Source organism: Oerskovia enterophila, from assembly GCF_044748475.1.
In the GTDB taxonomy this organism is placed as follows: Bacteria; Actinomycetota; Actinomycetes; order Actinomycetales; family Cellulomonadaceae; genus Oerskovia; species Oerskovia enterophila.
In genome coordinates, this window is the sequence record NZ_JBIVFZ010000001.1 from 284,949 (window position 1) to 342,133 (window position 57,185).

Sequence of the window (57,185 nt, forward strand, 5' to 3'; positions counted from 1 at the left end):
AGCACACCGCTCACCGCGAGACCCGCTGATCCAGCGGCTCCTCTGAGCAGCACCGACACGCATGGCGATCAACGCTGACTACGCCGGTCGTGAGTACCCGGCCACCGCCCCGTACTCCGTAGGCCGCGAGAAGATCCGCGAGTTCGCCAGCGCCGTCGGTTCGACCCACCCCGCGCACCACGATGTGGTCACAGCGCGGGGTTTGGGCTATCCGGACCTGATCGCGCCGCCCACCTTCGCGGTGGTCGTCGCGCAGCGCGCCGAGGCCCCGTTCATCCAGGACCCTGAGGCCGGCGTCGACTTCACGCGGGTCGTCCACGCGGACGAGCGGTTCGTGCACCACCGACCCATCGTCGCCGGCGACGAGCTGGTCACGGTCCTGCACGTCGACTCGATCACGCAGCGGGCAGGCATCTCGATGGTCACCACTCGTGCCGAGATCGGCGCCCTGGCGGCAGACGGCTCCGGAACCGTCGAGCCCGTCGCGACCGTCACGTCCAGCCTCGTCGTCCGCGGGGAGGACGCATGACCGAGCCCACGGCTTCCCTGGTGACCACCACGCGACCGGACCTCTCCGCCCTCGCGGTGGGTGACGTCGTCGGGACGCGCGAGATCGCGGTCGACCGCGCCCGCCTCGTCCGGTACGCCGGCGCGAGCGGCGACTTCAACCCGATCCACTGGAACGACACCTTCGCGCAGAGCGTGGACCTGCCCGGCGTGATCGCGCACGGCATGTTCACCATGGGTGCCGCAGTGGCCCTCGTCGAGGACTGGGCCGGCGACCCGGGGGCTGTCGTCGACTACCAGACACGCTTCACGCGCCCCGTGCCCGTGCCGAACCCGGGCGAGGCCGTGATCTCGGTGTCCGGAGCGATCGGGGCGATCGACGCCGAGGCCCGCACGGTCCGCGTCGACCTGACCGTCACGTTCGAGGGTGCCAAGGTACTCATGAAGGCGCAGGCCGTCGTCCGCCTCTGAGCGGGCCTCCGCCGCGCAGCCTGCACACGACGAAGGGCGCCTCTCCCGCACGGGAGAGGCGCCCTTCGTCGTCGGTGGTGGGGCTGCGGACCCACGGTGCGGCCAAGCTGGACCGGGTGGTTCAGGCGGCCGGGACGGGCCCGGTCGTGGTCCCCACGACGAGCGTGACGTCGAGCATCACGGTCTCGGGCTCCTTGCCCGCGAGGAGCGAGACGACGGCGCGGCCGAGCTCGGCCCCCTTCTCCGCGAGGGGCTGGTGCACGCTCGTGAGGGTGTCCGGGCTGAGCCACGGCAGGTCGAGCCCGTCGAAGCCCGCGACGGACACGTCCTCGGGCACGCGCAGGCCGAGCTCCTTGGCGCCCAGGACGGCACCCGCGGCGAGCAGGTCCGAGTGGGCGATGATCGCGGTCGGGCGCTCGTCGGACGGGACCCAGGTCCCGAGAATCTCGACCGCGGCCGCGTGCCCGTGCTCGACGAGCGAGGCCTCGGTCTCCCAGGAGATCAGCGGTTCGACGACGTCACGCACGCCCGCGAGCCGGTTGAGCGTGGGGGTGCGGTCGGCCTGGGCGAGGCGGTCGGCGTCGATGACCCCGCTGCGGCGGGAGTTGTCGAGGGGGAGGGCGATCTCGGCGATGCGGGTGTGCCCGAGGTCGACCAGGTGGCGCACGACCTCGGCCGTGCCCTTGCGGTCCTCGATGCCGACGAGCGGGGTCCCGGGCACGGGGTGCCCCTCGCCGATCACGACGGGGACGCCGCGGCGCTGCAGCGCGTCGAGGGTCGCGTCGTCGCTCCCGATGCCCCACACGAGCACCGCGACGTCCATCGCGGCGCTCTCGATGAGCGGGTCGACCGCGCGGGACGGGTCCTCGGACGGGATGCCGGGGATGAGGAGCACGCCCAGCCCGCTCGTGCCGAGCGTCGAGACGAGCCCGTCGAGGACCTGGACCGCGACGGGGTCGCGGAACGCGCGCTTGAGCTGGTCGCCGATCACGACGCCCACGATCCCGGACCGCCCCGAGCGGAGCTGACGGCCGAGCGGGTTGGGGCCCGCGTACCCGAGCTCGGTCGCGGCTGTCATGACGCGCTCGCGCGTCTCGGGGGTGATGGGGCCGGCGCCGGAGAACGCGAGCGACGCGGTGGACACCGAGACGCCGGCGAGCGCGGCCACGCGGGCGAGGGTCGGACGGCCCGGTGGCTTGGGTGCCTGCTCGGAATCGGTCATCGTTGCCCCTCTGCCGGTCTTCTGGACGAACTCGGATCCGCCGTGACGCACGGAAAAGGTGTTTGACGGCGCGGCCAGACTACCCGCAGACTTGTCACCATGTCTCGAATCGTTTCGAAGGCCACTCCCGACGCAGGTATCGAATCGATTCGACCAGCGCTCGACCCCGGCCTCTCCCGCGCCCGCTGGTCCCTCCTGGGGATCTTCCTGCTCAACGGCATCACCATGTCGAGCTGGCTCGCCCGCATCCCCTCGGTACGCGACGCCCTGGGCATGACGCCCAAGGACCTCGGCTTCGTGCTGCTCGCCGGCGCGGTCGGCGCGCTCGTGACGGTCACGCTGGCCGGACCGATCGTCAACCGCTTCGGCGGTCGTGCGGCCATGCTCGCCTCGACCGGCTTCTTCGCCGCGGCACTCGTGCTCCTGGGCGTCGGCCCCGCGACGGGCTCGGTCCCGCTGCTGGCCGCGGGCATCTTCCTCAACGGGGTCGCGTTCTCCCTCGGCAACGTCCCCATGAACGTCGAGAGCGCGAGCGTCGAGCGGCGCACGGGGCGCACGATCCTGCCGCAGTTCCACGCCGCCTTCAGCATCGGCGCGGTCGTGGGCTCGCTCGTCGGCGCTGCGTGCGCCGCGGGCGACGTCCCGGTCCTGGTGCAGTTCGTGGGCACCGCGGTCGTCGCGACGGTCTGGCGGCTCGTGAGCATCCCGATGTTCGTCCACGCGACGCTGCCCCGCCCGCGGGTCGAGGCGCGTCTGGGCGACGCCGGCCCCGACGGGGTCGAGGCAGCCGCTGTGCTGCACCCGCGCTCGCGTCGCGTGCGCCTGGGGGCGGCGCTCGGTGCCTGGCGCGAGCCGCGCACTCTGCTCATCGGCCTCGTCATCATGGCCGCGGCGCTGTCCGAGGGCTCGGCGAACGATTGGCTCTCGCTCGCCGTGGTCGACGGGTTCGACCAGACCGAGGCGGTGGGAGCGGTCGTGTTCGGCGCGTTCGTCGGCGCGATGACCGTCATGCGCCTGCTCGGCACCCGCCTGATCGACCGCTACGGTCGCGTCACGGTGCTGCGCGTCTCGGGGGTCGCCTCGATCGGCGGCCTGCTGCTCTTCGGGTTCGCCCCGAACCTCGCCCTCGCGGGCGTGGGTGTGGTCGCGTGGGGCCTGGGCGCAGCGCTCGCGGTCCCGATCGGTATCGCCGCGGCCTCGGACGAGCCCATGCAGGCCGCGAGCCGTGTCTCGGTCGTCTCGGCGTTCTCGTCCATGGCCTCGCTCGCGGCACCGCCGCTGCTGGGCATCGCGGCCGAGGCCATGGGGGCGCGCCACGCGCTCGTCCTCATCGTGGTCGCGATGGTCGTCAGCGTGCTGCTCTCGACGAAGGTCGCGCCGCTGGTCGCGGGGGAGCGCCCGGCACCGCTCGCAGGGCCCGACGACGGAGCTCCCCTCCCGCCCACGGGTCGCCGTGCGGAGGGCTCCGGTGCGGACGAGGCGTCGCTCGACGACGACGCACGTCCCGAGGACACCGGGGTGGGGGCGCCCGACGTGACCGCGAAGCCTGACCAGGTGGTAACCCACCACGCGGTACCGTCGACCCTGCGCACGCGCCGCCGTCGTGCCGTGCGGCGACACCGCGCGACCGACCCTGCACCGTCCGGCTCGACCTCCCACCGACGCGAGGAGACCCCCGCATGACCACCCCGCCCGCCCCCCGCTCCGGGGAGCAGCGCGCAGCGAGCACCGCCCGCGTCGTCCAGGCAGCCACCTGGGCCGTGTTCGCGGTGTTCTTCCTCAACGGCTTCAACTTCGCGAGCTGGGCCTCGCGCCTGCCCGCGGTCCGGGACGCGCTCGGGCTCTCCGAGGGCAGCATGGGCTTCCTGCTGCTGTTCGCCGCGATCGGCTCGCTCCTCGCGCTGCCGCTCTCGGGCATGGTCGTCCAGCGCGTCGGCGCCTCGCGCGCGGTCGTGATCTTCGCGACGGTCAACGTGGCGGGGCTCGTCGTGGCGGTCACGGGCGTGTCCCAGGGCTCGGTCGACGTGGTGCGGGTCGGCCTGTTCCTCTTCGGGATCGGAACCGGGGTCTGGGACGCCGCGATGAACATCGAGGGCGCGGCGGTCGAGCAGCGCCTCGGCAAGGCGATCATGCCGCGCTTCCACGCGGGCTTCTCGTTCGGGACCATGGCCGGCGCCGGCGTCGGCGCCCTGGCCGCGCTCGCGGGCGTGCCCGTGCAGTGGCACCTCGCGGTGGCGCTCGCGCTGAGCCTGCTCGCGGTCCTGTGGTGCGTGCGGTCCTTCCTCCCCGCAGGTGCGGTCACGGACGAGGCCCTCGCTGCGTCGTCGGGCGACCTGCGGGACGACGCCGCGGGCGAGGACCCCGCGACCGCGGTCCACGGGAAGGGGGCGCGCAGCGCCCTCGCCGCCTGGAAGGAGCCGCGCACGCTGCTCATCGGCCTCGTGGTGCTGGCCGCCGCGCTGACCGAGGGGGCGGCGAACGACTGGGTCGGGCTCGCGGTCGTCGACGGGTTCGGTACGTCCGACGCGATGGGCGCCGTGGGGCTCGGGATCTTCCTCACCGCCATGACCGGCATGCGGCTGCTCGGGACGGGGCTGCTCGACCGGTTCGGACGGGTGGCCGTGCTGCGCATCTCGGCGGGCCTCGCGTTCGTCGGCCTGCTCGTGTTCGCGCTCGTGCCCAACCTGTGGGTCGCGCTCGTGGGCGTGGTGCTGTGGGGCATGGGTGCGGCGCTGGGCTTCCCGGTCGGGATGAGCGCGGCGTCGGACGACCCCACGCACGCCGCGGTCCGGGTCAGCGTCGTGTCGACCATCGGGTACTCGGCGTTCTTCGTCGGCCCGCCGCTCATCGGGTTCCTGGCCGAGCACATCGGCGGCTACCGCCCCGCGCTGCTCGTGATCGCGGTGCCGCTCGTGATCGGGCTGCTCGTGGTCAACGCGGCCAAGCCGCTGCCCACCGCGGCGGGCGGCACGGGCACCGGGGGCGCCTGACATCTCGCTCGACCGACGAGGGGTGCGGAGCAGGGGCGCGAGCGGGGCGAACTAGGCTGGAGCCATGACCGCCCCCTCCTCGCGCCGCGTGTCCGCCGTCGAAGCCGTCACCGAGGGTGCCTCTCCCGGTCCGGGCGAGGTGCTCGAGCAGCCCACGCTCGCCGACCTCACGACCCTGCGCGTCGGCGGCCCTGCGGACGCGTACCTCGAGGCGAGCACCGAGGCCGAGCTCGTCGACGCGGTCCGTGCGGCCGACGACGCGGGCGAGCCGCTCCTCGTGCTCGGGGGCGGCTCCAACCTGCTCGTGAGCGACGAGGGCTTCGGTGGGGTCGTGGTCCGCGACGTGCGTGCCGAGATCCGCATCGACGCGGAGGACACGTGCGGCGGCGGGAGCGTGACCGTGACCGCGGGGCAGGACTGGGACCAGCTCGTGGAGCGGGCCGTCGCCCAGGAGTGGGTCGGGATCGAGGCACTGTCCGGGATCCCGGGAACCGTCGGGGCGGCCCCCGTCCAGAACATCGGGGCCTACGGCCAGGAGGTCGCGGGCGTCGTGGCCTCGGTGCGCGTGTGGGACCGCGCGGAGTCGCGCATCCGCACGCTGCCGCTCATCGACCTGGACTTCGGCTACCGCACCTCGCTCCTCAAGCGGACCATGCACGCCACGCCCGACGGCGGCGACATCTGGTACCCGTCCCCGCGCTTCGTCGTCCTCGAGGTGAACCTCCAGATGCGGCTCGGGACCCTCTCGGCCCCGATCGGCTACCCCGAGCTCGCGCGCCGCCTGGGCATCCAGGTAGGCGAGCGCGCGCCGAGCGCCGAGGTGCGGGCCGCGGTGCTCGAGCTGCGCGGGGGCAAGGGCATGCTGCTCGACGACCCGACGGCCCCCGACCACGACCGATGGAGCGCGGGCTCGTTCTTCACGAACCCGGTCGTCGCCGCGGACCAGGCCGACCTGCTGCCGCACGACGCCCCGCGCTTCCCGGTCCGGTCGGCGCTCCCGTCGCGCACCACGGGGCCGAGCCTCGGGGAGATCGACCCGACCCTGGTCAAGACCTCGGCGGCCTGGCTCATCGAGCACGCGGGCTTCACCAAGGGGTTCGGCGTCCACGGCCCGTCGAGCGCCGCGAGGCTCTCGACCAAGCACACCCTGGCCCTGACGAACCGAGGGGCGGCGACCGCAGCGGAGATCGTCGAGCTCGCACGCACCGTACGCGACGGCGTGCTCGACGCCTACGGGATCGAGCTGGTCCCCGAGCCCGTGCTGGTGGGCGTCGCGCTCTGACGCACCAGGCTCCCGCCGGGTGCCGGGTGCCGGGTGCCGGGTGCCGGAAGTGCCGAGGTAGAGGGCCCGCGTCGAGGTAGAGGGCTCTGGCCCACGGCCTCGACGCGGGCCCTCTACCTCGCGGACCGAGCGGCTGGGCTGGTCAGTAGACGATCACGGTCGTGCCGGCCGGGGCACCCCACGAGTCCCAGATCCAGTTCATGGCCCCGTTGGCGACACGCACGCACCCGTGCGACGCGGGCGACGGAGGAACCGAGCCCGAGCCGTGGACCGCGATCCCACCGTTGAAGAACTTGGGGCGCCACATGCTCCCGAGCTCGAGCGAGGACTCGTAGTTCCCGTCGACCTGGCGCCCCACCTGGAACGTCCCCGCAGGGGTGCGGGCGTAGTACGTCCGGCCCTTGGCCTCGTAGCGCTCGCCGTTGCCCGACGAGGCGTTGATGATCGCGGTGACGCGCCCGTCGTCGACGGCCAGGACGAGCTGACGGGCGATGTCGATCTCGATCACGTGGCCCGAGGAGCTCTGGGGCGTGGGTCGCACACCCTGGTCCAGCGCTGCCTGGGTCATGGGGCCGACCCGGCCGTCGCGGCCGATGCCCGCAGCCTTCTGCAGCGCCCAGACGGCCTGCTGCGTGCCCGGACCGAACGTGCCGTCGGGGCTCGCTCCGAAGTAGCCGAGGTCGGCGAGGCGCTGCTGGAGGGCGACGACCCGTTCCCCCGTGCTCCCGCGCACGAGCTCCTCTGTCGCGGGGTCGGGGGCCGGCGCGACGGGTGCGGGCTCGGCGGCCGGGGGAGCGGGCGTCTCGGCGGGCGGTGCCGGCTCGACCGGCGCCGGCGGCTCCGGCGTGGGCTCGGGAGCCGGGGCCTCGGTGGGCGTCGGAGCGGGGCTGGGCGTCTCGGAGGGAGAGGGCGACGAGGTCGAGGTGGGCGGGGCCGAGGTCTCGCCGGCGCCCGGGCTCAGGACGTCGCACCCTCCGACGAGCAGCAGGGCGACGAGGGCGGCCGTGGTGGCAGTCCATCTCGTCCTGATCGATCGTTCCTTCGACATGCGTGTTCCCCCTCGATGCCCGGCGCCCTGCCGGAGAACTGGCACGACCACGTTCTCACGCCGCAGGCACAGGGCCTGCATCGCCCGCGCGCGGTATGCGCAATCGTTGTGAAGCGTCGGTCGTCAGTCGCTGTGCCGGCGCAGGAGCTCGCCTCGTACGAGTGCGAAGATCGCGTCGTCGTCGAGCCCCGCCTCGCGCACCGCGGCGACGAAGGTGCGTGCGGCCTGCCGGGCGACGACGTCGGTGGGGGCCACGCCGTCGGCGACGACCGTGCCCGCGCGACGGTGCGTCGTGGTGATGCCGGCCGACTCGAGCTCGCGGTAGGCGCGTGCGACGGTTCCTGCGGCGAGGCCGAGGTCGGCCGCGAGGGCCCGGATGGTGGGTAGGCGGTCGCCGACCACGAGGCGTTCCGCGGCGACGTGCGCGACGACCTGCGAGCGGATCTGCTCGTACGGGGGCACGCCCGACGCGAGGTCGATCTCGAGGTGCAGCCCTGCCGCGCCGGGCTGCTCGGTCCCGGCCACTCAGGCGTCCCGGTGGGTGAGGGGCAGCGGCACGGTCATCTCACCCCGGAGGTTTTGTATCATCATGCCGACACAATGGCAGTCGCCCCTCGCGGTGTCAACGGCTGCGTGAGAGGTCTCTCACGCAGCCCTCATCCCCGCATCACGTCGTGCCGTTTGCCTTGCTGCCATGGACACCGCCGCGCAGCTGCTCACCGGTCCCCGGGCCGGGGACCTCCTGGAGGCGGCGCTCGCCGTCGACCACGTCGCGCTGGGCTCGTGGCGCGTGCACCAGGTCCACGCGCGCCCTGGCGCCGAGGTGAGCGTCGGGTACGAGGTCACGGTGCGGGGCCGCGCCGGTGGGCTGCGGACGGCCGGAGGGCGCGACGAGTACCTCGTGGCGACCACGGCCGACCTCCCGCCGGACGTCGTCGAACGGCACGGCATCCTGCGCATGGTCGACGGCGACCAGACCGTCCACGTGTGGCGCCACCCCGTGGACCCCCTCCTGCCGGGGCTCGCGACGGCCTGCGACGCCGCGACGCTGACCGACCGGTGGCGCTCGATCGACGCGCACGCCCCGCTCGTCCTGGGGCTGGACCTGGTCGCCTACCGCCCCCTGCGCCGGGCCGTCCTGCGCGCACGGACGACCGCGGGCGACGTCTACCTCAAGGTCGTCCGCCCGGACAGGGTCGCGGAGCTCCGGCTGCGCCACGACCTCTTCCTGGTCGCCGAGGCCGCTCCCCAGGGATACAGCCTGACGGCGCCGCTCGCGGCCCCCAGGGTCCTGGCCTCGCTCGGTGAGGGCATCCTCGTCCTCGGTGCGCGCCCCGAGGAGACCATGGCCTCCGCCGTGGCCTCGACCCCCCGGCACGAGCAGGCGCTCACGGTCGACCCGCACGAGCTGCTCCGGGCGCTGGACGCGCTGCCCCCGGACGCCGTCCTGCTCGAGCGCCGCCCCGCCTGGGCCGAGCGCTCCGCGCACTACGCGCGCTCCGCCGTCGGGCGCCTTCCTCACGTCGCCGCGCGCATCGAGGCCCTCGAACGAGGCGTGCGCCGCATCGTCGAGACCCGTGACCCCGGCCCCGTGGTCGCGACGCACGGCGACTTCTACGAGGCCAACGTCCTCCTCGTCGGCGGAGCGGGCTGCCGCCAGGTGGCCGCTGTCCTCGACGTCGACACGCTCGGCCCGGGTCACCGCGTGGACGACCTCGCGTGCATGACCGGGCACCTCGCGGTCCTCGAGACCCTCGCGCCCCAGGTGTACCCCGGGGTGCAGGGACTCGTGGACCGCTGCCTCGCGGCGTTCGGCGAGAGCACGGACCCGGTCGGGCTGCGCGCGCGCACCGCCGGCGTCGTCCTCTCGTTGTTGCCCGGCGCGCCGCGCGACGCCCTCGCCGAGGTCTGGCTCGCGGTCGCCGAAGAGCTCCTCGCGGCGGCCGAGGACCGTCTGAGAGTCCTCTCACCGACGGCTCCTCGGGCTCTCACGCCTCCGGCGGACTCTCGAAGGGGCGGGGCGGCGGACCGGCTGCCCCTCGGCTGAGGAGGTAGGACATGGACGCACGCAGGATCTGGGTCGCGACCGGCACGCTGGGCGTGCTCGGGGTCGGGTTCGGCGCCACGATGGCCGCGGCGGAGGACGACGTCGGGCAGGACCCGGCTGCGGTCGTCGAGCGCGCGGCGGACGGCACGACGACGGCACGCGCCACGAGCGCGACGCCCAGCCCGTCGGACCTCGACCCGTCGAGCGCCACGACGAGCGTGACCGTCGGGTCGCCGACCTCGGCGGACTCCGCGAACACCGCCCCGAGCCCGGTGACTCCTGCGAGTCCCGCCTCGGCACAGACGTCCCCGTCGGCCGCCACCCCTTAGGGGCGTCGACGGGCGACCCAGCAGCCGGCGCGTCACCGGCTGCACCACGAGAGGGTGGGGGCACGCGATGCCCCCACCCTCTCGCTCGTCGTACGGTCAGCCGCGGGGCGCGCTCATGGCCCACGGCGGGCCTGGCCCACGCCCCGTAGCCCATCGCGACGGCCTGTCGCGGCCCCGTCAGGCCGCCGGGTCCGCCAGCCGGTAGCCCATGCCGCGCACCGTGACCACGCGCTCGGGACCCAGCTTGTTGCGCAGGTAGCGGACGTAGACGTCCACGACGTTGGACCCGGGGTCGAAGTCGTACCCCCACACCCGCGAGAGCAGCTGCTCGCGGCTCAGGACCTGGCCCGGGTTGCGCAGGAAGGTCTCGGCGAGGGCGAACTCCCGGGCCGAGAGGTCGACCTCCCGGTCCTCGGTGCGTGCGCGGCGCGTGCGCAGGTCGAGGCTGAGCGACCCGTGCGAGAGCACGGTGACCTCGCCCGCGGGCTCGGTCCGCAGGCGCAGGCGGATGCGCGCCAACAGCTCCTCGAACCGGAACGGCTTGACCATGTAGTCGTCCGCCCCGCCCTCGAGGCCCGCCACGGTGTCGGTGACCGAGGACCGGGCCGTGAGGATGATGACGGGGATCGTGTTGCGGGCCGAGCGGAGCCGGCGCAGGACCGTGAACCCGTCCTGGTCCGGCAGTCCCAGGTCCAGGATCATCAGGTCGTAGTCTCCCGTCTGCGCCAGGTCGTAGCCCTCCCGACCGGTCGTGACGGCCGTGCTCGCATACCCGGCCGCGCGCAGCCCCTTGGACACGAACGACGAGATCCGTGTCTCGTCCTCGACGACGAGGATCTGGCTCACAGCGATGTCCTTTCACCCAGGTGTGCCGGGGCGACCACGGGGATCTCCACGGTCAGCGGAGTCAAGAGGTCGTGCCCGGGATGTTCCCGTGCCGGACCTGCTGGCGAGGGAGGGGAGGCCCGGTGCTCGTGGTCCGGCCCGGGCACGGGCGGGGACTGACCCGGGTCGAGCGGCAGGTCAAGCGTGAAGGTGGAACCGAAACCTCGGGTCGAGGAGACCTCGACCCGGCCGTCGTGCCCGCCCGCGATCGCGCTGACGATCGCCAGGCCCAGACCCGCGCCGTCGCGGAACGCGGGGTCACGCTCGGCCTGCGCGAAGCGCACGAAGATGCGCTCGAGCTGGTCGGGCGAGACGCCGATGCCCTCGTCCCGGACCCAGAGCCGGATCCGGCCGTCACGCACCGCGGAGCCCAGGGTGATCTTCGATCCCGGTGCGGAGAACTTCACGGCGTTCGAGGCGAGCTGGAGCCACGCCTGGGTCAGGCGCTGCTCGTCGACGAGTGCGGTGGCTCCGGTGCGCGCGTCGATCTTCCACCTGCGGTCGCCCAGGAGGCGGGCCTTGTCGAGGATGTCGTCGGTCAGGCGCCCCAGGTCGGTCTCCTCGAGACGGACGAAGTCCGGGCTCCCGGCGGTCGCGAGCGTCATGAGGTCGTCGACGAGCCGGTGCATGCGGTCGAGCTCGTCGAGCGCGAGGCTGCGCGTGGCCGCCGAGTCCTCGGGGTCGCCCGGGTCCATGAGCTCGAGGTGCCCGCGGACGATCGTCAGCGGGGTGCGCAGCTCGTGCCCCACGTCGTCGAGGAGCTGGTGCTCGGCGTCGAACGCGGCGGCGAGACGGTCGAGCATCTCGTTGAACGCCTGGGTGAGCTCGGAGACGTCGTCGTTCCCCGTGACCGGGATGCGTTCGGACGTGTGGGTGTCGCTGATCCGACGAGCGGTCTGGCCGAGCAGGCGCACCGGGCGCAGCAGGCGACCCGCGACGAGCCAGCCGACCGCGCCGATGAGCAGGAGCGAGACCACCGCGATGATCGCGTACGTCCGGAAGACCCGGTCGAACTCGGCGTGCTCGGCGTCCCGGTCGTACGCCAGGACGAGCGCGGAGGGTTCCTTGCCGTCGGTCACGGGCACGACCAGCACCCGATAGCTGGTGGTGGGCGTCGAGATCTCGCGCAGGACGACCCGGTCGCCCGTGGTGAGGGGCTCCAGTGCGTCCATGAGCGCCTCGTCGTCCTCGAGCCGCAGGGGCACGGGCGACGCCGCGATCCACTGGGCGCGTCCGGCGCGGAAGCCCACCATGCCCTCGTGCGGGGCGGGCACGGTCTGTCGCATCGCGAAGTTCACCAGGTCGTCCGACGACGTGAAGCGCTCTCCCGTGGAGGGGTTGACGCCGTCCTGCGCGAGGGCCTCGAACTCCTCGAGCGAGCGCGTGAGGGACAGGGCCATCCTGTCGTCGACGTGCCTGCGCTGGGACGTGAACGCCACGCCGCCCGCGATGATCAGCCCCAGGGCCGCGAGGGCGAGGACCGCGCCGAGGATGCGGGCGCGGACCGTCAGCAGTCGCGCGGTCGTGCGGGGGAGGTGGGGCCCAGCGGGGTCGGGGGTCTGGGACATCATCCGTTCCCCGTGTCGGGGGTCCACATGCCGTCGTCGTACTCGTCCGACGGGCGGTACATGCCGTCGTCGTACTCGTCGCCGGGGTGGTACATGCCGTCGTCGTAGGGCTGCTCGTCGGTCTGAGGTGCCGTGCCGGTGCCGCTGTCGACGGTGCTCCCGCTGCGGGGAGGGGCCGGCTGGACGGGGACGAGGGGCCCGTCGTCGTCCGCCCCCTCGTCGCCGGGCTCCGTGGGCTCGACCGGTTCCTCCTCGACGGACTCGACGGGGGACGGGACGGGCTCGGGGGTCACGGTCTCGACCGGGGCAGGGCTCAGGACGACCTGGTTGCCCAGGTCGCGGTCCGGGGGGCTCGCGGAGACGAGGGCCACGGCAGCCGTGCCGACGCCGAGGGCGCCCAGCACCAGGGCGCCCACCCACATCGTCGTCCGTCGCATGGCGCGAGTGTCCCGGGTCCTCATGAGAGGGGCATGAGAGCGTCGGTCACCCACGGGGAGCCTCTCCCGTGGGCGGTGCCTCGTCGGTGATCCACGCGTCGACACCCGCGAGCAGCCGCGCCGTGGTCGCGTGCCCGGCCCGGCTCGCCCGGATCGAGGAGCGTGCGAGGTCGGCCAGCTCCTCGTCCGAGAACCCGTGCTCGGTCCGCGCCGACTCGTACTGCGCCACGAGCCGCGAACCGAAGAGCAGCGGGTCGTCGGCCCCGAGCGCGACCTGCGCGCCCGCGTCGACGAGCGCCCCGAGCGGGACCTGCGCGCCGTCGTCGTACACCCCGAGCGACACGTTCGAGGCGGGGCAGACCTCGAGGGCGACCCCCCGCTCGACGACCTGCTCGAGGACCCGCGGGTCCTCGACCGACCGGACCCCGTGGCCGAGCCGGTCCGGGTCCAGGTCCGTCAGGACCTCGCTCACGTGGTCCGGGCCGAGGAGCTCGCCACCGTGCGGGACCAGGGCGAGCCCCGCGCGGCGCGCGATCGCGAAAGCCGGCGCGAAGGCCGCGGTGTCCCCGCGCCGCTCGTCGTTGCTCAGCCCGAAGCCCAGGACCTCGCCCGGACCGTCGCCCACGTACTGCGCCGCGAGGCGTGCGAGCGTGCGCGCGTCGAGCGGGTGCCGCATGCGCGACGCGGCGACGATCACGCCCACCTCGGTCCCCGTCGCGGCGCTCGCCTCGCGGGCCGCGTCGAGCACGATCTCGACCGCGGGCGAGATGCCGCCCACGAAGGGCGCGTACGACGTGGGGTCGACCTGGATCTCGAGGCGCCCCGACCCCTCGGCCGCGTCGTCCTCCGCGGCCTCGTGCACGATCCGGCGCATGTCCGCCTCGGAGCGCACGCACGCGCGCGCGGCGTCGTACAGGCGCTGGAAGCGGAACCAGCCACGCTCGGTCGCGGGCAGGCGCAGCGGGTCGCCGTCGAGCAGCGCGGACGGGAGCCGCACCCCGTACTGCGCCGCGAGGTCCCGCAGCGTCTCGGGCCGCATGGACCCGGTGAAGTGCAGGTGGAGGTGGGCCTTGGGGAGCTTCGCCAGATCACGCACAGGGGCAGTCTTCCATCAGCCGGGCCCCCGCACGGGGAGTTCCGGTCCACGGCCGGGTGAGATCGGGGGCGGCCTCACGCGCCGGGCAGGATCCCGCGCTCGATCGCGACGGTCACGGCGCGCGTGCGGTCGTCGACCCCGAGCTTGGCGAACGCACGCAGCAGGTGCGTCTTGACGGTCGCCTCGGAGATGAACAGCTCGCGCCCGATCGAGGGGTTGCTCAGCCCGCGCGCGACCAGCGCGAGGACCTGCGACTCGCGGGGCGTGAGCCGTTCGCCCGCGCCGCGGACCGACGTCACGAGCCGGGTCGCGACCGTGGGGGCCAGGACGGTCTCGCCGCGGGCCGCGGCCCGGATCCCGGCCACGAGCACGTCGCGCGGCGTGTCCTTGAGCAGGTACCCCGTGGCTCCTGCCTCGACCGCACGCAGGATGTCGGTGTCGGTCTCGTACGTCGTGAGCACGACGACGCGGGGCCGCGCACCCCGCCCGTCGCCGGGGGAGCGGGGGCCGCCGAGGATCTCGCTCGTCGCCCCCACGCCGTCGAGCACGGGCATGCGCAGGTCCATGAGAACGACGTCGGGGCGCAGCTCGTGCGCGAGCCGCACGCCCTCGCGCCCGTCGCCCGCTTCACCGACCACCACGAGGTCCGGCTCGGCCGTGAGCATCCCGACGAGGCCCGAACGGACCACGGGGTGGTCGTCGACCACGAGGACGCGGACCTGGGGATCCGACGGCGTCGCTCCGGTCGCGGTCGCCGCGGCGGTCCCCGGATGAAGGGTGGGTGAGGGCGCTGGGTGGTCGGTGGGGGAGGTCACGGCTGGCTCCGGGGGAGTAGGGCGGGATGCGTGGGGGCGTCGGCGGGGTGGTCGGCGGGCACCGGCAGCTCGACCCGCACGTGCGTCCCGCCGCCCGGGACGGACGCGACGCTCACCGTGCCGCCGCTCGCCGCGACACGCTCGCGCATGCCGCGCAGGCCGAACCCTTCCACGATGCCCGGCCCCAGCCCCTGACCGTCGTCCGCGACGTCGAGGACGACCGTGGTGCCGTCGGGCCTCACGTCCTCCGAGCGAACGGTCCCGACGCCCTCCCCGGGCCCCAGGGAGACGACGACGGAGCGCGCCGCCGCGTGGCGGCGCACGTTGGCCAGGGCCTCCTGCGCGGACCGCAGCAGGACGACGTCCTCGGCACTGCCCAGTCCTGGGACGGCCGACAGCCGCAGCGTCACCGCGACCCCCGACTCGTCCTCGAAGCGAGCGGCCAGGCGCTCGATCGCCTCGACGAGCGTCGCGCCCTGCAACGGCAGGGGAGCGAACGCCGTGACGAGGGACCGGGCCTCGGCCAGGTTGTCGCGGGCCGTGGCCTCGACGAGCGCGAGCCGGTCCCGGGCTGCGCCCACGTCGTCACGGTCGAGGTCGGCGTTCGCGGCCTGGGCGAGCATGACGACGCTCGTGAACCCCTGCGCCAGGGTGTCGTGGATCTCGCGCGCCATGCGCTCGCGCTCGGCCGCGACCCCGGCCGCGTGGTGGACCGTCCCGAGCTCGGCCTGCGTGGCGTTGAGGTCGTCGACGAGCTGGGCATGGCGTGCGGTCTGGAGCATCGCCTGGCCGACCCAGATCCCGAGCAGGATCGAGAAGGCGAGCGCGACCCCCATCTGCGGTGCGGCCCTCGTGAGGGCCTCGCGGGAGAACCCAGACGCGGCCGTGAGCGCGAGGGTCGTGCCGACCGCGAGCAGGGTCGAGAGCGCGAGGCTGACCCACCGGCTCTCCGAGAGCATCCAGATCTGGGTGAACGCGACGAACAGCAGGAACGTCCCGAGCTGGTTCTGGATCACGGCGACGTCGGTCGCGACGATCAGGATCAGCAGGTACACCATGGCCAGGCGCTGGTCCCGGTTCCGGGCGGCACGCCGGCCCAGGAACGTGTACGCCAGCAGGATCACCCCGATCGCCCCCAGGGCCAGCGCGAGCCGGTCGGGCTCGATCCCGGCCGAGAGCAGGGCCAGCGCGCACAGGGCCACGACCACGTAGAAGCCCACGTCCCACCACACGACGACCCGGTCCCACGAGCCCTCGAGCCGTCCGAGGGCCGAGCCGGGATCGAGCGCCGGGTCGGGGGAAGGAGGCACGGGCGTGCCCGTGGCGGCCGAGCCGGAGGGCCCCGCCGCCACGGACCCCGTCGCCGGACGGTCCACCGGGCTCTCAGCCGTCGTCACGCCGCCTCCACCTGAACGTCCGGACCCCCACCACGAGGCCCACGACGAGCCACACCACCAGTACAGCAGCCGTCGCGCCGTGCTGCCACGACCCTGACGTCTCGAGGGCAACGGCCTCGGGCGGCAGGAACACCGAACGCATGCCCTGCGCGAGCCACTTGAGCGGGAAGACCGACGCGACCTGCTGCATCCATGACGGCAGGGCGAAGAACGCGAAGAACACGCCCGAGATGAACTGCAGGACCAGGACGATCGGCGTCACCACGGCGCTCACGGACTTCCCTGACCGGGGGACCGAGGAGAACGCGACACCCAGCACCGAGCCGGTCGCGGTGCCGAGCACGAACACCCACGCGAACGTCGCCCAGGCCGACGCGGTCGAGGGCATCGGGACGTCGAACGCCGTGGCGGCGAGCAGCAGCAGGGCGGCGGTCTGGACGGTCGTGACGATCAGGACCTGCCCGATCTTCCCCAGGAAGTACGAGGTCGCAGGCAGGGGGGTCGCCCGCAGGCGCTTGAGCGTGCCGTCGTCGCGCTCGACAGAGATCGAGATCGCGAGGTTCTGGAAGCTCGTGAGCATGACGCCCGTGGCGACCATGCCCGGGAGGAAGTACTGCGCGAACGGCACGGATCCGGCCGCGTTGCCCTGGTCCTGCTGCCCGAAGACCGTCGCGAAGATCGCCATCATGATGAGCGGGTACGCCAGGATGAAGACGACCGCGTCACGCTCGCGCAGGAACGCGAGCATCTCGATCCAGGTCCGTCGCAGGCCTGTGCCGAGGACGCCGGGCAGGGGCTGCCCGGCGGGCACCGCGCGGGTGGAGGACGACTGGGTGCTCATCGGGTGGCCTCCTCGGCGACGGGTGCGGACGGGACGGCGGAGGTCGGCGGGAGCCCGGGCGGCGCGGCTGCCGACGAGGTGGCGGACGGGTCTGCGGACGGGGCCGCCGGTACGGCCCCGATGAGCTCGAGGTACACGTCCTCGAGGCTCGGCTGGAGCACGCGCAGGCCCGGCACCTCGCCGTCGGGTCCGGCCAGGCGTGCCGCGAGCGAGGCGACCAGCGCGGTCGGGTGGTCGGTGCGCTCGACGTGCGTGACGCCGTCGGACACCCACTGCACGACGGGGCGCAGCGCACCCGGCCCGCCCAGGTCGCCCGGCGCCCCGAGGGCGACGACCTTCCCGTCGCGCACGACGGCGGCGCGGTCGGCCAGGTGCGCGGCCTCGTCGAGGTAGTGGGTCGTCAGGAGGATCGTGGTGCCGCTCGCGCGCAGGGCCAGGACGAGGTCCCAGAAGCTGCGGCGGGCCTGCGGGTCGAACCCGGTCGTGGGTTCGTCGAGGAACAGCAGCTCGGGGTCGCCCACGATCCCGAGCGCGACGTCGAGGCGGCGCCGCTGGCCGCCCGAGAGCTGGCGGGCACGCGTCGACGCCTTCTCCTGCAGCCCGACGGCGGTGATCACCTCCTCGGGGTCGCGCGGGGCCGGGTAGAACGTCGCGAAGTGGCGTACGAGCTCGCGCACCGTGAGCTCGGCCTGGTCGCGCGAGTCCTGGAGCACGACGCCGATCCGGCTGCGCCACGCGCGCCCCGCGAGCGCGGGGTCCTCGCCGAGGACCTGGACCTGCCCGCCGTCGCGCTTGCGGAAGCCCTCGAGGATCTCGACCGTCGTGGTCTTGCCTGCGCCGTTGGGGCCGAGGACCGCGAAGATCTCGCCGCGCTCGACCGTGAGGTCCAGCCCGTCGACCGCCTGCTTCACGGTGCTGCCTGCGCCGCTGCCCTGCGTGTAGCGCTTGGTGAGCCCGCGGACCTCGATGGCCGGGGAGCTCGTGCCTGCTCGGGGAGGAGTCCTGTCTGTGCTCATGGCTCCAGCCTGGCGTGAGCGTGGGGCTCGCCGCGACGACCGGTCGGGGGGACGCCGGGTCCACCGGTCGGTGGACGCCGAGGGGCACGGACCCGCCCGCCGGGTGCGACCGGAAGACTCACCCGCGGTGACGGGATGTCCGTCGCGTAGGCCTGCCGGAGGTCCACTACTGTCGGCCGCATGAGCGACGCCGCGATCACGCTGACCGTCCTGGGCGCAGCGGTGGTCCTCTTCGTGTGGAACAGGCTGCCGGTCGGTGTCGTAGCGCTCGCGGTCGCGCTCTCGCTCTACCTCACGGGCGTCCTCACGGTCGAGGAGTCGCTCGCTGGCTTCGGCACCCCGACCGTGATCCTCATCGCCGCGCTGTTCGTGGTCGCCGAGGCGCTCGACGCCGCAGGCATCACGGCGTGGGCGGGCCAGCAGCTGATCGACCGGGCGGGGACGAGCCCCGCCCGGCTCATGGTGCTCATGCTGGTGCTCTCGGCGGTGCTGTCCGCGCTCGTCACGCCCAACGGCGCGGTCGCGGCGCTGTTCCCCATGGTCGTGGTCCTCTCGACGCGGCTCGGCCGCTCGCCCTCGCAGCTCCTCATGCCCCTCGCGTTCGGTGCGCACGCCGGGTCGCTCCTCATGCTGACGGGCACGCCCGTCAACGTGATCGTCTCGGCGACGGCCCTCGAGGAGACGGGCACGGGCCTGGGGTTCTTCGAGTTCGCGCTGGTGGGCGTCCCGCTGCTCGCGGGGACGATCCTGGTCTGCGTGCTGTGGGGTCCGCGCCTGCTGCCGCACCGCAGCGCGCGCTCGCTCTCGCGCGACCTGACGGGCCTGCCCGCGGACCTGCTGCGCGACTACGCTCCGGCCGGCAGCATCGCGCGCCTGACCGTGCCCGCGGGCTCACCCCTCGTCGGGGTCGCGGCCGACGCGATCGACACGGGTGACCGCTCGGTGCACGCGGTCGCGGTGCAGGACCGGTCGGGTCGGCCCGCGTCGGAGGTCGCGGCGGGCGGTCAGCTCGTGGTGCGCGGCGGCCGCAGGGGGATCGACGGGTTCGCGGCCGCCAGCGGCCTGGTCGCCCCCACGGGGCCCGACGGCGAGGACGTCACCTGCGGGCTCGTGTCCCGCGAGCACGGGGTCGCCGAGGTCATCGTGCGCCCGCGCTCGGGCCTGATCGGCGAGCGCGTCTTCCCGGGCATGGTCACGGACTCGGGCGAGCTCGTGGTCCTGGCCGTGAAGCGGCTCGGGGAGGTCCTCGACCCGGCCACCGACGAGGGGGAGAACCGGCCCGCGGCCGACCCGCGCGACCACGAGGTCACGCTGCGCGCGGGCGACGCGGTGCTCCTCCAGGGGCCGTGGGACGCGCTCGACCGCCACACCGACGACCCCGACGTCCTCGTGGTCGACACCCCGGACTCGATCCGCCGCCAGGCCGCGCCGCTCGGGCGCCGGGCCGTGCCGGCGATCGTGGTGCTCGTGCTCATGGTGGCCGCGCTCGCGACGGACGTGCTGCCGGCCGCGGTCACCGCCGTGGGGGCCGCGATCGCGATGATCCTGCTGCGCGTCGTCACGACCCGCCAGGCGCAGCGCTCGATCTCGCTCACGACCGTGATCCTCGTGGCGGGCATGATCCCGCTCTCGACCGCGATCACGCAGACCGGCGCCGCGGAGATCGTCGCGACGGCGCTGATCGACGTGGTCGGCGGGGGAGGGCTGACGCTCCTGCTGCTCGGCATCTTCGTGCTGTGCGCCGTGCTCGGGCAGCTCATCAGCAACATGGCCACGGCCCTGGTCATGATCCCCATCGCCGGGTCGGTCGCGCTCGAGCTCGGGATCTCGCCCGTGCCGCTCGTCATGTGCGTCGCGGTGGCGTCCGCCGCGGCGCTCCTGACGCCCGTCGCGACGCCCGGCAACATGATGGTCATGGAACCCGGCGGCTACCGGTTCGGCGACTACTGGAAGCTCGGCCTGCCCGTGCTCGGGGTCTACCTGCTGGTCGCGGTGATCCTCGTCCCCCTGATCTGGCGGCCGTAGGGCTCGCCTGGCACGTCCTGCACCAACATGCACCGCACGTCCCGCACTTCACCGCACCGCACCGCACCGCACCGCACTGCACAAGCCCCGGCCCCGGCCGCGGCCCGAGAGATGGAGCACGCCATGGGTGACGCACCCTTCGACCCGATCCCGTCCGACACCGCCGTCCGCGCCGTCCAGGTGTCCGTCGACGCCGCGCAGGCAGGGGCCACGACCGGGGTCCTGGTGACCTCGGACGGCGACGTCCCGGCGGCGATCGGCGCCGACCGCGACGAGCTCGCCCGCTGGGGCTTCACGGGGCGTGCGGGGCAGACCCTCGCCCGCCCCTCCGCAGGGGCCGACGTGGTCGCTGTCGGCGCCGGACCGGCCGGCCGGCTCGACACCGCCGCGATCCGTGACGCCGCGGCCCACCACGCCCGGGCCGTCGCGCGCGACACGGTGGTGACGCTCTCGCTCGCGGGCACCGAGGGCCTCGACCTCGCCGAGGTCGCGAGCGCGGTCGTCGAGGGCGTCCTGCTGGGGCGCTACCGCTACGACCAGCTCCGCACCGAGCCCGCGACGGTCCCGGTCACGGGCATCGTCCTGGTCACGGACGGGGACGCGGCCGAGGCGCTCGCGGGTGCCCGGCGGGGCCTGGTCCTGGCCCGCGCGGCGCTCGTCTCGCGCGACCTCGCGAACACCCCGGCGGGCTACCTCACGGCCCCCGACCTGGCTGACGTCGCGGTGCGCCTGGGGGCCGCGAACGGCCTCGAGGTCGAGGTCTTCGACAAGGCCGCGCTGACGGAGATGGGGTGCGGCGGCATCCTCGGGGTCAACGCGGGCAGCGTCGTCGAACCCCGCCTGGTCAGGCTGACGTACCGCGGCGGTGAGGGGCACCTCGCGTTCGTCGGCAAGGGCATCACCTACGACTCGGGCGGCATCAGCCTCAAGCCCTCGAACGCGATGCACGCGGCCATGAAGATGGACATGTCCGGGGCCGGGGCGGCGCTCGCTGCCCTCTCGGTGCTCAAGGACCTGGGCGTGGGCACGACCGTCACGGCGTACCTCGCGTGCACCGACAACATGCCCTCGGGCAGCGCGACCAAGCTGGGCGACGTCCTCACGACGCGCAGCGGCCGCACGATCGAGGTCGTCAACACCGACGCCGAGGGCCGACTGGTCATGGCCGACGCGATCGCGCTCGCGGTCGAGGACGGCGTCGACGCGATCGTCGACATCGCGACCCTCACGGGCGCGGCGCTCGCGGCGCTCGGCACGGCGCGTGCCGCGCTGCTCGGCAACGACGACGCGCTGGCCGCCCAGGTCGAGTCGGCGTCGGCCGCGACCGACGAGCGCATCTGGCGCCTCCCGCTCGAGCACCGCTACCGGCCCCAGCTCGACTCGGACGTCGCGGACATCAAGAACCTGGGCGGCGAGTTCGCGGGGGCCATCACCGCAGCGCTGTTCCTCGCGGAGTGGGCGGGCGACGTGTCGTGGGCCCACCTCGACATCGCCGGCACCATGAAGTCGGACTCCGACGACGCGGTCTGGACCAAGGGCGCCACGGGCTTCGGGGCGCGCCTGCTCGCCGAGCTCGCGGGCGCGTTCACGGTCCCGGTCGCGTAGGTCCTGTGCACAGGAGAGGCCGGTCGCCCGCACTGCGGGCGCCCGGCCTCTCGTCATGTCCTCGTCGCGTCACCCGGGAGGACCCGGGGCGGGGTGAAGCGGGCCCGACGACGCACGCTCCGCCGTCGGGCCCAATCTCACTGCAGGTAGATCTCCGCCCCCGGGCCGAGCGGCAGACCCAGCAGGTACCAGCCCACGAGCAGCGCGGTCCACACGAGCAGCAGCGCGACGGTGTACGGCAGCATGAGCGAGATGATCGAGCCCACGCCGACCTTCTTGCGGTACCGCTCGGCGAAGATCACGATGAGCGCGAAGTACGGCATGAGCGGGGTCGCGACGTTGATCGGCGAGTCGCCCACGCGGTAGGCCGCGACCGCGAGGTCGGGCGAGATGCCGAGCTGGATGAACAGCGGCACGAAGATCGGGGCGAAGATCGCCCACTTCGGCACCACACCGCCGATGAAGATGTCGATCACGGCCGTCATCGCGATGAGGCCGATGATGAGCGGGACCGTCCCGAGGTTCGCCTGCTCGAGGGCGTCGGCCATGTTCACGGCCGCGACCGTGCCCAGGTTCGAGTAGTTGAAGTAGGCGATGAACTGGCTGATGATCAGCAGCAGGAAGATCAGCCCGGACAGGCCCGCGATCGTCTTCGTCATGGGGTTGATGACGTCCATGCTGTTCTTGATCGTCCCGGCACCCTTGCCGTAGCACAGGCCCATGACGAAGAAGTAGATCAGGATCAGGAAGATGATGCTGCCCATGAGGGGCGAGCCCTCGATGAGGCTGCCCGTCTCGGGGTTGCGCAGCGGCCCCCAGGACGGGAGCGTCAGCAGCAGGATGAACGCGGTGACGCCGATCAGGCCGAACCCGGACCACTTGAGCCCACGCTTCTCCGCGGCGGTCAGCTCGCCCGAGGGTGCGGCGGCGGCCACCCCGCCAGAGTCGTGGTCGTCGGCCGCGGGGGCCTCGTCCTCCCGGTAGGTGCCCAGGCGGGGCTCGACGAACTTCTCGGTCACGAGCGTCGCGACCAGGGTCACCACGATGGTCGAGACGATCGAGAAGTAGAGGTTGCCCGTGATCGAGACGTGCTGCGCGGGGTCCGCGATCGACTCGTTGGTGATCTCGGCGAGCATGCCGTCGATCGGGGTGATGAGCAGGTTCACGCCGAACCCGCCGCCCACGCCCGCGAACGCCGCTGCCAGACCCGCGAGCGGATGTCGGCCGAGCGTGTGGAACACCGCGGCCGCCAGCGGGATGAGGACCAGGTAGCCCGCGTCGGTCGCGATCGAGGACAGCACGCCGAGGAACACCACGATGAGCGTGATGAAGCGCGCCGGCGTGACCTTGACGAGGCGCTTGATGAAGGCGCCGATCAGGCCGACCTCCTCGGCGAGGCCCACGCCGATCATGGCGACCACGATCACGCCGACGACGCCGAACCCGTTGAAGTTCTCGACGGGCGACGTGAAGATGAACCGGATCCCGTCGGCGCTCAGGAGCGACTCGACCGAGACCGTGACCTGCTCCACATGGGGGTCTTCGCTCTGGTAGGGCGCGTCCCCGATGAGCTCCTCGCCGCTCGGCTCGACCTGCTCGGCGACCTGCGCCTGGTCGAACGTGACCGAGGTCCCGGCGAGGTAGAACGCGTGCGAGAGCACGATGATGAGGGCGATGAGGCCCAGGAAGATGATGGCGGGGTGCGGGACCTTGTTCCCCACCCGCTCGATCCCGTCGAGCATGCGCTCGAGGGGGGTGCGTCGTACGACCGCGGCTTCCGACATGTCGCCCTCTCATGTCCCGATCGCCTCGTGCGGGGTGCGCGAGGACTCGGGGGTAAGTATTGCGAGGAGATCGTGTGGATGTGGGGTGAATCACCGGGAGCGGGCGATCGAATGCCGGACGAGCGGGTGAGATCTGCGGGCCGTCGTCTAGCGTGGGTCCTGAAGGACGGTCGCGAGCGGGTGCCGAGGGGTGCCTCGCGGGCGGTCACCCGGTGGGGCCGGACGGTCTCCGACGGGACGTGACGAGGGCCGGTTCGACCACGGCGCTCGGTTCGCGTACAGTATTCCTTCGGTGGCAGGTGCCCACCCGATGATCTCTGCCTTCTGGGTAGGTTCGCGGGGTGGCATCGATCACGAAGGGCAGTGGCGCAATTGGTAGCGCAGCGGTCTCCAAAACCGCAGGTTGCAGGTTCGAGCCCTGTCTGCCCTGCAAGGCGTCGTCCTCCTCGGGGGCGTGCGCGTAGTCCGGTAACGGGTTACACCACGAAAGGTCAGCATCGGTTTCGGTTTCAACGTCACGTAGTGGGGATGAACAGTGAGCGAATCGCCATCAGAGGCGCTGGGTGCTGAAGGCGTGCGCGCCGGCGGTGACAAGAACAAGGGCGACGCGAAGAAGGGCAACATCTTCTCGCGGATCGCCCTGTTTGTCCGCCAGGTGATCGCCGAGCTCAAGAAGGTCGTCACCCCCACTCGTTCCGAGCTGATCACCTACACCACCGTCGTCCTCGTCTTCGTGGCCGTGGTCATGGCGTTCGTGACGGTGCTCGACCTCGGGATCGGCAAGGCCGTCCTGTGGGTCTTCGGGGACTGATTCCCGGAGGGCGCCTCGTGCCGCGAGCATCTCGCGGCACCGCACGAGTACGCGCCCGGAGCGCGAGGACCGTGAGCGGTCCCGTCAATAGCATGTTCGAGTAGTCAGTAGAAAGCAGGTTCGTTCGTGTCCCAGGAGTCGCTGGACCAGGCGGAGAACGTCGATCCCACCGAGCCCGTCGCCGAAGGCGCCGAGGTCGAGCTCGACGCACCCGAGGCTGCCATCGACGAGGTCGAGGCGGACGACGAAGAGCTGGACACCGAGACGGACGAGGAGCCGGCCGAGGCCGACGACGAGCCCCGTGTCGACGAGGACGGCGACATCCTCGACGACCTCGACCCGGTCGAGGAGTTCAAGAAGGACCTGCGCACCAAGCCGGGCGACTGGTTCGTGATCCACTCCTACGCGGGCTACGAGAACCGTGTGAAGGCCAACCTGGAGAACCGCATCCAGAGCCTGAACATGGAGGACTACATCTTCCAGATCGAAGTCCCCATGGAAGAGGTCGCGGAGATCAAGAACGCGCAGAAGAAGATCGTCCGTCGCGTCCGCATCCCCGGCTACGTCCTGGTCCGCATGGACCTGACCGACGAGTCGTGGGGCGCCGTGCGTCACACGCCCGGTGTCACGGGCTTCGTGGGCCACACCCACCAGCCGGTGCCGCTGACGCTCGACGAGGTCTTCTCGATGCTCGCCCCGACGATCGAGCCCAAGGCCGAGGCCGGCAAGCCCGCCGCGTCGGCCAAGGCCCCCTTCGAGGTCGACTTCCAGGTCGGCGAGTCGGTCACCGTCACGGACGGTCCGTTCGACACGCTCCCCGCGACGATCTCCGAGATCAACGCCGAGGGCCAGAAGCTCAAGGTCCTCGTCTCCATCTTCGGCCGGGAGACCCCGGTCGAGCTGTCGTTCAACCAGGTCGCCAAGATCTGATCCTGCTCGACGGCAGCACCTGCAACCGGGTCATCGCCCACGGCGTCGGCCCAGACACAGAAAGCACGGAATCTCATGCCTCCCAAGAAGAAGGTCTCTGGGCTGATCAAGCTCCAGATCCAGGCCGGTGCAGCAACCCCCGCCCCGCCGATCGGCCCCGCGCTCGGTCAGCACGGCGTCAACATCATGGAGTTCTGCAAGGCGTACAACGCGGCGACCGAGTCGCAGCGCGGCAACGTCATCCCCGTGGAGATCACGGTCTACGAGGACCGCTCGTTCACCTTCATCACCAAGACCCCCCCGGCAGCCGAGCTCATCAAGAAGGCCGCCGGCGTGGACAAGGGTTCGCCCACCCCGCACACGGTCAAGGTCGCGAAGCTGACCTCCGCCCAGGTGCGCGAGATCGCTCAGACCAAGCTCGAGGACCTCAACGCGAACGACCTCGACGCTGCATCGCTCATCATCGCGGGCACCGCTCGCTCCATGGGCATCACGGTCGAGGGCTGACCCAGCTCCACCCCCAGCCTCCGGGCTGAACCTCATTTTTCATGAGCCCGCCGGTCCTCGACCGGCAGGCAGTGGCAGGGTCCGCGCGGATCCGTAGACCACGACTGCTCGACAAGGAGAAGCAGATGGCAACGCGCAGCAAGGCATACCGCGCCGCCGCGGAGAAGATCGACCGCGACGAGCTCTACACCCCGCTCCAGGCGGTTCGTCTCGCCAAGGAGACGTCGCCCACCAAGTACGACGCGACCGTCGAGGTCGCGTTCCGTCTCGGTGTCGACCCCCGCAAGGCGGACCAGATGGTTCGTGGAACGGTCAACCTGCCTCACGGCACCGGTAAGACCGCCCGCGTCCTGGTCTTCGCGAACGGCGAGAAGGCGGAGCAGGCTCGTGCAGCCGGCGCCGACATCGTCGGTGGCGACGAGCTCATCGAGAAGGTCGCCGCCGGCTACACGGACTTCGACTCCGCTGTCGCGACGCCCGACCTCATGGGCAAGGTCGGTCGCCTCGGTAAGGTCCTCGGCCCCCGTGGTCTGATGCCGAACCCGAAGACCGGCACCGTGACCATGGATGTCGCGAAGGCCGTCGAGGACATCAAGGGCGGAAAGATCGAGTTCCGCGTCGACAAGCACTCGAACCTCCACTTCATCATCGGCAAGGTCTCGTTCGACGAGAAGGCGCTCGTGGAGAACTACGCAGCAGCGATCGAAGAGGTCCTGCGTCTGAAGCCGTCCTCCTCCAAGGGCCGCTACATCAGCAAGGCGACGCTCTCGACGACGATGGGCCCCGGCATCCCCGTGGACCCGTCCAAGGCGACGAAGCTCCTCGAGGACGACGCGGCCTGATCAGCCCGTCCTCTTCCTGACCGACGGCGTCTCTCCCCTCACGGGGAGGGGCGCCGTCGGTCTTTTCGTCGTCGGGCGGGACGGTGTCCGAGGTGCCGGTCCGTGCGGTGCTGCGTGCCGTCGTCGGGCCTGTTGAAATGTCTGGTATGTGCAGCGGGTGGACCGAATCGCGGCCCGCACGACGCAGACGTTCACGGCCCCGATCGTCCCGGTTCATCCCTGGTCTGCCTGGCGCGGTCAGAGTGATGCCTGTCTGGACAAGTGAGTCTCGCGGCTCGTCCGGACATCGCATCCATGACGACTGAAGGGTTGGACATGCGCAAGATCGCACACCTGGCACTGGCCGGGTCGCTGGCAGCAGGGACGTTCCTCGTCCCGGCCGCCGCCTTCGCCGCCGACGGCGAAGCCCCCGTCCTGCAGGGAACTCGTACGGACAAGACCCTCGTGATCGGGCTCGACGGGGCTCGGCTCGACAAGATCGAGGCGGCCTCGACCCCCACCCTCCACGCGCTCATGCAGCGCGGGACCTCGGGTCACAGCCTCCTGTACGCCACGAGCGACGCCCCCGAGGTGAGCCAGCGCGGCGCCCAGACGGTGTCCGGCGCGGGCTGGTCGACGATCCTCACGGGCGTGTGGACGGACAAGCACAACGTCCGCGACAACACCTTCGCGGGCAAGAACTACGCGCAGTACCCGAGCTTCCTCGATCGCCTCGAGCAGGTCGACCCGAGCATCGCGACGTTCGCGGCCTCGACCTGGGCCCCGATCACGTCGTCGGCGAGCAACGGCGACATCGTCTCCGACGGGATCGACCTGCGCATCGCGACGGGCTCGGACGTCAAGACCGAGCAGGCCGCGATCACCTACCTCGGGACGCAGAACCCCGACGTGGCGTTCCTCCACCTCGACGACATCGACGGCGCCGGTCACAGCCACGGCGCGGACGCGGCCCAGTACGCCGCCGAGCTCGAGGTCCAGGACGCACGCATCGGCCGCATCCTCGCCGCGATCGACGCGCGGCCCACGCGGGCCGCCGAGAGCTGGAACATCATCGTGACGGCCGACCACGGCCACCTGCCGAAGGGCGGTCACGGCGGCCGGGCGCAGACCGAGCGAGCGACGTTCGTCATCGCCGCGGGCGACGGCATCGAGCCGCGCGGTCGGCAGGAGAACCTCGCGATCACCGACATCGCGCCGACGGTCATGCGGCAGGCTGGCGTCGCGGTGGACCCGGTGTGGGGTCTCGACGGCACGCCGATCGGCGACGACGTCTCCGACGACTTCGACTCCCTGCGCCCCGCGCTCTCGCCCCGGGTCGACGAGGCGGGCGTCCCGGCAGGGACGCTCGGCTACACGACGACGCCCCCGACGGGCTGGAGCGTCGACAACTCGGCCATGCCGTCGGGTGGCGTGACCGAGTGGCGCGGTTGGTCGTTCACGACCCAGACGTTCTGGTCGGCGGCCGAGGCGGGCCAGGCACGGGAGAACTTCACGCGTGGGCGCGACGTGATCGCGGTCGCCGACTCGGACGAGTGGGACGACAAGGCCCACGGCGCGGGGAAGTTCGACTCGACGCTCGTCACGCCCGACTATGCGGTCGCGGGCAAGGAGCAGGCCGTGCTGACGTTCGAGCACTCGTACCGTCATGACCGCGTGCAGGTCGCGGAGGTCCTCGTGAGCTTCGACGGCGCCGCGCCGGTCCAGGTGGCCTCGTTCCCCGCGAGCGACAACGGTAGGCGCACGATCGTCACCGACGTCCCGGCCGGGGCGCGGACCGCGCAGTACCGCTTCCACTACAGCGGCACGAACGACTGGTTCTGGGCTCTCGACCAGGTGCGGTTCGCGGCACAGGGCGAGACCGACCCCGCGGGTGCCGAGGGCATCGCGCTCGAGGCCGTCGTGGAGGAGGTCGTGACCGAGGGCAAGCTCTCGATGACCGTCGCGGGCGACGGCGCGCCCGTGCGGCTCGCGGGCGGGCTCGACGGTGACCACCTGGCGTACACCGCGGCGCTGCCCGTCGTGAGCGTCTCGGACACGCGTCGTGACGCTGCGGGCTGGGCCGTCTCGGGCCAGTCGACCGCGTTCTCGGCGGGGTCGACGACGTTCGGCGCGGACCGGCTCGGCTGGGCACCGCGCCTGGTCGTCGACAAGCCGGGCGTGACCGCTGGGCAGCGCATCGCCTCGGCGCAGGCCGGGGGAGCGGGGCTGTCGACGCCGCAGACTCTCGCGGGGGCCGACGCGATCGGCCGCAAGGGCACGAGCGACGTCACGGCCGACCTCGCTCTCGAGCTGCCGGCCGACACCGCTCCCGGCTCCTACGGAGCGACGCTGACGGTCTCGCTCTTCCCGGTCGACTGACGTCCCGCGCCGCGCTGCCGCTCGCCCCCTTGCGGCCGGCAGCACGGAGCCGCCCGGCTCTCCTTCCCTGGGGGAGGAGAGCCGGGCGGCTCGGTCGTCACGGTGACGGTACCGCCGTCACCGGGGACGGGGACTCAGCAGGCGCCGAGGTCCTTCCACACGCCCCAGTCGCTCGGGGCGGGGGCGTCGCCGCGGGTCCACCACTTGGCCTGCCAGGTGCGGCCGTTGTGGGCGACGGTGTTGCCGCCGGTGTAGATGCTCGAGGCGTCCCACGCCGCGGCCGAGCAGGTGCCCGAGCCGCCCGTGCTGCCGCCCGTCGTCCCGCCGGTCGGGTCGGTGCCGCCGGTGCTGCCGCCCGTGGGGTCGCCGCCCGTGCTGCCGCCGGTCGGGTCGCCGCCCGTGCTGCCGCCGGTCGGGTCGGTGCCGCCGCCGCCCGAGCCGGTGCCGAGGCGGGCGCCCACCGCGGTGGCGAGCGCGTAGTTGTTCTTCTTGTCCCAGTTGATCGACCAGGTCATGACGCCGCCGATCTTGCCGTACGGAGTGGCTGGCTTGAACGTGCCGCAGCCCGTCCCGGTCTCGAGGCAGTCGACGGCCTTGATGACGTTGGCGATGGGCTGGTAGCCGCCGCCGGCAGCGGCCTGGACCGCGGGGACGCCGATGCCGACCTGGTCGGGGCGCAGGCCCATCTCGAGCTGGATGCAGCTGAGCGAGGTGAGGAAGTCGATGCTGCCCTGGCTGTAGACCTGCTGGTTGCAGCCCATCATGGCGCCCGAGTTGTAGTACTGGGTGTTGACGATCGTCAGGATGTCCTTGATCGCGAGCGTGAGCTGGTAGTACCCCATCGAGGTGGCCTGGTAGTCGATGGTCTGCGGCGCCATCGCGATGATGAGGTTCGGTCCGGCCTTGGCCGAGAGCTGGTGCAGCGCGCTCGACATGTACGTCGCGTTGATGCCGTGCTCGAGGTCGATGTCGACGCCGTCGAACCCGTACTCCTGCATCAGGCCGTACGCGGTGTCTGCGAAGTTCTTCGCCTCGGTCGCGTTGGAGACGATCACGTTCCCCTTCTCACCGCCGACCGACAGGATGACCTTGCGGCCCTGGGCCCGGATCGCGGCGATGTCGGCCTTGAACTGGGGAACCGTGTAGCCGTTGAGCTCGGCGCTCGACAGGTTGAACGTGATGCCACCGGGCGTGCCGGTCAGGTTGTCGGCGAACGCGACCGCGACGAGGTTGTACGCAGCCGGGATGTCGCTGAGCGGCATGACGACCGAGCCGTTGTTGAAGTTGTGCCAGTAGCCCGTGAGCCACTGGTGGCCGGGGGCGGCTGCGGCGGCGACCGTCGCCGGCTGGGCGGCGGGCAGCGGTGCGGCCTGGGCGCTCGTGCCGGCGAGCGCGAGGCCGCCGAGCGCGACGGTCGCGGCGGTCAGCGCCGCGAGCAGACGAGCCGGACGGCGGGTGCCGTCGGCGGGGTGGCGAAGGGTTCTCACGTGTAGCTCCTCTAGCAGGGGGTCCGGGACGTCGTCGTCTCACCGGGACCGTCGGAGTGGACCGGTCGTGGTCGGTCAGGCCGACCGTACGTGAGGCGGGTCACGCGTGTGATGAGGGATTCCACGACTCTCTGCGAGCGGCCCCTACGTGGATCCCCGTACGGGTCGCGTACCCGTAGAGGCTCTGCGAGCCTGCCCGACGGCGCAGCGGGGGCCGGGGCCGCGCGGTCGCCCGAGGTGTCGGCGGGATCGTTCGGGAAAGATCTCACGAGCGTGTATCAAACGCGACGAACCTCCCTCCCTCCCAGCAGGAAGAGGTCCGACGACCAGTCGGCCTGTCCGTCGAGAGTGCCGCGAGAGCGGGTCGGAGGGAGGTGCTGCTATGGCGGAAATGCTTGTCCCACCTGCACGAACACCTCTAGACTCGGGTTCCCCCGAAGTACCCGAGCACGACCGAGAGCAGACGGCGCACCCAGCCATGACACGGATCACCGAGGACGTCCCGGAAGTCGACGAACCGGAGGTGAGCCTCGGCGATCGAGCCGCGGCTGCTCTCCTCGACTATCGGGAGGGCAAGCACCAGGCACTGGCCGACTTCGTGAAGGAGGCGACCCCGCTGCTGTGGCACACGGCGCGGGCGCAGGGTGCCGACCGAGAGCACGCTGACGACGTGGTCCAGAACACCTGGATGGCGCTCGTGCGCAACGCTCACACCATCCAGGAGCCGCACGCGGTGCTCAAGTGGCTCCTCGTGACCGCCAAGCGCGGTGCATGGGAGGTGGTCCGCAAGCAGCGCGACGACCAGAAGCGCCGCACCGAGCTTCCCGACGACCTGCTCGACGGACCCGTCGGCGCGCTACCGTCCTCGGACCCCACCCCGGAGACCCAGGTCCTCGAGGTGGAGCGCGACCGCTTCCTGTGGCGCGCCGTCCTCCAGCTGCCGGACCGCTGCCAGCAGCTCCTCCGGCTGATCTCGTTGGCGGACCGCCCTGACTACAAGTACATCTCGAGCGCCATCGGTATGCCGGTGGGCAGCATCGGGTCCAACCGCGGGCGCTGCCTGGCCAAGCTCCGCGACATCATGGAAAGCGATCAGGGGGACAGGACATGGGAAACATCATGAGCGCGCCGATCGGATACAGCCCCGACGACCCGTTGGACACGGTCGACCTCGAGATCTTGGCGGATCTCGCTCGGATCAGCATGACGCTCGATCCGGTACCCGAGGGTCTCGTCGAGAGGTCGCTCTTCGCGATCACGCTGGCCGGCCTCGAGGCCGAGGTCATGGAGCTCGAGTACGTGCGCGTACCGGAGATGTCCGTCCGCGGTGAGGCGCCGCCGGTCGAGGCGCGGACCATCACCTTCACGTCGGAGGCCGTGACGGTGATGATCTCGCTCTCGCCCACCGAGGACGGCAAGGTGCGCATCGACGGGTGGGCGGCTCCGGCCGCAGAGCTCCGTGTCGTGCTGCACCGGCCGGGCGGGGTGAGCGAGACCCTGAGCGACGAGGACGGTCGTTTCGTGTTCGACGAGGTCGAGCCCGGACCTGCCAGCTTCGTGGTGCAGCCGGCCGCGTCCTCCCACGGTGCAGTGAGCACCCCGGTCATCGAGCTCTAGCCGACCCCACCCGCGGCGACCCCGTCGAGGGGCGCCGCGCCCCATGCCACGAGCACGGCGTCGCGCGGCGGCGGACCGGCTCGGTCAGTACGACTCGAGGAGGAGCACGTGAGCACGAGCTCGACGGAGAGCGGGAACGCTCGACGAGGTTGGCACGGGGACACCCCCGCGCGGTTGCAGTGGCGGACGCGAGCGCTCGACCCGGTCACGGCACGCCGGACCGGACGCGAGGCTTCCCCGCAGCCGACGTGGTACGTCGGTGATCGACTGCTGATCAACGCCGCGGCGCCGGAGGAGGGCGAGCCGGACCCGCGGTGGCTGCGTCGGCTCCGACGAGCCGCAAGGCATCGACACCTGGTGGTGGAGATCGAGCGTGAGACCTACGAGGACCTGGAGCTCGTCGAGCGCGCGGTCGAGGCTGGGCTCGATTCGGCCGTCGCTCAGGAGATGCGGACGGTGTTCGGTACCACTGTCGTGCTGGCGCGTGAGGACAACGGTGAACTCCCCGACGGCTGGGACGTCGTCTCACTCCTGCGGGACGCGCGGATCGACCTCGATGAAGGCGACGGTCCGGCCGAACGCGAGCAGCCCTTGCCTGCCGGGGCCTTCGTATCGCTCGACCACGTGATCGTGCCCGGCTCGATCGGTGGGCAGCCCATGTCGCAGCCGTGGGACTTCTCGGACACGCAGCCGTTCATCCAGGGACTGCCCAAGACGGGGAGTCACCCCAAGACCGGGAGCCACCCCAAGACCGGAAGCCACCCCAAGACCGCTAGCCACCCGTTCGCGGGGATGGACGAGTACGCGGTCGCGGGCTCGGGCGGCCGCCAGCCCGTGGCTTGGGTCGGCGCCGCACCCTGGCGAGCGATCCGTGCCGGTGACACGGTGTTCACGGGTCAGCAGGGGGAGCGTCGACCGGTCGTCGCGCTCATGGACACCGGCGTCGGGAAGCACCCGTGGTGGAATCCTGAGCTGGATGCCGGCGTCGAACCGTTCGCGGACAACGAGCGCATCGTCCTGCGGGACCCGCAGGTCGTCGGCGTCCCTGTCGGCCTGTGCCCTGACCCCGAGTTCGACTTCCAGGACCCCGAGCACGGTGGAGTGTCGATCTACCCCCTCACGGGCCCGCTGGACCCGGTCGCCGGGCACGGCACGTTCATGGCCGGTCTCGTGCACCAGCTCTGCCCGGACGCTGTCATCCTCGCGCCCAGGGTCTATGGGGGTTCAGGGATCATCCCGGAGCGGGACCTCCTTCGTTCGCTCCGACGCATGCTTCTCTGGCACGTCCTCGGACTCAGCGGGGTACCCGGATACGCACCGGTGGACGTCGCGGTCCTGTCGCTCGGGTATTACCACGAGCGTCCCGAGGACGCCGACTTCGACGCTCCTCTCGGTACGGTCCTGTCGGCGCTGAGGCGGTTCGGAGTGCTCGTCGTGTCGTCGAGCGGCAACGACGGGCAGGTGCGAGAGACGTACCCTGCGGCCTTCGCGCCGCGTATCGACCGTCGCACGAAACCGCCCACGCTGCTCGCCGGCCAGCAGCTCAACTGGGACGAGCCGCCGCTCATCGCCGTCGGATCGAAGAACCCCGACGGCACCACGTCGCTCTTCAGCAACGACGGCACCTGGGTCACCTGTCTGCGGACGGGGGCGGGCCTCGTGAGCACTGCTCCGGTGACCATGGACGGTGTGATCGCGCCGTCGATGCACATGAAGGAGCTCTTCTCGGAGGGCTTCCGCGCGACCATCGACCCGGAGGGGTTCCAAGGCGGCTTCGCGGTCTGGAGCGGGACGTCGTTCGCTGCCCCGGTTCTCGCTGGTGAGCTGGCCGCGTTGCTCCTGAAGGCAGGCATCCCGGCACCGACGGCTCCGGAACCTCACGGCGCACCTGCGCGGTGCCGCATGCTGTGGCCCGCGGTGCAGAGCGCGACAGGCCTGATCCCGGAGGACTGACCCCCGGACGGGGCAACGCCTCGTGCTCGACGGGGCCCCTGGTGCACGCACCAGGGGCCCCGTCGAGCGCCGGCAGCCCGGCGATTGGCTACCGTATCCCTGTGAGGGACAAGGTCGATCGAGCACGAGCGTCCTACATCCGTGCTCGGCAACAGAACGACGAAGAGTCGTTCGTCGAGGCCCTCGCGAGCTACCGGGACGTGCTCGACGTGATCGGCGATCCCCGAGATGCCGGGGACGAGGAGGTCGACCTCCGTCCGCTGTGGGCTCGCGCGATCCTGGGGACAGCCCGGTGCGGCTACGAGGTGACGGGTGACCTCGGAGAGGCTCTCCACCTGCTCGACGACGCCGAGTCGTGGTGCCACGAGGTCGGTCTCGCGGGCGAGCTGATCGCGGTCCAGGGGCAGCGGGGGCTTCTCCTGCTCCGAGCCGGAGACGTCACCGGCGCACTGGCCGAGCTCGACCGTGCAGCGCCTGCGCAGTCGACGGTCGTCTCGCGGGACACCGCGATCGTGCTGCTCAACCGAGGTGCGCTCCACCTCGAGGTGGGGGCGGTCGACGACGCTCGCCGGGATCTCGGAGCGTCGGTCGAGCACGCGCGAGCGGTGGGCGACGTCTCGATCGAGGCGAAGGGGCGGCACAACCTCGGCTATGCCGAGTTCCTGCACGGTGACCTGCCACTGGCCCTGCGCCTCATGGACGAGGCGAGCGAGCTGGATCCCAGCGACGAGGACGCCGTCGGGCTCCTGGACCGCGCCGTCGTCCTGCAAGAGGCCGGACTGGTCACGGAGGCGGTCACCGTGCTCGACCGGGCGACGTCGATCCTCGACCAGAGCGGTTCGCTCGCAGACCTCGCCAGGGTCCGTTTCGACATCGCACGCTGCCTGCTCCACCTGCGGCAGACCGAGCGCGCGGCAGAGCTCGCGGGAGAGGCGAAGGCTGCCTTCCACCGTCAGTCCAACGCGGTCTGGGCCCTGCGCAGCGAACTCGTCCGGCAGGAGGCCGTGCTCGCGGGCCTCTCGAAGGGCGCTGCACCGGACGACTTTCGGGAAGTGGCGAGGAACGCGGGGGAGATCGCCGACCAGGCCCGTGAGATGCCTCCGGTGCTGGTCGGCGTACCAGCGCGCGTGCTGCAGGCAGAGGCGTACGTCCGAGCCGGCGACGTGGCTCACGCGCGAGGAGCGCTCGAGGCCGTTAGGTCGTCCCCGCGCTCCTGGAGCCTCGCGGTACGGATCCAGCGCGAGGCCGTGCGCGCCATGGTCGCGTTCGGTGACGGTGATCGTCGGCGCGGTCTCGCTGCGATCCGTCGAGGGCAGGAGGCGCTGGTCTCGCACCGGTCTCGCCTGGGTTCCGTCGACGTCGTGACGGCTTCTGCCGTCCACGGCGTGCGACTGGGCATCGTCGACGTCGACGCAGCCTTCCGGACAGGTCGGGCGAGCGCGGTGTTCGACGCGGTGGAACGGGGGCGCGCAGCGTTCGCGGGCACCGGACGGGTGCGCCCGGCCACCGACCCTGTGCTGGCCGAGCTCCTTGCCTCGGCCCGCCGCGAGGTGGAGGCGGCTCGAGGTCTGGGGACCGCGGCCGAGGCCGGGGCGCTCGAGGAGCGCCAGCTCCACCTGGTGGCCGCGCGACGCTTCCAGGAGGAGGCGCGCCGACGGATGTGGCAACGGTCCGGCGACGACAGCAGGCCGCGCCCGACCAGCGAGCGCTCGCTGCGCCGGGCGCTGTCCGCACTGCCGTCCGGGCCGACGGTCGCCAACATCGTGATCCACGAAGGTCATGTGTCGGCCGTGCGTGTCTCGCAGGACGGGGCGTCCATCGTGAGGCTCGCCCCCCTCGACGTCGTGGCCGAGCTCGTCCGGCGTGCACGTGCGGACTTCGCAGTCCTCTCGAACGCCCTGATCCCGGCGCCGATGAGATCGGCGGCGACGTCGTCGCTGCGCAAGGTCCTGGTCAGGCTGGACGACGCTCTCCTCGGGCCGCTCCAGGTGGTCGGCGACCTGCACGTCACGGCGCGGGACCTCCTCCTTGCCGTGCCCTGGATGTCTCTCCCGTCACGGGCCGGGGCGCGCACCTGGGTCAACTCCTGGGTGGATCTCCAGGAGGAGGCCGAGACGGAGCGACCCGGCGGTGTGGTCGTCGTCAGCGGGCCGGGTCTCCTGGCGTCGGACGAGGAGACCCGTCTCGTGGCACGGGCCTGGGGCGGGGCGACGCTCCTGACCGGCGCGGACGCCACGTGCCACAACGTCGTGGAGTCTCTTGACGGGGCGGGCGTCGTCCACCTCGCCGCGCACGGGACGCACGAGACCGACAACCCGTTGTTCTCCTCGTTGCGTCTCACGGACGGTCCGTTGTTCGCGCACGAGCTCGATGGGATCGACCTCAGCGGCGCGGTCGTCGTGCTCTCGGCCTGCGAGGTCGGTCTCTCCTCGGTCCGCACGGGGGGTGAGCCGCTGGGACTCACGAGCGTCCTCGTGCGTCTCGGGGCGCGGGCGGTGATCGCGAGCATCGCTCCGCTGCGGGACGACGTCGCTGCGCGCGTGATGCCCGCGCTGCACGCCGAGCTCTTCAGCGGGGCCGCCCCGGGGGAGGCGCTCGCACGCGCGATCCGTACCGAGGACGAACCCGTGCCCCTCGTCTGCTTCGGACCGCTCGCGATCTGACCCGCGCGTGCGGTGCGCCGCCCGCCTGAGCCGTCCGGAGCGCGCGGTGCGCGGCGCCGTCGGGCCGGATTTGGACCACACGCCCGCGTCACGTACTCTGTTCCAGTACCCAAGACCGCCGGTCGTACCGTCCTGCCCGCTGACTCGTCAGCTGCAGTCCGGACCGAAGTCCCGCAGAAGTGCGGAGGCCAGCGCAGGTGAGAGTTCACGGAGCGGGCGAGAGCCTGCACTTCGAGCCCCGCGCCTGCGCGGGGCTCTTCTCGTCTCCGCAGGACCTCACCCCCCAGGGCCCCCGCCCTGCGGAGACCGGTGGCACCACCACCGGAAGGATTGCCATGGCGAGGCCGGACAAGGCAGCCGCAGTCGCAGAGCTCACGGAGAACTTCCGCGAGTCGAACGCGGCCGTGCTGACCGAGTACCGCGGGCTCACCGTCGCGCAGCTCAAGCAGCTGCGTCGGTCGCTCAGCGGCAACGCAACCTACGCCGTGGTGAAGAACACGCTGACCGCCATCGCGGCCAAGGAAGCCGGCATCGAGATCGACGCCGACTTCAAGGGCCCCTCGGCCATCGCCTTCGTGACCGGTGACCCGGTCGAGGCGGCCAAGGGCCTGCGTGACTTCGCCAAGGCGAACCCCGCACTGGTCATCAAGGGCGGTGTCCTCGACGGACGCTCCCTGACCGCTGCGGACATCACCAAGCTCGCGGACCTCGAGTCCCGCGAGGTCCTGCTGGCCAAGCTGGCCGGCGCGTTCAAGCAGCCGCTCTACCAGGCGGCATACCTGTTCAACGCGCCCGCCTCGCAGGCCGTTCGCACCATCGATGCCCTGCGCCTCAAGCAGGAATCGGAGAGCGCTGCAGCCTGACCCTCCTCGGAGGATCACGCAGCACGCACACACCCCCTCTGCTTCCAGCAGGGCTCTGTGGATCGTTGACAGGGCCGCTGCCGAGCACCAACCGAAAGGACCGCCATCATGGCGAAGCTCAGCACCGAAGAGCTCATCGAGCAGTTCAAGGGCCTCTCCCTCATCGAGCTCTCTGAGTTCGTGAAGGCGTTCGAGGACGCTTTCGAGGTCACCGCAGCCGCTCCGGCCGCCGTCGCCGTTGCAGGCCCCGCGGCCGCTGCCGCCGAGGAGGTCGAGGAGAAGACGGAGTTCGACGTCATCCTCGAGGCTGCCGGCGACAAGAAGATCCAGGTCATCAAGGAGGTGCGTGCCCTCACGAGCCTCGGCCTGAAGGAGGCCAAGGACCTCGTTGACGGCGCCCCCAAGCCCGTCCTGGAGAACGTCGCCAAGGACGCTGCTGACAAGGCCAAGGCTGCCCTCGAGGGCGCCGGCGCAACCGTCACCGTCAAGTGATCACTGCCCTTCGGGGCGGTATCGCATGACAGGTCGCCTCGCGCGACCTGACAGGTAGCACAGGCGACGAGGCCCGCACCCTCCGGGGTGCGGGCCTCTCGTCGCTTGTGCGTCTCCCGGCCCGACGCCGGAGCCCACCTTCCAGGAGAAGGTGACCGGCGCCGTCGGGCAGGGAATTTTTCGTGTTCTTGGGCGGCATATGGCGGCCACCGAGAAGATGTCCTCACCGGTCCGGTGGGGGAGTGGAACGCGGCTCGACAACGGTCTTGACAGGCCGTGATTTGGCGTCGCTGGACACGCTTGACCGGGCCGGGTATGCTAGCGCTTTGCGCTCGCGTGTGCCCTCGGCACCCTCTGAACTGCCCGAACCGTCTCCGGTGTGCGTCCATCGTGCACCACGGCAGCCTCAGGGGGAAGAGGTCCTCCAGCCACGCAGCGTACAGCGTGCAATCGATCTGCAGGGAAGGACCCCTCTTGGCTGCCTCGCGCACCCCTTCTGCTCCGTCCGCCGACGCTATCGCGAACCGCACCGCTTCCCGGCGCGTCTCTTTCGCCAAGATCTACGAGCCTCTCGAGGTGCCCGACCTGCTCGGGCTCCAGACGGAGAGCTTCGACTGGCTGCTCGGCAACCCGGCGTGGCGCGCACGCGTCGACGCCGCGGCTGCTGCCGGTCGCCAGGACGTCCCCGCGACGTCGGGTCTCGAGGAGATCTTCGAGGAGATCTCCCCGATCGAGGACTTCGGCTCCTCCATGTCTCTCTCCTTCTCGAACCACCGTTTCGAGCCCCCGAAGTACACGGCCGAGGAGTGCAAGGAGAAGGACTTCACCTTCGCCGCACCGCTCTTCGTCACCGCGGAGTTCGTGAACTACAACACCGGTGAGATCAAGAGCCAGACCGTCTTCATGGGCGACTTCCCGCTCATGACCGCGCGCGGCACCTTCATCATCAACGGCACCGAGCGCGTCGTCGTCTCGCAGCTCGTCCGTTCGCCCGGCGTGTACTTCGAGCGCCAGGCAGACAAGACGAGCGACAAGGACATCTACTCCGCGAAGATCATCCCGTCGCGCGGTGCGTGGCTGGAGTTCGAGATCGACAAGCGTGACGCCGTGGGCGTCCGCGTCGACCGCAAGCGCAAGCAGTCCGTCACGGTGCTGCTCAAGGCCCTCGGCGTGACCGAGTCGCAGATCCGCGAGGAGTTCGCGGACTTCCCGGCCGTGCTCGACACGCTCGAGAAGGACCACGTCCACACCGAGGAAGAGGCGCTCGTCGACCTCTACCGCAAGATCCGCCCGGGCGAGCCGCCCACGGTCGAGGCCGGCCGCTCGCTCCTCGAGAACTTCTACTTCAACCCCAAGCGCTACGACTTCGCGAAGGTCGGCCGCTACAAGGCGAACAAGAAGCTCGGCGTCGACGCACCCCTCGCGGACTCCACGCTGTCCGTCACGGACATCGTCGCGACGATCAAGTACCTCGCGGCCCTCCACGCAGAGGTCACGACGCTCCCCGGCACGCGTGCCGGCGAGCCCGTCGAGATCCGCGTCGAGACCGACGACATCGACCACTTCGGCAACCGTCGTATCCGCGCCGTGGGTGAGCTCATCCAGAACCAGGTGCGCACCGGTCTCTCGCGCATGGAGCGCGTCGTGCGCGAGCGCATGACGACCCAGGACGTCGAGGCGATCACGCCGCAGACCCTGATCAACATCCGCCCCGTGGTGGCGTCGATCAAGGAGTTCTTCGGCACCTCGCAGCTGTCGCAGTTCATGGACCAGAACAACCCGCTCGCCGGCCTGACGCACAAGCGTCGTCTGTCCGCGCTGGGCCCGGGTGGTCTGTCCCGTGACCGCGCCGGCATGGAGGTCCGTGACGTCCACCCGTCGCACTACGGCCGCATGTGCCCCATCGAGACTCCTGAAGGCCCGAACATCGGTCTGATCGGATCGCTCGCCTCCTACGGCCGGATCAACCCGTTCGGGTTCATCGAGACGCCGTACCGCAAGGTCGAGAACGGCAAGGTCTCCGACGAGGTCGTCTACCTGACGGCCGACGACGAGGACCGCTACGTCATCGCCCAGGCGAACACCGAGCTCAACGTGGACGGCTCGTTCCGTCAGGAGCGCGTCCTGGTCCGTACCAAGGGTGGCGAGACGGCTGACGTCCTCGGCACCGAGGTCGACTACATGGACGTCTCGCCGCGCCAGATGGTGTCGGTCGCGACCGCCCTCATCCCGTTCCTCGAGCACGACGACGCCAACCGCGCACTCATGGGTGCCAACATGCAGCGTCAGGCCGTGCCCCTGGTCCGTTCCGAGGCCCCGCTCGTCGGGACCGGCATGGAGCGTCGTGCAGCCATCGACGCCGGTGACGTCATCGTCGCCACCAAGCCCGGTGTCGTGACCGAGGTCTCGGCCGACATGATCGTCGTCGCCAACGACGACGCGACCACGACGAGCTACCGCGCGGCCAAGTTCCGCCGCTCGAACCAGGGCACGTCGTACAACCAGCGCGTCGTCGTCGACGAGGGCGCACGCGTCGAGGTCGGCTCCGTGCTGGCCGACGGCCCGGCGACCGACGAGGGCGAGCTCTCGCTCGGCCGCAACCTGCTGGTCGCGTTCATGTCCTGGGAAGGCCACAACTACGAGGACGCGATCATCCTGTCGCAGCGCCTCGTGCAGGACGACGTCCTGTCCTCGATCCACATCGAGGAGCACGAGGTCGACGCCCGCGACACGAAGCTCGGCCCCGAGGAGATCACGCGGGACATCCCGAACGTCTCCGAGGACGTCCTGGCGGACCTCGACGAGCGCGGAGTCATCCGCATCGGCGCAGAGGTCGGCGCGGGCGACGTGCTCGTCGGCAAGGTCACGCCCAAGGGCGAGACCGAGCTGACCCCCGAGGAGCGCCTGCTGCGCGCCATCTTCGGCGAGAAGGCCCGCGAGGTCCGCGACACGTCGCTCAAGGTTCCCCACGGCGAGTCCGGCACCGTCATCGGCGTCCGCGAGTTCAACCGTGAGGACGGCGACGAGCTGCCCGCCGGCGTCAACCAGCTGGTCCGCGTCTACATCGCGCAGCGACGCAAGATCACGGACGGCGACAAGCTCGCCGGCCGTCACGGCAACAAGGGTGTCATCTCGAAGATCCTCCCGGTCGAGGACATGCCCTTCCTCGAGGACGGCACCCCTGTGGACGTCATCCTCAACCCGCTGGGTGTCCCCGGTCGTATGAACGTCGGCCAGGTCCTCGAGACCCACCTCGGGTGGGTCGCCAAGCAGGGCTGGGACATCTCGCAGACGGACGGCGCAGCAGGCGAGGGCGACCTCTCCTGGAAGGAGCGCCTCCCCGTCGTCGCGGCATCGTCCGAGCCCGGTCGCCCCGTGGCCACCCCGGTCTTCGACGGCCTCGAGGAGGAAGCCCTCACGGGTCTGCTCTCCACGACGCTGCCGAACCGTGACGGCAACCGCATGGTCGGGCGCGACGGCAAGGCCCGTCTGTTCGACGGCCGCTCCGGCGAGCCGTTCCCGGAGCCGGTCTCCGTGGGCTACATGTACATCCTGAAGCTCCACCACCTGGTGGACGACAAGATCCACGCCCGCTCGACCGGTCCGTACTCCATGATCACGCAGCAGCCGCTGGGTGGTAAGGCGCAGTTCGGTGGACAGCGTTTCGGCGAGATGGAGGTGTGGGCGCTCGAGGCTTATGGCGCGGCGTACACCCTCCAGGAGCTGCTGACGATCAAGTCCGACGACGTCCCGGGCCGTGTCAAGGTCTACGAGGCGATCGTCAAGGGCGAGAACATCCCCGACTCGGGCATCCCGGAGTCCTTCAAGGTTCTCCTCAAGGAGATGCAGTCGCTGTGCCTGAACGTCGAGGTGCTCTCCAGCGACGGTGTCTCCATCGAGATGCGTGAGTCGGACGACGACGTGTACCGCGCTGCCGAGGAGCTCGGCATCGACCTCTCGCGTCGCCCCAACGCAGCATCCAGCATCGACGAGATCTGATCTCGGAAGCGGTGGGGGCGTTCGTGACGAACGACCGCCCCCACCGCCACCCGACACTCTGTAGCACCTCCACCGCGCCGGCCGGGACGAACCCCGGACAGGCCGGCAGACGAAGGAAGTAGGACCACCTTGCTCGACGTCAATGTCTTCGACGAGCTGCGTATCGGACTGGCCACGGCAGACGACATCCGTGACTGGTCTCACGGCGAGGTCAAGAAGCCTGAGACCATCAACTACCGCACCCTCAAGCCGGAGAAGGACGGGCTCTTCTGCGAGAAGATCTTCGGTCCCACCCGTGACTGGGAGTGCTACTGCGGCAAGTACAAGCGCGTGCGCTTCAAGGGCATCATCTGCGAGCGCTGCGGCGTCGAGGTGACGCGCTCGAAGGTGCGCCGCGAGCGCATGGGCCACATCGAGCTCGCCGCTCCTGTCACGCACATCTGGTTCTTCAAGGGTGTGCCCTCCCGCCTCGGTTACCTCCTCGACCTCGCGCCGAAGGACCTCGAGAAGGTCATCTACTTCGCCGCGTACATGATCACGTCGGTCGACGTCGAGGGCCGTCAGGAAGACCTCCCCAACCTCCAGAACGAGATCGACCTGGAGAAGAAGGAGATCACGGACCGTCGCGACAACGACATCAACACCCGTGCCCAGAAGCTCGAGGCCGACCTGGCCGCGCTCGAGGCCGAGGGCGCTCGCGCCGACGCCCGCCGCAAGGTCCGCGACTCGGCCGAGCGCGAGATGGCGGCGATCCGCAAGCGTTCCGACGCCGAGCTCGACCGCCTGGACCAGGTCTGGGACCGTTTCAAGAACCTCAAGGTCGCCGACCTCGAGGGCGACGAGATGCTGTACCGCGCCCTCCAGGACCGCTACGGCAACTACTTCGAGGGCTCGATGGGCGCCGCGGCGATCCAGAAGCGTCTCCAGGACTTCGACCTGGCTGCCGAGGCCGACCTCCTGCGCGAGATCATCCGCTCGGGCAAGGGCCAGAAGAAGACCCGTGCGCTCAAGCGCCTCAAGGTCGTCAACGCGTTCCTGACGACCACGAACTCGCCCACGGGCATGGTGCTGGACGCCGTCCCGGTCATCCCGCCGGACCTGCGCCCCATGGTGCAGCTCGACGGTGGCCGCTTCGCGACCTCGGACCTGAACGACCTGTACCGCCGCGTGATCAACCGGAACAACCGCCTCAAGCGTCTTCTCGACCTGGGCGCCCCGGAGATCATCGTCAACAACGAGAAGCGCATGCTGCAGGAAGCTGTGGACTCGCTCTTCGACAACGGCCGTCGTGGTCGCCCGGTCACGGGCCCCGGCAACCGTCCGCTGAAGTCGATCTCCGACATGCTCAAGGGCAAGCAGGGTCGATTCCGTCAGAACCTGCTCGGCAAGCGTGTCGACTACTCGGGCCGTTCGGTCATCGTGGTCGGCCCGCAGCTCAAGCTGCACCAGTGCGGTCTGCCGAAGCAGATGGCCCTCGAGCTCTTCAAGCCCTTCGTGATGAAGCGCCTCGTGGACCTGAACCACGCGCAGAACATCAAGAGCGCCAAGCGCATGGTCGAGCGCGCGCGCCCGGTCGTGTGGGACGTCCTCGAAGAGGTCATCACCGAGCACCCGGTGCTGCTCAACCGTGCACCGACGCTGCACCGTCTCGGTATCCAGGCGTTCGAGCCCCAGCTGGTCGAGGGCAAGGCCATCCACCTGCACCCGCTCGTGTGTGCCGCGTTCAACGCGGACTTCGACGGTGACCAGATGGCCGTGCACCTGCCGCTGTCGGCCGAGGCCCAGGCCGAGGCCCGCATCCTCATGCTCTCGAGCAACAACATCCTGAAGCCGTCGGACGGCCGTCCGGTGACCATGCCCTCGCAGGACATGATCATCGGCCTGTACCACCTGACGAACGACAAGAAGGATGCCAAGGGTGCAGGGCGTGCGTTCAGCTCCGTCGCCGAGGCCATCATGGCCTTCGACGGTGGGACGCTGGACCTGAACGCCGAGGTCAGCATCCGCATGGACGGCCTCGTCTTCGCCGAGGGCGACGCCCCCGAGGCCTTCGTCCCGGGCGAGCCGTTCGTCTTCGCGACGACGCTCGGCCGCGCGCTCTTCAACGAGACGCTCCCCGTCAGCTACGGCTACGTCAACGGGATCGTCGACAAGAAGAAGCTCTCGACGATCGTCAACGAGCTCGCCGAGACCTACCCCAAGGTCGAGGTCGCTGCCTCGCTCGACGCCCTCAAGGAGGCCGGCTTCCGCTGGGCCACCCGTTCGGGTGTCACCATCGCGATCTCCGACGTCGCGACGCCGAGCGAGAAGGCCGCGATCCTGGAGGAGCACGAGGCTCGTGCGCTCAAGGTCCAGCAGGAGTACGAGCGTGGTCTGATCACGGACGACGAGCGCCGTCAGGAGCTCATCGAGATCTGGACCCAGGCCACCGACAAGGTCGCCACCGCGATGCGCGCGAGCTTCCCCGAGCGCAACACCGTCTACACGATGGTCGGCTCGGGTGCTCGTGGTAACTGGATGCAGGTCCGTCAGATCGCCGGTATGCGCGGCCTCGTGGCGAACCCGAAGGGTGAGATCATCCCTCGCCCGATCAAGTCCAACTACCGTGAGGGCCTCTCGGTCCTCGAGTACTTCATCGCGACGCACGGTGCCCGTAAGGGCCTCGCCGACACCGCCCTGCGTACGGCCGACTCGGGTTACCTGACCCGTCGTCTGGTCGACGTGTCGCAGGACGTCATCGTCCGCGAGGAGGACTGCGGCACCGAGCGTGGTCTGACGCTGCCCGTCGGGGAGAAGATCGGCGACCGCCTGGTCCGTCACGACAAGGTCGAGACGAGCATCTACTCCCGCACGCTGGCCTCCGACGTGCAGGACGCCGACGGCAACCTCATCGCCAAGGGTGGTGAGGACGCCGGTGACCTGGTCATCGACGCGCTCCTCGCTGCCGGGATCGACACGGTCAAGGTCCGCTCGGTCCTGACCTGCGAGTCCCGCGTCGGTACGTGCGCCAAGTGCTACGGCCGTTCGCTGGCCACGGGCAAGCTCGTCGACATCGGCGAGGCCGTCGGCATCATCGCGGCCCAGTCGATCGGTGAGCCCGGTACCCAGCTGACGATGCGTACGTTCCACACCGGTGGTGTGGCCTCCGCGGACGACATCACGCAGGGTCTGCCCCGTGTGACCGAGCTCTTCGAGGCACGTACCCCGAAGGGTGAGGGCCCCATCGCGGAGTTCTCGGGTCGGATCACGATCGACGAGGCGGAGCGCACGCGCCGCATCGTCCTGACCCCCGACGACGGCTCGGAAGAGCTCGCCTACCCGGTGACGAAGCGTTCGCGCCTCCTCGTCAGCGACGGCGACCACGTCGAGGTCGGTACCCAGCTGGTCCAGGGTGCGGTCGACCCCAAGAAGGTCCTGCGCATCCTCGGCCCCCGTGCCACCCAGAAGCACCTGGTGGACGAGGTCCAGGAGGTCTACCGCTCCCAGGGCGTGGACATCCACGACAAGCACATCGAGGTCATCGTGCGGCAGATGCTGCGTCGCGTGACCGTGCTGGACTCGGGCGACTCGCAGCTGCTCCCGGGCGAGCTGGCCGAGCGTGGACGTTTCGAGGACCTCAACCGTCGCGCCGTGGCGGAGGGGGGCCAGCCGGCCTCCGGCCGTCCCGAGCTCATGGGGATCACGAAGGCGTCGCTCGCGACCGACTCGTGGCTCTCGGCGGCCTCCTTCCAGGAGACGACGCGCGTCCTCACCGAGGCAGCGATGAGCGGTCGTCGTGACCCGCTCCTCGGCCTCAAGGAGAACGTCATCCTCGGTAAGCTCATCCCGGCCGGTACGGGTCTGCCCCGTTACCGCAACGTCGAGGTCGAGCCCACCGAGCAGGCCAAGACCGAGCTCTACCCGAGCTTCGGCTACGACGAGATCGACTTCCAGGGGCTCGGCATGGGCTCCGGCGAGGCGATCCCGCTCGAGGACCTGGACTTCGGCGACTACCGCTGATCCTGTCCCCGCAGCCCGGCGACGTCTCGTCGTCGGGCCGCGGGGGAGCGAGTAGCACAGGGGGTGGTCGTGGCGCGTTCGACGCGCCGCGACCACCCCCTCTCGCTTTGACTACCTGCCAACTGGCAGGTATCGTGAATGACCGTGCCCGCGCCGTCGGGCTCGCTGTGGTGTTCTCCAGCGAGCCGATGTGAGTGCGCGAGCATTCCGGTCCCTGTGTTCCTCGGATGATCCGTGGTTCGGGGCCCGGACCATCGAGCCGGTGGTACGTGGCGATTGCGACGCTCTGCGTCGCAGGTGCCGTTTGCCGTCGGCGCCCACAGCCCGTAGACCACCGCCGGGGTTCGCCCCGGTCCAGCTCGAGAAGACACGGAGACGTAGTGCCTACGATCCAGCAGCTCGTCCGCAAGGGGCGGACCTCGAAGGTCGGGAAGTCCAAGACTCCCGCCCTCAAGGGTTCCCCGCAGCGGCGTGGTGTGTGCACGCGTGTGTACACCACCACCCCCAAGAAGCCGAACTCCGCACTGCGCAAGGTCGCACGCGTGAAGCTGTCCTCGCAGGTCGAGGTCACCGCGTACATCCCCGGTGTCGGCCACAACCTCCAGGAGCACTCCATCGTGCTCGTCCGCGGCGGCCGTGTGAAGGACCTCCCCGGTGTCCGCTACAAGATCGTCCGTGGCGCACTCGACACCCAGGGCGTCAAGAACCGCAAGCAGGCTCGCAGCCGCTACGGCGCCAAGAAGGAGAAGAGCTAATGCCTCGTAAGGGCCCCGCCCCGAAGCGGCCGCTCATCGTCGACCCTGTCTACGGTTCCCCGGTCGTCACGCAGCTCATCAACAAGGTCCTCCTGGACGGCAAGAAGTCGACCGCCGAGGCGATCGTCTACGGTGCCCTCGAGGGTGTCCGCGCGAAGACCGACGGCGACCCCGTCGTCGTCCTCAAGCGTGCGCTCGAGAACGTGCGCCCGGCCCTCGAGGTCCGCTCTCGCCGTGTCGGTGGCGCGACCTACCAGGTCCCCGTCGAGGTGCGCCCCACGCGTTCCACGACGCTCGCGCTGCGCTGGCTCACGGACTACTCGCGCGCCCGTCGCGAGAAGACCATGACCGAGCGCCTCATGAACGAGATCCTCGACGCGAGCAACGGCCTCGGTGCCGCGGTCAAGCGTCGCGAGGACATGCACAAGATGGCCGAGTCCAACAAGGCCTTCGCGCACTACCGCTGGTAGTCCGACCGACCGGCCCTGGGGGTTCACCCCCGGGGCCGTCGGCGGGTCCAGCCGGCCTCTCGGTCGAAGCATCGCCCCCGACTCAACCCACACAAAGGGGAAGTACCCGTGGCACACGACGTGCTGACCGACCTGAACAAGGTCCGCAACATCGGCATCATGGCCCACATCGATGCCGGTAAGACCACGACCACCGAGCGCATCCTGTTCTACACCGGGGTGAACTACAAGATCGGTGAGACGCACGACGGCGCGTCGACGACCGACTGGATGGAGCAGGAGAAGGAGCGCGGCATCACGATCACGTCTGCCGCCGTGACCTGCTTCTGGAACAAGAACCAGATCAACATCATCGACACCCCGGGCCACGTGGACTTCACGGTCGAGGTCGAGCGCTCCCTGCGCGTGCTCGACGGCGCTGTTGCTGTCTTCGACGGCAAGGAGGGCGTCGAGCCCCAGTCCGAGACCGTCTGGCGCCAGGCCGACAAGTACAACGTCCCGCGCATCTGCTTCGTCAACAAGATGGACAAGCTCGGCGCGGACTTCTACTTCACGGTCGACACCATCGTGAACCGCCTCAAGGCCAAGCCGCTGGTCATCCAGCTGCCGATCGGCTCGGAGAGCGAGTTCACGGGCGTCGTCGACCTGCTCGAGATGCGCGCGCTCGTCTGGCGCGGCGAGACCAAGATGGGCGAGGCCTACGAGATCGAGGAGATCCCCGCGGACCTCCTCGAGAAGGCCAAGACCTACCGTGCCGAGCTCGTCGAGAACGTCGCCGAGGCCGACGAGGAGCTTCTCGAGAAGTACCTCAACGGTGAAGAGCTGACGATCGCGGAGATCAAGTCCGCGATCCGCAAGCTCACCGTCTCGGGCGAGGCCTTCCCCGTCCTGTGCGGCTCCGCGTTCAAGAACAAGGGCGTCCAGCCCATGCTCGACGCGGTCATCGACTACCTCCCCTCGCCCCTCGACGTGCCGGCCATCAACGGTCACGACGTCAAGGACGAGGAGAAGATCGTCGAGCGCCACCCCGACGCCACGGAGCCCTTCGCGGCCCTGGCGTTCAAGGTCGCCTCGCACCCGTTCTTCGGCAAGCTGACGTACGTCCGCGTCTACTCCGGCCAGGTCACGCCGGGCACCCAGGTGCTCAACGCGACCAAGGGCAAGAAGGAGCGTCTGGGCAAGATCTTCCAGATGCACTCCAACAAGGAGAACGCGGTCGAGCTCGGCAGCGCCGGCCACATCTACGCGTTCATCGGCCTCAAGGACACGACGACCGGTGACACCCTGTGTGACATCGCGAACCCCGTGGTCCTCGAGTCGATGACCTTCCCGGAGCCCGTCATCGACGTGGCCATCGAGCCCAAGACGAAGGCCGACCAGGAGAAGCTCTCGGTCGCCATCCAGAAGCTCGCCGAGGAGGACCCGACCTTCCGCGTCAAGCTCGACGAGGAGACCGGCCAGACCGTCATCGGCGGCATGGGCGAGCTCCACCTCGACATCCTCGTCGACCGCATGCGTCGCGAGTTCAACGTCGAGGCGAACGTCGGCAAGCCGCAGGTCGCGTACCGCGAGACCATCCGCCGCGCGGCGGAGAAGATCGACTACACGCACAAGAAGCAGACCGGTGGTTCGGGTCAGTTCGCCAAGGTGCAGGTCACCTTCGAGCCTCTCGACCTGACCGAGGGCGGCGAGCTCTACGAGTTCAAGAACGCCGTCACCGGTGGTCGCATCCCGCGTGAGTACATCCCGTCGGTCGACGCCGGTATCCAGGCTGCCCTCCAGCTGGGTGTCCTCGCCGGCTTCCCGCTCGTGGGCGTGAAGGCTACGCTCATCGACGGCGCGTACCATGATGTCGACTCCTCGGAGATGGCATTCAAGATTGCCGGCTCGATGGTCCTCAAGGAGGGCGTCAAGCGGGCGGACCCGGTTCTGCTGGAGCCGGTCATGGCGGTCGAGGTGCGTACGCCCGAGGAGTACATGGGCGACGTGATCGGTGACCTCAACTCTCGTCGCGGCATGATCCAGTCCATGGAGGACGCGACGGGTGTCAAGGTCATCCGTGCTCAAGTACCGTTGTCCGAGATGTTCGGGTACATCGGCGACCTGCGGTCCAAGACCCAGGGTCGTGCTGTGTACTCGATGTCATTCGACAGCTATGCCGAGGTCCCTCGGAACGTTGCCGAAGAGATCATCAAGAAGACCCGGGGCGAGTGAGTCCCCACAGGTCGAAGACCCTGTAACAACCATCAACCTGTAGCGACCCGCACGCCCCGCAGATGTCTTGTGCATCTGCATCGTTCGGCACAACTACCCAAGTCCCAGGAGGACCCCAGTGGCGAAGGCCAAGTTCGAGCGGACCAAGCCGCACGTCAATGTCGGCACCATCGGTCACGTCGACCACGGTAAGACGACCCTGACGGCAGCGATCTCCAAGGTGCTGCACGACAAGTACCCGGACGTGAACCCCGAGTTCAAGTTCGACGAGATCGACAAGGCTCCGGAAGAGAAGCAGCGCGGTATCACGATCAACATCGCGCACATCGAGTACGAGACGGAGAAGCGTCACTACGCTCACGTCGACGCTCCCGGGCACGCCGACTACATCAAGAACATGATCACCGGTGCCGCTCAGATGGACGGCGCGATCCTCGTGGTCGCGGCGACCGACGGCCCCATGGCCCAGACGCGTGAGCACGTTCTGCTCGCCCGCCAGGTGGGTGTCCCCTACCTGCTGGTCGCGCTGAACAAGTCCGACATGGTCGAGGACGAGGAAATCCTCGAGCTCGTCGAGATGGAGGTGCGTGAGCTCCTCTCGTCGCAGGGCTTCGACGGCGACGAGGCCCCCGTGGTCCGCGTCTCCGGTCTGAAGGCTCTCGAGGGCGACCCCGAGTGGGTCAAGTCCGTCGAGGCGCTCATGGAGGCCGTGGACGAGAACGTCCCCGAGCCCGTCCGTGAGCTCGACAAGCCCTTCCTCATGCCTGTCGAGGACGTCTTCACGATCACCGGTCGTGGCACCGTCGTCACCGGCAAGGTCGAGCGCGGCACCCTCGCGGTCAACTCCGAGGTCGAGATCGTCGGCATCCGCAACCCGCAGAAGACCACGGTCACGGGTATCGAGACGTTCCACAAGCAGATGGACGAGGCTCAGGCCGGCGACAACACCGGTCTGCTGCTCCGCGGCATCAAGCGCGAGGACGTCGAGCGCGGCCAGGTCGTCGTCAAGCCGGGTTCGATCACCCCGCACACCGACTTCGAGGCTCAGGTCTACATCCTGGGCAAGGACGAAGGTGGGCGTCACAACCCGTTCTACTCGAACTACCGTCCGCAGTTCTACTTCCGCACCACGGACGTCACCGGCGTCATCACGCTGCCCGAGGGCACCGAGATGGTCATGCCTGGTGACAACACCGAGATGACGGTCGCGCTGATCCAGCCGATCGCCATGGAGGAGGGCCTCGGCTTCGCCATCCGTGAGGGCGGCCGTACGGTCGGTTCGGGCCGTGTCACGAAGATCATCAAGTGATCTTCTGACCACCTGATCCACCCCGGCAGCTCCTGAGCCTCGCGCTCGGGGAGCCGGGAAAGATTGACCGAAGGGCCCGGGTACCGCAAGGTACCCGGGCCCTTCGTCGTCCCCGGACGCCTGGCCGGCCGTGCCTGACCCTGACGCCGAGGGTGCGCCGCGACGCCGTCGTCCTCGCGTACTGGTGCCGGCGGGCCTGATGTCGGAGGTCGAGCTGCCAGGGACCGCCCGCGGACGTCGAGTCGCCCGACGAGCCGGTGGGCGTCGTCGCTCCGTGCGGTCGCGGGGGAGAGGGCAGAGCGAGGCTCCATCGAGCGACGCACCGCCGGCCTGGGGTCGTGTCCGGTCGTGCGAGGCGCCTCGAGCGGGGGTGTGCGGGGCGGATCGGCAGGTTCCGGCGGTGTGATCTCCCACCGATCTGGAACCTGGTGGAGGCGTCGCCGCGTCGCATCGATGCAGGTGAGGCGCGCGTGGACGGTCCACGGTTCCCGGTGCCGGGCCGATCGCGGGTGTGAGGGCGGTCACTTCGTCCTGCGAGGCCCGTCCGGGCGGTTACCCTAGAAGGACCGACAAGCCCGCACTGCGCGTGAGCGTGTCGGTCGGAGCGTGGGGACAGTCCCTCTGAGGGCAGAGTCACACGCACCATGATTGGTCTTCCACGGCTTCCTGTGGCAGACTGTTCAGGTTGCCTGTTACGGGTGCGCTCTTTCATGTGTCGAACAGTGTGTTGAACCGCTAAGCATGCGGACCTCGGTATTCCGGGGTTGCCGCGGGTTGAACTCTCTGTCGATACGGATCGAGGACCCCGCGGAGCTCAGGTTCTGCACAGGCTCGACAACGTTGTGAACGGCTGTGACGCCGTCGGGCGCCAGAAGTTGGCCCGATGCGTGAGCGGTTCACATATCCAACGGCCCTGCACCGTTCCTCGGTGCGTGCGCTGGGTAGGTCGCGATAGGCGACACGCCCGAGCGCGGGGGTCGGACAGCTAGCGGTTCGAGAGAGAGAGTCAGACGACGCCATGGCGGGACAGAAGATCCGCATCCGGCTCAAGTCCTACGACCACGAGGTGATTGACAGCTCGGCGCGCAAGATCGTCGACACTGTCACCCGCGCTGGTGCAACGGTCGTGGGCCCGGTGCCGCTGCCGACGGAGAAGAACGTCTTCTGCGTCATCCGGTCGCCTCACAAGTACAAGGACAGCCGCGAGCACTTCGAGATGCGCACGCACAAGCGGCTTATCGACATCATCGATCCCACTCCGAAGGCCGTCGACTCGCTCATGCGTCTCGACCTGCCTGCGGACGTGAACATCGAGATCAAGCTCTGAGGCGGGAGGACAACATGACTACCCCCCAGCAGAACGAGCGGCCCGTCACGGCCGTGCTCGGCACGAAGCTCGGCATGACCCAGCTCTGGGACGAGGCCGGTCGCCTGGTTCCCGTCACGGTCGTTGCCGTGGGCACGAACGTCGTGACCCAGGTCCGTACCGACGAGGTCGACGGCTACAGCGCGGTCCAGCTGGCTGCAGGCCAGATCGACCCGCGCAAGGTCACGAAGCCCCTCAAGGGTCACTTCGAGAAGGCCGGCGTCACGCCGCGCCGTCACGTGACCGAGGTCCGCACGACCAACGCCGGTGAGTACACCCTCGGCCAGGAGATCACCGCGGAGGTCTTCACGGCCGGCGCGAAGGTCGACGTCCAGGGCACCACCAAGGGCAAGGGCACGGCCGGTGTCATGAAGCGTCACGGCTTCCACGGCGCGCCTGCCTCCCACGGTGCACACCGTAACCACCGCAAGCCTGGTTCGATCGGTGGGGCCTCGACCCCGGGTCGAGTCTTCAAGGGCGTGCGCATGGCTGGTCGCATGGGTTTCGACCAGCAGACCACGCAGAACCTGACCGTCCACGCGGTCGACGCAGAGAAGGGTCTGCTGCTCGTCAAGGGCGCAGTGCCCGGCCCCAAGGGCGGCGTCGTCCTCGTGCGTAGCGCCGTGAAGGGAGCATGACACTCATGGCAGCTCTCACTGTTGACGTCCTCGACGCCACGGGCAAGAAGGCCGGCACCGCCGAGCTTCCCGCCGAGGTGTTCGACGTCCAGACGAACGTCCCGCTGATCCACCAGGTTGTCGTCGCGCAGCTCGCTGCAGCCCGTCAGGGCACGCACGACACCAAGAGCCGCGGCGAGGTCCGCGGTGGTGGACGCAAGCCGTACAAGCAGAAGGGCACCGGCCGAGCCCGTCAGGGTTCGACCCGTGCGCCTCAGTTCGCCGGCGGTGGGGTCGTTCACGGCCCGACGCCGCGCGACTACAGCCAGCGCACCCCCAAGAAGATGAAGGCTGCTGCCCTGCGCGGCGCCCTCTCCGACCGGGCTCGTGCAGGCCGTGTCCACGTCGTGTCCGGCTTCGGGATCGACGGCCAGCCGTCGACCAAGGCCGCGATCTCCTCGCTCGCCAACCTCTCTCCCCGCAAGCACGTGCTCGTGGTGCTGGAGCGCGGCGACGAGTTGACGAGCAAGTCCCTCCGCAACGCGGAGCAGGTGCACCTCCTGGTCGCTGACCAGCTGAACACCTACGACGTGCTGGTCTCCGACGACGTGGTCTTCACCGAGGGCGCACTCGCTGCGTTCCTCGCCGGACCCGCCACGGGCTCGTCGGTCAAGGCCGTCGCGTCCGAGTCGGAAGCAGCTGACGAGGCCGAGGAGGCCGCGAAGTGACCGCCGTGACGAAGGACCCCCGCGACATCCTGCTCGCGCCGGTGGTCTCCGAGAAGAGCTACGGGCTCCTCGACGAGGGTAAGTACACCTTCCTCGTGGACCCGCGGGCCAACAAGACCGAGATCAAGATCGCTGTCGAGCAGATCTTCTCGGTCAAGGTTGCCTCCGTGAACACGATCAACCGCAAGGGCAAGACCCGGCGGACGCGTTTCGGACTGGGCAAGCGCAAGGACACCAAGCGTGCGATCATCACCCTCCGCGAGGGCACGATCGACATCTTCGGCGGGCCGGTCGGCTGAGGCCGGACGAGAGCAGATTGAGGACAGATCCCCATGGGAATCCGTAAGTACAAGCCGACGACGCCCGGCCGCCGCGGCTCGAGCGTTGCCGACTTCGTCGAGATCACGCGCTCGCAGCCGGAGAAGTCGCTGGTCCGTCCGCTCACCAAGAGCGGTGGCCGCAACAGCACCGGTCGCATCACCACCCGTCACAAGGGTGGTGGCCACAAGCGCGCATACCGAGTCATCGACTTCCGTCGTCACGACAAGGACGGCGTGCCCGCGAAGGTCGCTCACATCGAGTACGACCCCAACCGCACGGCACGCATCGCGCTCCTGCACTACGCGGACGGCGAGAAGCGCTACATCATCGCGCCGAACAAGCTGAAGCAGGGCGACGTCATCGAGAACGGCGCCGGCGCCGACATCAAGCCCGGCAACAACCTGCCGTTGCGCAACATCCCGACCGGTACGGTCATCCACGCCATCGAGCTCAAGCCCGGTGGCGGCGCGAAGATCGCCCGTTCGGCTGGTGCCTCCGTGCAGCTCGTCGCCAAGGACGGACCCTACGCCCAGCTGCGTATGCCGTCCGGTGAGATCCGCAACGTCGACCTGCGCTGCCGCGCGACGGTCGGCGAGGTGGGCAACGCCGAGCAGTCGAACATCAACTGGGGCAAGGCCGGCCGTATGCGTTGGAAGGGCAAGCGCCCCTCCGTCCGTGGTGTCGCCATGAACCCGATCGACCACCCTCACGGTGGTGGTGAAGGCAAGACCTCCGGTGGACGTCACCCGGTCAGCCCCTGGGGCCAGGCCGAAGGTCGTACCCGCCGTCCCAACAAGCCGAGCGACAAGCTGATCGTGCGTCGTCGCCGTACCGGCAAGAAGCGCTGATAGGAGCCTGACAGATGCCACGCAGCCTGAAGAAGGGCCCCTTCGTCGATGGACACCTTCAGAAGAAGGTGGACGTCCAGAACGAGAAGGGGACCAAGAACGTCATCAAGACCTGGTCCCGTCGGTCGGTCATCACGCCCGACTTCCTCGGTCACACTTTTGCCGTGCACGACGGACGCAAGCACACTCCGGTGTTCGTCACCGAGTCGATGGTTGGCCACAAGCTCGGCGAGTTCGCACCCACCCGGACCTTCCGCGGCCACGTGAAGGACGACAAGAAGGGCCGTCGTCGCTGATCTGCGTGCAGACGCAGATCAAGAGACGACGACTCCGAACGTCATGACGAGACAAGAAGGCAGGACAGCAATGGAAGCCAAGGCGCAGGCGCGGTTCGTCCGTGTCACGCCCCAGAAGGCCCGGCGCGTCGTGGACCTCATCCGTGGCAAGCAGGCCACCGAGGCCGTCGCGGTGCTGAAGTTCGCACCGCAGGCCGCGAGTGAGCCCATCCGCAAGGTCGTGGAGAGCGCGATCGCGAACGCACGGGTGAAGGCCGACCGCGCGAGCGTGGCATTCGACGAGCAGGAGCTCGTCGTTGCCCAGGCGTTCGTGGACGAGGGCCCGACCCTCAAGCGGTTCCGGCCTCGCGCTCAGGGGCGCGCGAGCCAGATCCTCAAGCGGACGAGCCACATCACCGTGGTTCTCGTTCCGCGCGAAGACACGAAGGGAAGGGCCCGATAGTGGGACAGAAGGTTCACCCGCACGGGTACCGCCTCGGCATCACCACCGACCACCGGTCGCGTTGGTTCGCCGACAGCACCAAGCCCGGACAGCGGTACCGCGACTACGTCCGTGAGGACGTCCAGATCCGCAAGCTCATGGCCACGGGCCTCGAGCGTGCCGGCATCTCCAAGGTCGAGATCGAGCGCACCCGCGACCGTGTTCGTGTGGACATCCACACCGCACGTCCGGGCATCGTCATCGGCCGCCGTGGCGCAGAGGCAGACCGCATCCGCGGCGAGCTCGAGAAGCTCACGGGCAAGCAGGTCCAGCTCAACATCCTCGAGGTCAAGAACGCTGAGATCGATGCTCAGCTCGTGGCCCAGGGGATCGCGGAGCAGCTCGCGAGCCGCGTGTCCTTCCGTCGTGCGATGCGCAAGGGCATGCAGTCCGCGCAGCGCGCCGGCGCCAAGGGCATCCGTGTCCAGTGCTCGGGTCGTCTCGGCGGCGCCGAGATGAGCCGCTCGGAGTTCTACCGCGAAGGCCGTGTGCCGCTGCACACGCTCCGCGCGAACATCGACTACGGCTTCTTCGAGGCCCGCACCACCTTCGGCCGTATCGGCGTCAAGGTGTGGATCTACAAGGGCGACATGACCGAGAAGGAGTTCGCTGCGCAGCAGGCGACCGCCGCTCCCCGCCAGGGCCGTGGTGGCCCCCGCGGTGGCGACCGTCCTGACCGTGGTGGAGACCGTCGCGGTGCTGGTCGTCGCAACGAGCGTCCGGCGCAGTCCGAGGCACCTGCAGCTGCAGGGGCGGAGGCACCTGTCGCCGAGAAGGCTCCTGAGTCCGGAACGGAGGCCTGAGCATGCTGATCCCGCGCAGGCTGAAGCACCGCAAGCAGCACCACCCCTCGCGCTCCGGCGCCTCGAAGGGTGGCAACCAGATCGCGTTCGGCGAGTTCGGCATCCAGGCTCTCGAGCCTGCATACGTCACGAACCGCCAGATCGAGGCTGCTCGTATCGCGATGACCCGCCACATCAAGCGAGGCGGAAAGGTCTGGATCAACATCTACCCGGACCGTCCGCTGACCAAGAAGCCGGCGGAGACCCGCATGGGTTCTGGTAAGGGTTCGCCCGAGTGGTGGATCTCCAACGTCAAGCCCGGCCGTATCATCTTCGAGCTGGCCGGTGTACCGGAGCCCCTGGCTCGCGAGGCCATGCGCCGCGCGATCCACAAGCTCCCGATGAAGTGCCGTTTCGTGGTGCGCGAGGGTGGTGGCAACTGATGGCTATCGGAACCAAGGAACTGGGTTCGAGCGAGCTGGACACGTTCGATGACGAGAAGCTCGTCGCCGAGCTGAAGAAGGCCAAGGAGGAGCTTTTCAACCTCCGCTTCCAGTCGGCCACCGGTCAGCTGGAGAGCCACGGTCGCCTGAAGGCCGTGCGTCGCGACATCGCGCGGATCTACACGATCCTGCGTGAGCGCGAGCTCGGTATCCGTACCGCACCGAGCGTGAGTGAGTGAGGCTGGAATGAGCGAGAACGCAACGAACGCCGCACCGGTGACCGAGACGGCCGCTGACCAGCGCGCCAACCGCAAGACGCGGCGCGGCTACGTGGTGAGCGACAAGATGGACAAGACCGTCGTGATCGAGGTCGAGGACCGGGTCAAGCACCCGCTCTACGGCAAGGTCATCCGGCGCACGAGCAAGGTCAAGGTCCACGACGAGCAGAATGCTGCCGGCGTCGGTGACCTCGTCCTTATCATGGAGACCCGCCCGCTGTCCGCGACCAAGCGGTGGCGCCTGGTGGAGATCCTCGAGAAGGCCAAGTAGGCCCTGGGCCTACCAGGTCGTGGGGGGGGGGGGGGCCCCCCCCCCCCCCCCGGGGGGGGGCCCCCCCCGGGGGGGGGCCCCCCCCCCCCGGGGGGGGGGCCCCCCCCCCCGGGGCCCCGG

The 57,185-nt window shown here is 70.3% G+C and carries 51 protein-coding genes and 1 tRNA gene (1 of these 52 only partly in view); 39 read left to right on the forward strand and 13 right to left on the reverse strand.

The genetic code is table 11. The features are described from left to right. The 3 genes in view from rpmG to ACIPWA_RS01195 are tightly spaced (at most 32 nt apart) and all read left to right on the forward strand, a layout consistent with a single transcriptional unit that may run on beyond the window. Positions 1-29: the 3' end of a 50S ribosomal protein L33 gene (gene rpmG, locus ACIPWA_RS01185; RefSeq protein WP_030151977.1), read on the forward strand. 142 nt of this gene lie to the left of the window's left edge; only the last 29 of its 171 coding nucleotides appear in the window; its start codon lies off the left edge, out of view; the stop codon is at positions 27-29. A 32-nt stretch (positions 30-61) separates the two neighbouring features. After that, positions 62-529, forward strand: a complete 468-nt coding sequence (locus ACIPWA_RS01190) for an FAS1-like dehydratase domain-containing protein (RefSeq protein ID WP_056653682.1) — start codon at positions 62-64, stop codon at positions 527-529. Next, the gene (locus tag ACIPWA_RS01195) at positions 526-978 is read left to right on the forward strand and encodes a MaoC family dehydratase (RefSeq protein ID WP_400287801.1); all 453 of its coding nucleotides are present in this window, start codon (positions 526-528) and stop codon (positions 976-978) included. Before ACIPWA_RS01190 ends, ACIPWA_RS01195 begins: the two co-directional genes overlap by 4 nt. A 121-nt stretch (positions 979-1,099) precedes the next feature. On the opposite strand, the gene ACIPWA_RS01200 is transcribed toward ACIPWA_RS01195, so the two are convergent. Next, entirely contained in the window at positions 1,100-2,200 is a 1,101-nt protein-coding gene (locus tag ACIPWA_RS01200; protein WP_400287802.1) for a LacI family DNA-binding transcriptional regulator, read from the reverse strand. A 99-nt stretch (positions 2,201-2,299) separates the two neighbouring features. Here ACIPWA_RS01200 and ACIPWA_RS01205 point away from each other — a divergent pair, with 99 nt between their 5' ends. From ACIPWA_RS01205 to ACIPWA_RS01215, 3 genes are all read left to right on the forward strand, one after another. After that, positions 2,300-3,883, forward strand: a complete 1,584-nt coding sequence (locus ACIPWA_RS01205) for an MFS transporter (protein ID WP_400287803.1) — start codon at positions 2,300-2,302, stop codon at positions 3,881-3,883. Next, positions 3,880-5,190 carry an MFS transporter gene (locus ACIPWA_RS01210; protein WP_068627708.1) on the forward strand — a complete coding sequence of 437 codons (1,311 nt, stop codon included), beginning with the start codon at positions 3,880-3,882 and terminating at the stop codon, positions 5,188-5,190. The genes ACIPWA_RS01205 and ACIPWA_RS01210 overlap by 4 nt, the downstream gene beginning before the upstream one ends. Positions 5,191-5,254: 64 nt before the next feature. Further along, on the forward strand, positions 5,255-6,472 hold the full coding sequence (locus tag ACIPWA_RS01215) for a UDP-N-acetylmuramate dehydrogenase (RefSeq protein ID WP_400287804.1): 1,218 nt from the start codon (positions 5,255-5,257) through the stop codon (positions 6,470-6,472). 142 nt (positions 6,473-6,614) lie between these two features. Here ACIPWA_RS01215 and ACIPWA_RS01220 read toward each other — a convergent pair whose 3' ends face one another. After that, a complete protein-coding gene (locus tag ACIPWA_RS01220) occupies positions 6,615-7,520 on the reverse strand; it encodes a L,D-transpeptidase family protein (protein ID WP_400287805.1) in 906 nt (301 codons plus the stop codon). 123 nt (positions 7,521-7,643) lie between these two features. After that, a complete protein-coding gene (locus ACIPWA_RS01225; protein ID WP_082609103.1) occupies positions 7,644-8,045 on the reverse strand; it encodes a GntR family transcriptional regulator in 402 nt (133 codons plus the stop codon). 169 nt (positions 8,046-8,214) lie between these two features. Between ACIPWA_RS01225 and ACIPWA_RS01230 the strand changes: the two genes are divergently transcribed. Then, positions 8,215-9,567: a phosphotransferase family protein gene (locus ACIPWA_RS01230; protein WP_400287806.1), complete on the forward strand. Its 1,353-nt coding sequence runs from the start codon at positions 8,215-8,217 to the stop codon at positions 9,565-9,567. Positions 9,568-9,578: 11 nt separating this feature from the next. Next, positions 9,579-9,896, forward strand: a complete 318-nt coding sequence (locus ACIPWA_RS01235; RefSeq protein WP_400287807.1) for a hypothetical protein — start codon at positions 9,579-9,581, stop codon at positions 9,894-9,896. Positions 9,897-10,073: 177 nt separating this feature from the next. On the opposite strand, the gene ACIPWA_RS01240 is transcribed toward ACIPWA_RS01235, so the two are convergent. The 8 genes from ACIPWA_RS01240 to ACIPWA_RS01275 form a co-directional block, all read right to left on the reverse strand. Beyond that, the gene (locus ACIPWA_RS01240) at positions 10,074-10,742 is read right to left on the reverse strand and encodes a response regulator transcription factor (protein WP_056762604.1); all 669 of its coding nucleotides are present in this window, start codon (positions 10,740-10,742) and stop codon (positions 10,074-10,076) included. Beyond that, entirely contained in the window at positions 10,739-12,352 is a 1,614-nt protein-coding gene (locus ACIPWA_RS01245) for a sensor histidine kinase (protein WP_400287808.1), read from the reverse strand. Before ACIPWA_RS01245 ends, ACIPWA_RS01240 begins: the two co-directional genes overlap by 4 nt. Further along, complete coding sequence (locus ACIPWA_RS01250; RefSeq protein ID WP_400287809.1) at positions 12,349-12,786, reverse strand: hypothetical protein; 438 nt, start codon at positions 12,784-12,786, stop codon at positions 12,349-12,351. Before ACIPWA_RS01250 ends, ACIPWA_RS01245 begins: the two co-directional genes overlap by 4 nt. 46 nt (positions 12,787-12,832) lie before the next feature. Beyond that, positions 12,833-13,882, reverse strand: coding sequence for an adenosine deaminase (locus tag ACIPWA_RS01255; RefSeq protein WP_400287810.1), 1,050 nt, complete (start codon positions 13,880-13,882; stop codon positions 12,833-12,835). A gap of 74 nt (positions 13,883-13,956) precedes the next feature. Continuing rightward, on the reverse strand, positions 13,957-14,589 hold the full coding sequence (locus ACIPWA_RS01260) for a response regulator (protein WP_400288439.1): 633 nt from the start codon (positions 14,587-14,589) through the stop codon (positions 13,957-13,959). A 104-nt stretch (positions 14,590-14,693) separates the two neighbouring features. Beyond that, positions 14,694-16,094, reverse strand: a complete 1,401-nt coding sequence (locus ACIPWA_RS01265; protein ID WP_400287811.1) for a sensor histidine kinase — start codon at positions 16,092-16,094, stop codon at positions 14,694-14,696. After that, a complete protein-coding gene (locus ACIPWA_RS01270) occupies positions 16,081-16,935 on the reverse strand; it encodes an ABC transporter permease (protein ID WP_400287812.1) in 855 nt (284 codons plus the stop codon). Before ACIPWA_RS01270 ends, ACIPWA_RS01265 begins: the two co-directional genes overlap by 14 nt. Next, complete coding sequence (locus tag ACIPWA_RS01275) at positions 16,932-17,951, reverse strand: ABC transporter ATP-binding protein (RefSeq protein WP_082609105.1); 1,020 nt, start codon at positions 17,949-17,951, stop codon at positions 16,932-16,934. The genes ACIPWA_RS01270 and ACIPWA_RS01275 overlap by 4 nt, the downstream gene beginning before the upstream one ends. 180 nt (positions 17,952-18,131) lie before the next feature. On the opposite strand from ACIPWA_RS01275, the gene ACIPWA_RS01280 reads away from it, so the two are divergent. Then, entirely contained in the window at positions 18,132-19,976 is a 1,845-nt protein-coding gene (locus ACIPWA_RS01280) for an SLC13 family permease (RefSeq protein WP_400287813.1), read from the forward strand. A gap of 123 nt (positions 19,977-20,099) precedes the next feature. Next, positions 20,100-21,581, forward strand: a complete 1,482-nt coding sequence (locus ACIPWA_RS01285; protein ID WP_068624637.1) for a leucyl aminopeptidase family protein — start codon at positions 20,100-20,102, stop codon at positions 21,579-21,581. Between the two features lie 137 nt (positions 21,582-21,718). Here ACIPWA_RS01285 and ACIPWA_RS01290 read toward each other — a convergent pair whose 3' ends face one another. Beyond that, the gene (locus ACIPWA_RS01290) at positions 21,719-23,365 is read right to left on the reverse strand and encodes an AbgT family transporter (protein WP_400287814.1); all 1,647 of its coding nucleotides are present in this window, start codon (positions 23,363-23,365) and stop codon (positions 21,719-21,721) included. A 357-nt stretch (positions 23,366-23,722) separates the two neighbouring features. Between ACIPWA_RS01290 and ACIPWA_RS01295 the strand changes: the two genes are divergently transcribed. From ACIPWA_RS01295 to ACIPWA_RS01320, 6 genes are all read left to right on the forward strand, one after another. Then, positions 23,723-23,795: transfer RNA gene (locus tag ACIPWA_RS01295), tRNA-Trp, on the forward strand. Positions 23,796-23,900: 105 nt separating this feature from the next. Beyond that, positions 23,901-24,176 (forward strand): preprotein translocase subunit SecE, encoded by a 276-nt coding sequence (secE, locus tag ACIPWA_RS01300; RefSeq protein WP_082609106.1) that lies wholly within the window; start codon positions 23,901-23,903, stop codon positions 24,174-24,176. A 126-nt stretch (positions 24,177-24,302) separates the two neighbouring features. Then, positions 24,303-25,106 carry a transcription termination/antitermination protein NusG gene (gene nusG, locus ACIPWA_RS01305; RefSeq protein ID WP_056653723.1) on the forward strand — a complete coding sequence of 268 codons (804 nt, stop codon included), beginning with the start codon at positions 24,303-24,305 and terminating at the stop codon, positions 25,104-25,106. A 75-nt stretch (positions 25,107-25,181) separates the two neighbouring features. Then, a complete protein-coding gene (gene rplK, locus ACIPWA_RS01310; protein WP_056653726.1) occupies positions 25,182-25,613 on the forward strand; it encodes a 50S ribosomal protein L11 in 432 nt (143 codons plus the stop codon). A gap of 125 nt (positions 25,614-25,738) precedes the next feature. Beyond that, positions 25,739-26,455, forward strand: a complete 717-nt coding sequence (gene rplA / locus ACIPWA_RS01315; protein ID WP_056653730.1) for a 50S ribosomal protein L1 — start codon at positions 25,739-25,741, stop codon at positions 26,453-26,455. Between the two features lie 315 nt (positions 26,456-26,770). Then, entirely contained in the window at positions 26,771-28,813 is a 2,043-nt protein-coding gene (locus ACIPWA_RS01320; protein WP_400287815.1) for an alkaline phosphatase family protein, read from the forward strand. A gap of 134 nt (positions 28,814-28,947) precedes the next feature. On the opposite strand, the gene ACIPWA_RS01325 is transcribed toward ACIPWA_RS01320, so the two are convergent. Beyond that, positions 28,948-30,300, reverse strand: coding sequence for a glycosyl hydrolase family 18 protein (locus tag ACIPWA_RS01325; protein WP_400287816.1), 1,353 nt, complete (start codon positions 30,298-30,300; stop codon positions 28,948-28,950). A 478-nt stretch (positions 30,301-30,778) separates the two neighbouring features. Here ACIPWA_RS01325 and ACIPWA_RS01330 point away from each other — a divergent pair, with 478 nt between their 5' ends. The 23 genes from ACIPWA_RS01330 (at position 30,779) to rpsQ (ending at position 57,065) form a co-directional block, all read left to right on the forward strand. Next, positions 30,779-31,423 (forward strand): RNA polymerase sigma factor, encoded by a 645-nt coding sequence (locus tag ACIPWA_RS01330; RefSeq protein ID WP_068624652.1) that lies wholly within the window; start codon positions 30,779-30,781, stop codon positions 31,421-31,423. Continuing rightward, the gene (locus ACIPWA_RS01335; RefSeq protein WP_400287817.1) at positions 31,420-31,917 is read left to right on the forward strand and encodes a peptidase associated/transthyretin-like domain-containing protein; all 498 of its coding nucleotides are present in this window, start codon (positions 31,420-31,422) and stop codon (positions 31,915-31,917) included. The genes ACIPWA_RS01330 and ACIPWA_RS01335 overlap by 4 nt, the downstream gene beginning before the upstream one ends. A gap of 357 nt (positions 31,918-32,274) precedes the next feature. Further along, positions 32,275-33,870 (forward strand): S8/S53 family peptidase, encoded by a 1,596-nt coding sequence (locus ACIPWA_RS01340; protein WP_400287818.1) that lies wholly within the window; start codon positions 32,275-32,277, stop codon positions 33,868-33,870. A gap of 101 nt (positions 33,871-33,971) precedes the next feature. Next, entirely contained in the window at positions 33,972-36,533 is a 2,562-nt protein-coding gene (locus ACIPWA_RS01345; protein ID WP_400287819.1) for a CHAT domain-containing protein, read from the forward strand. Between the two features lie 335 nt (positions 36,534-36,868). Further along, complete coding sequence (gene rplJ / locus ACIPWA_RS01350) at positions 36,869-37,396, forward strand: 50S ribosomal protein L10 (protein WP_030151947.1); 528 nt, start codon at positions 36,869-36,871, stop codon at positions 37,394-37,396. 108 nt (positions 37,397-37,504) lie between these two features. After that, the gene (rplL, locus tag ACIPWA_RS01355) at positions 37,505-37,888 is read left to right on the forward strand and encodes a 50S ribosomal protein L7/L12 (RefSeq protein ID WP_030151946.1); all 384 of its coding nucleotides are present in this window, start codon (positions 37,505-37,507) and stop codon (positions 37,886-37,888) included. Positions 37,889-38,362: 474 nt separating this feature from the next. Further along, positions 38,363-41,887 carry a DNA-directed RNA polymerase subunit beta gene (gene rpoB, locus ACIPWA_RS01360; RefSeq protein ID WP_056762583.1) on the forward strand — a complete coding sequence of 1,175 codons (3,525 nt, stop codon included), beginning with the start codon at positions 38,363-38,365 and terminating at the stop codon, positions 41,885-41,887. A 129-nt stretch (positions 41,888-42,016) separates the two neighbouring features. Then, entirely contained in the window at positions 42,017-45,886 is a 3,870-nt protein-coding gene (locus ACIPWA_RS01365) for a DNA-directed RNA polymerase subunit beta' (protein WP_400287820.1), read from the forward strand. 380 nt (positions 45,887-46,266) lie between these two features. Beyond that, positions 46,267-46,641: a 30S ribosomal protein S12 gene (rpsL, locus tag ACIPWA_RS01370; RefSeq protein ID WP_021479869.1), complete on the forward strand. Its 375-nt coding sequence runs from the start codon at positions 46,267-46,269 to the stop codon at positions 46,639-46,641. After that, entirely contained in the window at positions 46,641-47,111 is a 471-nt protein-coding gene (rpsG, locus tag ACIPWA_RS01375; RefSeq protein WP_030151942.1) for a 30S ribosomal protein S7, read from the forward strand. Before rpsL ends, rpsG begins: the two co-directional genes overlap by 1 nt. 108 nt (positions 47,112-47,219) lie before the next feature. Further along, positions 47,220-49,325 (forward strand): elongation factor G, encoded by a 2,106-nt coding sequence (fusA, locus tag ACIPWA_RS01380; RefSeq protein WP_056653753.1) that lies wholly within the window; start codon positions 47,220-47,222, stop codon positions 49,323-49,325. A 118-nt stretch (positions 49,326-49,443) separates the two neighbouring features. Beyond that, positions 49,444-50,634 carry an elongation factor Tu gene (tuf, locus tag ACIPWA_RS01385; RefSeq protein WP_056653755.1) on the forward strand — a complete coding sequence of 397 codons (1,191 nt, stop codon included), beginning with the start codon at positions 49,444-49,446 and terminating at the stop codon, positions 50,632-50,634. A 1,018-nt stretch (positions 50,635-51,652) separates the two neighbouring features. Next, positions 51,653-51,961 carry a 30S ribosomal protein S10 gene (gene rpsJ / locus ACIPWA_RS01390; protein ID WP_012867945.1) on the forward strand — a complete coding sequence of 103 codons (309 nt, stop codon included), beginning with the start codon at positions 51,653-51,655 and terminating at the stop codon, positions 51,959-51,961. A 14-nt stretch (positions 51,962-51,975) separates the two neighbouring features. Next, complete coding sequence (gene rplC / locus ACIPWA_RS01395) at positions 51,976-52,638, forward strand: 50S ribosomal protein L3 (protein ID WP_056653758.1); 663 nt, start codon at positions 51,976-51,978, stop codon at positions 52,636-52,638. Between the two features lie 5 nt (positions 52,639-52,643). Continuing rightward, the gene (rplD, locus tag ACIPWA_RS01400) at positions 52,644-53,345 is read left to right on the forward strand and encodes a 50S ribosomal protein L4 (protein ID WP_056653761.1); all 702 of its coding nucleotides are present in this window, start codon (positions 52,644-52,646) and stop codon (positions 53,343-53,345) included. Continuing rightward, positions 53,342-53,644, forward strand: a complete 303-nt coding sequence (rplW, locus tag ACIPWA_RS01405; protein ID WP_056653763.1) for a 50S ribosomal protein L23 — start codon at positions 53,342-53,344, stop codon at positions 53,642-53,644. The genes rplD and rplW overlap by 4 nt, the downstream gene beginning before the upstream one ends. A gap of 33 nt (positions 53,645-53,677) precedes the next feature. After that, on the forward strand, positions 53,678-54,514 hold the full coding sequence (gene rplB / locus ACIPWA_RS01410) for a 50S ribosomal protein L2 (protein WP_056653766.1): 837 nt from the start codon (positions 53,678-53,680) through the stop codon (positions 54,512-54,514). A gap of 14 nt (positions 54,515-54,528) precedes the next feature. Continuing rightward, positions 54,529-54,810, forward strand: a complete 282-nt coding sequence (rpsS, locus tag ACIPWA_RS01415; protein WP_012867940.1) for a 30S ribosomal protein S19 — start codon at positions 54,529-54,531, stop codon at positions 54,808-54,810. A 70-nt stretch (positions 54,811-54,880) separates the two neighbouring features. Further along, positions 54,881-55,252: a 50S ribosomal protein L22 gene (rplV, locus tag ACIPWA_RS01420; protein ID WP_030151935.1), complete on the forward strand. Its 372-nt coding sequence runs from the start codon at positions 54,881-54,883 to the stop codon at positions 55,250-55,252. Continuing rightward, positions 55,252-56,094: a 30S ribosomal protein S3 gene (gene rpsC, locus ACIPWA_RS01425; RefSeq protein ID WP_030151934.1), complete on the forward strand. Its 843-nt coding sequence runs from the start codon at positions 55,252-55,254 to the stop codon at positions 56,092-56,094. The genes rplV and rpsC overlap by 1 nt, the downstream gene beginning before the upstream one ends. A 2-nt stretch (positions 56,095-56,096) precedes the next feature. Further along, the gene (gene rplP, locus ACIPWA_RS01430) at positions 56,097-56,516 is read left to right on the forward strand and encodes a 50S ribosomal protein L16 (RefSeq protein ID WP_056653770.1); all 420 of its coding nucleotides are present in this window, start codon (positions 56,097-56,099) and stop codon (positions 56,514-56,516) included. Further along, positions 56,516-56,755 (forward strand): 50S ribosomal protein L29, encoded by a 240-nt coding sequence (gene rpmC, locus ACIPWA_RS01435; protein WP_056653772.1) that lies wholly within the window; start codon positions 56,516-56,518, stop codon positions 56,753-56,755. Before rplP ends, rpmC begins: the two co-directional genes overlap by 1 nt. 7 nt (positions 56,756-56,762) lie before the next feature. Beyond that, complete coding sequence (rpsQ, locus tag ACIPWA_RS01440; protein ID WP_056653775.1) at positions 56,763-57,065, forward strand: 30S ribosomal protein S17; 303 nt, start codon at positions 56,763-56,765, stop codon at positions 57,063-57,065. Positions 57,066-57,185: the final 120 nt, after the last annotated feature.

What these genes read in the sequence shown, in the direction of transcription:
- rplJ (WP_030151947.1), top strand. Translation starts at nt 36,869, where the DNA reads ATGGCGAGGCCGGACAAGGCAGCCGCAGTCGCAGAGCTCACGGAGAAC.
- rpsJ (WP_012867945.1), top strand. Translation starts at nt 51,653, where the DNA reads ATGGCGGGACAGAAGATCCGCATCCGGCTCAAGTCCTACGACCACGAG.
- ACIPWA_RS01190 (WP_056653682.1), top strand. Translation starts at nt 62, where the DNA reads ATGGCGATCAACGCTGACTACGCCGGTCGTGAGTACCCGGCCACCGCC.
- rplD (WP_056653761.1), top strand. Translation starts at nt 52,644, where the DNA reads ATGGCAGCTCTCACTGTTGACGTCCTCGACGCCACGGGCAAGAAGGCC.
- ACIPWA_RS01200 (WP_400287802.1), bottom strand. Translation starts at nt 2,200, where the DNA reads ATGACCGATTCCGAGCAGGCACCCAAGCCACCGGGCCGTCCGACCCTC.
- ACIPWA_RS01320 (WP_400287815.1), top strand. Translation starts at nt 26,771, where the DNA reads ATGCGCAAGATCGCACACCTGGCACTGGCCGGGTCGCTGGCAGCAGGG.
- ACIPWA_RS01250 (WP_400287809.1), bottom strand. Translation starts at nt 12,786, where the DNA reads ATGCGACGGACGACGATGTGGGTGGGCGCCCTGGTGCTGGGCGCCCTC.
- rpmC (WP_056653772.1), top strand. Translation starts at nt 56,516, where the DNA reads ATGGCTATCGGAACCAAGGAACTGGGTTCGAGCGAGCTGGACACGTTC.
- rplL (WP_030151946.1), top strand. Translation starts at nt 37,505, where the DNA reads ATGGCGAAGCTCAGCACCGAAGAGCTCATCGAGCAGTTCAAGGGCCTC.
- rplV (WP_030151935.1), top strand. Translation starts at nt 54,881, where the DNA reads ATGGAAGCCAAGGCGCAGGCGCGGTTCGTCCGTGTCACGCCCCAGAAG.
- ACIPWA_RS01235 (WP_400287807.1), top strand. Translation starts at nt 9,579, where the DNA reads ATGGACGCACGCAGGATCTGGGTCGCGACCGGCACGCTGGGCGTGCTC.
- ACIPWA_RS01245 (WP_400287808.1), bottom strand. Translation starts at nt 12,352, where the DNA reads ATGATGTCCCAGACCCCCGACCCCGCTGGGCCCCACCTCCCCCGCACG.
- rpsG (WP_030151942.1), top strand. Translation starts at nt 46,641, where the DNA reads ATGCCTCGTAAGGGCCCCGCCCCGAAGCGGCCGCTCATCGTCGACCCT.
- rplP (WP_056653770.1), top strand. Translation starts at nt 56,097, where the DNA reads ATGCTGATCCCGCGCAGGCTGAAGCACCGCAAGCAGCACCACCCCTCG.
- rplB (WP_056653766.1), top strand. Translation starts at nt 53,678, where the DNA reads ATGGGAATCCGTAAGTACAAGCCGACGACGCCCGGCCGCCGCGGCTCG.
- ACIPWA_RS01275 (WP_082609105.1), bottom strand. Translation starts at nt 17,951, where the DNA reads ATGAGCACAGACAGGACTCCTCCCCGAGCAGGCACGAGCTCCCCGGCC.
- rpsS (WP_012867940.1), top strand. Translation starts at nt 54,529, where the DNA reads ATGCCACGCAGCCTGAAGAAGGGCCCCTTCGTCGATGGACACCTTCAG.
- ACIPWA_RS01335 (WP_400287817.1), top strand. Translation starts at nt 31,420, where the DNA reads ATGAGCGCGCCGATCGGATACAGCCCCGACGACCCGTTGGACACGGTC.
- ACIPWA_RS01330 (WP_068624652.1), top strand. Translation starts at nt 30,779, where the DNA reads ATGACACGGATCACCGAGGACGTCCCGGAAGTCGACGAACCGGAGGTG.
- ACIPWA_RS01280 (WP_400287813.1), top strand. Translation starts at nt 18,132, where the DNA reads ATGAGCGACGCCGCGATCACGCTGACCGTCCTGGGCGCAGCGGTGGTC.
- ACIPWA_RS01215 (WP_400287804.1), top strand. Translation starts at nt 5,255, where the DNA reads ATGACCGCCCCCTCCTCGCGCCGCGTGTCCGCCGTCGAAGCCGTCACC.
- ACIPWA_RS01230 (WP_400287806.1), top strand. Translation starts at nt 8,215, where the DNA reads ATGGACACCGCCGCGCAGCTGCTCACCGGTCCCCGGGCCGGGGACCTC.
- rplC (WP_056653758.1), top strand. Translation starts at nt 51,976, where the DNA reads ATGACTACCCCCCAGCAGAACGAGCGGCCCGTCACGGCCGTGCTCGGC.
- ACIPWA_RS01205 (WP_400287803.1), top strand. Translation starts at nt 2,300, where the DNA reads ATGTCTCGAATCGTTTCGAAGGCCACTCCCGACGCAGGTATCGAATCG.
- ACIPWA_RS01285 (WP_068624637.1), top strand. Translation starts at nt 20,100, where the DNA reads ATGGGTGACGCACCCTTCGACCCGATCCCGTCCGACACCGCCGTCCGC.
- rplK (WP_056653726.1), top strand. Translation starts at nt 25,182, where the DNA reads ATGCCTCCCAAGAAGAAGGTCTCTGGGCTGATCAAGCTCCAGATCCAG.
- ACIPWA_RS01220 (WP_400287805.1), bottom strand. Translation starts at nt 7,520, where the DNA reads ATGTCGAAGGAACGATCGATCAGGACGAGATGGACTGCCACCACGGCC.
- ACIPWA_RS01290 (WP_400287814.1), bottom strand. Translation starts at nt 23,365, where the DNA reads ATGTCGGAAGCCGCGGTCGTACGACGCACCCCCCTCGAGCGCATGCTC.
- ACIPWA_RS01195 (WP_400287801.1), top strand. Translation starts at nt 526, where the DNA reads ATGACCGAGCCCACGGCTTCCCTGGTGACCACCACGCGACCGGACCTC.
- rpsQ (WP_056653775.1), top strand. Translation starts at nt 56,763, where the DNA reads ATGAGCGAGAACGCAACGAACGCCGCACCGGTGACCGAGACGGCCGCT.
- rplA (WP_056653730.1), top strand. Translation starts at nt 25,739, where the DNA reads ATGGCAACGCGCAGCAAGGCATACCGCGCCGCCGCGGAGAAGATCGAC.
- ACIPWA_RS01270 (WP_400287812.1), bottom strand. Translation starts at nt 16,935, where the DNA reads ATGAGCACCCAGTCGTCCTCCACCCGCGCGGTGCCCGCCGGGCAGCCC.
- ACIPWA_RS01210 (WP_068627708.1), top strand. Translation starts at nt 3,880, where the DNA reads ATGACCACCCCGCCCGCCCCCCGCTCCGGGGAGCAGCGCGCAGCGAGC.